Origin of the sequence: Sphingomonas sp. TREG-RG-20F-R18-01 (genome assembly GCF_022662475.1) — a bacterium.
Classification (GTDB): Bacteria; Pseudomonadota; Alphaproteobacteria; order Sphingomonadales; family Sphingomonadaceae; genus Sphingomonas.
Window position 1 is genome coordinate 57,672 of the sequence record NZ_JAKNQQ010000009.1, and the last position, 43,761, is coordinate 101,432.

Consider the following 43,761-nt stretch of genomic DNA (forward strand, 5'->3'; position numbering starts at 1 on the left):
TGGGCGCAGTCCTCTTCGGCAGGGCTCGCGCCGAGGGTCAGGATCTCGATCATGGTGTTGGCTCCGCACGGACCGGGGGTCGGACCGCTCAAAGCCGCAAAGTCGCCTCTCCTCTTTTCGGAGCGGGCTACTCGGAGGGGGGCTGAGTGAAGGTGCCGCGACCATCGCGGAAAGCACCGACGACACTCCCGCCATCCCAAAATCCGCCAAGGATTCCCTTGCGCGGGATGCTGCCGATCGGCTTGCGGCGTGCGGCAAGAAGGCGGGCACGCCGGGTGTCGCGATCGACGGGATTGCCCATCATGTCCTGTGCCTGGCGGAGCGGCCTCATGGGTTCACCTCTAACATTTGTTGGGGATGCGAAAACGGCTTACCCGTTCCTGCGATGCTCGGGAGGGCAGCGTTAGCCGCCCGTCGCGATGCCGAGCAGGAACGGATCGCACGACGCTTCGATGTCCTCTGGCGTCAGATCCTCGGATGCGAACAGGTCGCGGTCGGACAGGACCGCACGCGGAGCGGCGGGATTGTCCGTCATGACGACGTGGTAGGTGTCGCCGTCAGCGGCTGCGCGGCGCAGCGCGAAGCGCCAGCAATGCGCAGCCGTCTGGAATGGGTTGGGGCGAGGCATTGGATTACTCCATCGGTGTCGTGGGTGAGAATGATCTCCTGCGGCAAAGCCGCAAGAGGCGAGGCCGCTGGCGTAAGCCAGCGGCCTCGCCGAAGCTCAGGCGACCTTCCGGTCGACCTGAGCGTTCTGTGCAGCGGGTGGGGTTCCGAGCGGGCCGCGGCGATCGACCACGCGGATGCCGGCCTTCTTGGCGTCGATCACCAGACGCTCGGTCACGCCGTTCCCTTGGAAGGCGATGACGTAGCGGGGCTTCAGCGAGAGCATCTGCTCGTTGCGACGGAAACCGGCACGATCACCCAGCTTGCGATCGAGACCGAAGCGGACTTGCTGGATACCGTTCTGTTCGGCCCACGACGCCGCGATGCGCTCGATCCCCTTCATGTCGCCGCCATGGACGAGATACATGTCGCCGACGCGCTCCCGAACCGCACCCAGGGTGCGCAGCAGATTGTCGCCAAACGCCTTCATGTCCTCGTCGGTCCGGAAGGTCAGCCGTCCCCCGGCAAACACTACGGGCGTGCCCTGTGCCGTGTTGGCGTCGCGGACGCGCTCGCGGCGAGCCTGAAGGAAGGCGCGTCCGTCAACGATTGCCGACGTCACCCCGAGCGAAATGCGGTTGCCGGTCGACGGGATCCAGGAACGGCCGGTCTCGCGGATATAGTGTGCCGCTGCGGTGTCGCGCATGTGTTCGTAGCAGGTGGCGGCCTCCTCGATCTTCTTGGCAAGGTCGATCTTGTCCTCGAGGTTGGCGGTGTTGATCTCCGAACCGTCCTGCTCGGCCAGGAGGAGCCTGATCTCGTCGGTGAGACGGTCGATGGTCGCGTGCTTCTTCGCCGCGGCCCGGTGGAAGAGGTTGACCAGGCCCCAGCCCATCTCCTCGATGTCGCGTTCGAGCGACGTATTCTGGAGGGTTGCGAACAGGTCGCTCCAGATGGCGGTGGTGGTCTGCTCCAGTGCGTCGGTCGAGGGCGGGCACATGCCCGAAACGTCTTCGGCGCGGGGTTCGAGGTGTCCAAGCTCCAGAGCGGAGAGTGCGGCAGCGAGGGAAGTGGTCATGGGGTCAAGCCCTTCATCTGATCGAGGCCGGCGGCCTATCCGCCGGATGCGCACCTCCTGGGCGGCCGAATAAGAGGCGCGCGCACCGGAGCGCAGCGAAGGGGAACCGCAAAAACCGGGGTGGTGCGGGCAGCCGCGCAGCGGCAACTCGGCCCGGATTTTTGCGGTTGCGGGGGTCTCGCGGCCGCCCATGTGCCGCATCTCTCTGGCGGAAGGCTGTCGGGCGTCAGGTGGCGTCGGGTGCAGACGTGACCACGCTTGCTGCTACGGTTGAAGTGGGGCTCAACCCGAACGTCGCGATGTCGTCGAGAAGTGCCTGTCCCGTTGCACACAAGCGGACCATCGCCGCTGGGGTGATCCGTGGGCGCTCCTTCGGCGCCGATCGCGTCGATCATGATGCGGAGCTGGTCGACCAGATTCTCGCTCCGGGTCGCGGCAAAGCCCGCGCACGCCGCCACTTCAGAGAACAGGCCCGGGACGGGCAGGACGGAGGCATCGCCGCCATCGGGGACAAAGCGCCAAGGATCGACGTCCGCACCTTCAGCGACAAGCGCTGACATAAGTGGGATGCTCCGTATCGAGGCTCTTCCACCCGTCGGTCGTATGCGACACATCGACAAGCGGAGCGGCAGGCGCTGACGACATCTTCCGCCTCGACCGTGATTTCCGCACGGTAATGGGCAGGGTATTCGCCAAGGGGTCGGCGAAGGTCTTCATGGGACCGGACTCCTGAAGGTTGGCAAAATGGGAGACCCAAGCGGTTCGGGTCATTCGTAGCGGAGACGCTTGGCCGGAAAGGCAAGAGGGGGGCCAGGACGCTGCTAACCGGGCATCGTGGTTGTCGACGCTGTATCATCGTATATGCTCGGTGCGGAGCGTTGTCGCTTTTGAGTGAACAGGGAGAGAACAATGGCACGGTCGGCAGAAAAGCGTGGCAAGGACGAAACTGCGGCAGCCGAGAAGAAAGTGAAGACGACCGGCAAGACCGCCGGCGGTGCGCGTGGTGGTATCACGGCGCCGGTGACACCGTCGACCGAACTGGCCGAAATCGTGGGCAAGGCAGACCTTCCGCGCAGCGAGGTCGTTAAGAAGGTGTGGGAGTACATCAAGAAGAACGATCTTCAGGACGCCAAGGATCGGCGACAGATTAACGGTGACGACAAGCTCGCCAAGATTTTCGGCAAAAAGTCGGTCAGCATGTTCGAGATGAACAAGCACCTGAGCGCTCATCTGACCGCTCCCAAGCCGTGAGGCAAAGCATGGGCGGTTAGTCGATCACGCGCCAGCCACCAGCGATCCAGCCCTGGCGGTTGGGCGCATATGTTGCGGCCGTCGCGAGGATGATCTTGCGGCGCGGCGTCGTCGCGCCGCCATCGAGCGGGTGGTCCGCGAGCGCGGTCGCGTCAGCGGCGCGCGCGGGCCAGCATTGATCCGAGTTAAGCATCGCGAAGGGAAACGCCGTGGATCCCTCCACGACGAATTGCTTGATGATCGGGTCAGGCATGGTGACGGTCTCCCGCCAGCGCGTCGGACGCGCGATGAAAGTCGTCGAGCCAGCGCCCCATCGGGACACGATGCTCGGGCGGAAGTGCTACCTGCGCCGCCTGAAATTCAAGCAGCGCCAAGGGCGCGGTCGCGATAATGCGGTCGACTTCGGCCGGTGAGAGGAGGCCGCGTTCGCGGATGAACTCGGTGATACTGCCGGGACGCGGCGTCGCACCGCGACGGCCAAGCACCGGCCTGCGCCACAGGCCATCGACGTTGCGGAGGCGAGGCTTGGCTCGCGCCTCCATCAACACGATGATGCGCAGCTCCTCGGCTGAAAGCTCCAGCACCTCGTCGGGCTTGATGCTGCCGCAGAAATAGCAGCTCGATTTGGGTGGGACGGGCAGGCCGGCGCGCGCGATGCGCGACTCGCATTCCGAGCGGCCCCAGGCCCACTCGCGCAAGGGGTAGCGGTAGGTGTAGCGAGGATCCTCGCACTCGATCGCGTGGTGGTAACGCTGTGTGTCGCGTCCCGATGCGTCGTAACCGATCAGCTTTACCACGCGCCCGCCTGCGTCCCAGCAGCGGCGCGCGGGTTCCCACTGGGCGGTCCAGGCATCTTGCGGGGCCGCCTTCCATTTCTGGCTGCACGACCCGCCACCAAATACAACGGAGGGCAGGGTGGCGTTGGTCAGCATGTTCTCAGCAATGCCCGCATAGGGCGGCCAGTGTTTGAAGTTGCGGGGCTGGTAGCGGACGATCTCGGATGGGATGCCGCGTTCCGACATCCAGGCCCGGAACACGGGGATGAACGCATAGGTCGCCGACTTCTCGGCGCCGGGATCGGCGAAGAGAACCATGTCGACGGGCTCGCCGCGGTCGGCGAGCTCGACGATCATGGCGGTGGAATCGACGCCGGCACCCCAGGCGGCGATGACGGGCGGGCGGTCAGCCACTGGCCGCGTCCCGCACGACGATCGCCGCATGAACGATGCGGTAGGCGCGCTTGCGAAACGCCGGGATGCGGCAGATCGCGCGGCTTTCCGGGTCACGGAACAGCGGCGTCTTGCCCTTGGGGTTCGCGACCACCTCGAAGCGGCTGCGGTCGCTGCCGTCGCTGAAGCGCATGGGTTCATCGAAGATGATGGTCTGCCCGGGCTTCGGGGTCGGCTTGGCCCGGTCGAGCTTCTTGGCAAGCAGGTTGGCGCGACACCGCGCGCGCCAGGCCAGGGCGTATTCGCTGTCCGTAGCGGTCAGCTCGTCGAGGATTGCTCCCGGGCAGTCGCTCTCGTTCGGCCCGACCGTTTCATCCATGTCCTTAAACCCGAACGTGCAGCCGTCGCGCGCGCCGGTGCTGGTCTTGGTGAGGCAGACGATGCCGAATACGACCCGTTCTGCGTCGTCCGCCAGGCGCTCGCAAGCGGCGTAATAGGTCGATCCGACCATGGCGGATGCCAGCACGGTGAGCCGATGCGTGTCGCGCTGGTAGGTGAACTGGTTGTCGAGATACGAGCGCGGGGTGGCGTGGCCGCCCATATCGCGCATGAAGAGCCAACCCATGATAAGTCTCCGATGATGTGAGGATCAGGCGGCAGCGGCGAGGCGCGGAGCGCCAACGTCGCCAACCGTCGCGGTGAGCCGGCGCTGGAACGTGGCTGCATCCAGCAGCTCGGCGATCGGCGCGCGTTGAACGGGGCCGGCGTGTTCGCCGCCCCGGCAGCGGTTGAAGGTGATTTCGCTGTCGGGGAGGAAGCTGTGCGGCCGCACGCGGATCGATAGATCGGCGTGGCGCAGCTCGGTCGTGCCATCGTCGGAAAGGCCACCCATGTCGGTGTCGATGCGGACGTCCTGCGCCTCGAGGCCGATCGCCTCGGCAAGCGAAGCGAGCGCGAGGCGTGTCTGTCGATGGAAGGTGCGTTTCGCCGCTGCGTCGCCGGCGACGCTATTGCCGGCGATGTCGAGCAGCGCGGATCCGGCGATGACGCTGTTGCGGTCTTCCGCACAGCGCAGGCGCAGTTCGTTTGTGCTGGGCGTACCACGTTCGGCGACGGACGCCAGGTTGCGGATCAGCAGCAGGATCGACGCATCGCGGTCGATCGGCTTGCCGGCACGCCGGCAGTCGTCGACGCCCGCGTTCAGGGCGTGGAGCGCTGCGGGCAGGGTGCTGAGCGCATCGGGGGAAAGCGCCTCGTTGTGGCGGTAGTGGGTGTCGTAGAGCATGGCCGGACCTCCTGAGCGCACACGCGCGCTCAAAAGGCCGAAGGCTACCTCTCCTCCATGCGTCCCGGGTATTTCGACGACTGCCGTAAGATGGACTTTCGATGTGATCGCGTTAATCTGACCGCGCCGAGGGCTTAACGGCCACGCTCGTGAGAAGGCGTTTGGGCTCGGCACCAGCAGGACATCTACGCGGTGAAATCGCGTGTCCTATGGTGGCCCTGCATGGTCGCCGAAGGCACCGGCGGGGAGCGTCCAGCGATCCGTCAGGATCGAGAGACGCCAGACCGGATCATCGGCTTGCGCCAATTCGTCGGGATGCAGCGTCGCAGCCGGGAACGCCGTGCCGCGATCAGCGAGCTGCGTGACGGTGAGCGTGCGATGGATGGTCTTGCCGCTTGCGGCTTCGCGAGCCGCGACCCGTCGGAAGGCGGCAGGGAAGACGAGCCGGAGCGTCGCCCATTGGTCGGGCGAGCCGAAGATGCAGGCTCGGCAGGACAAGCGGCCCCAACCCAGGACGTAGGCCGGGTGGGGACGGATGCGCGCTTGCGCGATCGCGTCCCAGATCAGGCGCTCGGTCCAGTCATGGACCGGGCGCCAATGATCGACCGCACGCGCGAGGGTCGAGGTGCGATGCGGCTCGAGCGTCGCATAGCGCGCACGCGAGGGACTTTCCTCGGCGCGCTCGCCGGTGATGACGAGCGTGCGGCCGTCGAGGAAGCGTGGCTGATTCCGGATCGCGGCCGCGAGGACGTCGATCTTCAGCGCGGGGCTGCACCAGCGCACCCGAAGATCAGGAGACGTCTGGGGAAAGAGCCCGCGCGTGCCGACAGGGCCGTTGCCCCCGGCACGGCCGATGCCGGTCGGCGTCTCGAACAGGATGGGCGCGGTCGGCGCGTCGTCGCGCGCCAGCTCGCGCGCGAAGCCGCCTTCGCGCCACGAGACGTAGAGCGCGATCCCGAAATGGTCGGCAATCGCCCGCACGTATCCTGGCGTACACGGCCAATCCATGAACGTCGGGCCGTGGCCATCGACATCATGGTGATGCAGCTCGATCGCGTGTGCCGGCACGCCGAGACTGAGGAGGTGGAGCAGGGCAGCAAGGCTGTCCTTGCCGCCGCTGAACGCCACGACGAAGCGCCGGTAGGCGCCGAGGTCGGGGAGGGCGGCCGGAGCGGTCATGCCGCTTCACGGATCTGTTCCGCGGGTTCGGCCGAGGCATCGAGCCCTGTCGCGCGGAGCAGATAGCCGGCTGCGGCTTCGGCCTTCGCCGCGGCGGTCATGATCGCGCGGCTGTCCTTGCGCAGAACCTTCAACCACGAGCCGATATAGGCGGCGTGATCGTCCATGTGGGAGGTGGGCAGTCCGAGATCGGCACCGAGCAGCGCGGAGGTCATCTCGGCGCAAAGCTCCTCGAACGCGTAGGCGTCGTCGCCGAAACGCTTGCCGAATTCGCGATTGAGCCTGTCCGGGTGACCGGAAGCGTGGCCTGCCTCGTGGGTAAGCGTTGCCGCGAAGTAGGCCCGTGTCGAGAATAGTTCGACGGGCGGCATAGTGATGCGATCGGCGATACGATCATAGTAGGCGCGATCGCCGCGCTGTTCGACCTTCACCGGCAGCGCATCGATAAAGCGCTGCGCGCGCTCGGGCAGCGTATCGGCGGGGGGCACGATGCTGACCGGGCTCGGGTAGAAGTCGGGAGATAGGCCGTCGATCTGGTCGCAGTTAAATACGGCATAGGACCGCAGCACGCGGCGCATCTCGTCGGTCGTATCGCCGGTGACGACGGATTCGACCGTCTTGCTGTAGGATTTGTAGAAGATGGCGATCTGCGAGCGCTCACCCTCGCGGACCTGGCCGCCAAGGGCCTGCGACTGCTTGTATGTCATCCACGTCCGGGAGTTATAGCCGGCGCTCTCGGCGCACAGCCACAGCCAGAAGCAGTTGATGCCCCGATAGGGGTCGCCGGTCGCACGCAGCGGACGGCCGCCAAGGCCGGGGCGCCACGGCTTGACCCAGGGACGCACCCCGGACTCGAGCTTGTCGATGATGGTGTTGGTGATGATGTCGGCAGGCGAGGGCTTGTCGGGGGCCTGTGCCATGACACGTTCTCCTGATTGGGGTGGGGCGAACCCGCGGATGCGTCCTCCCCTCTTCGGGGAAGGGTGCCGGGTCACAAAAAAGAGGGGCGACACTCCACATGGAATGCCGCCCCCAGGTGCCTCGAAATGTGCGAGCCGGCGTCAGGCCGCTTGGCTCAAATCCTTCTCGTCATCGTCATGGGTCGCTGCATCGTCATCAGCGTCGAGGTTGTCGTCCTCGTCCTCGTCCGAATCTTTGCCGGTCTCGTCGTCGGTGAAGCTCGAGCGCATCGGGGTGCTAGCCGGCTTCTCGATGCCGTCGAAGCGCATGGCTTCCGGCAACCAGGCGGTCGCCTTCTCCCGGATCTCGGCCTCGACGATGCCCTGTCCGTTGCACAGCGAGGCACAGGTGCCGGCGAGATCGCCTTTCTTGGCGTCCTTGTAGCGGCCGCGCAGGATCGGGCCTCCGATTTCCTCGAGCGCGTCGAGCATGACGGTCTTCTTGACCCGGCCGAAGAAGTTCTCAGCCGTCGGGCGCCACCAATTTTCGACCTGGATGTCGAGAAGACGACCGAGATGGTCGTGGAAGCCGTTGCTGCGATAGCCCTCGGCGACGTTGAGCGTCGGTTCGAAGGTACGTGCTATCGAGTATGCAACCCAAGAGCCGCGGGCCTCGTCGTCGAGCGCGCGGAAGGCGTCGAAGCGTGCGGTCATGGTCGGCAGACCCGCCCAACTCGTGTCGAGCTTCTGGCGCTGGTCGTAGATCGTCTGCGACGCCATCGATCCCTCGTCGCGGAAGGCGAAGATCGGGAAGCCCGCGGCGCTCGACTTCAGGGTCGAGTGGTTCGGGATGTGGGCCTGCTCGAAGACCACGTTCTGCGCCATCAGGAAGATGGTCAGGTCGAGGGCCATCGTCGGGTCGCTGGCAACGTGCGCGACGAGGATCTGGCGACGCTGGGTCGCCAGTTCGTCGATCAGCGTGGCGCTGAGCTTCGCACCCTGCTCGCCGTCGCCGGCATCGCTGTCCCCGGCTGCGCCACTCGATTCCTTGGGCGGCGCGTTCGGGTCCACGACCGGCTTTTCGCTGAACAGGCGGGTGTGGACGCGGGGTTGGCCGTCGCCCCCGATATAGACGAACGTCCCGATCTGGCTTTTAAGCGCCGGATCGATCTCGTGACGAGCGTCTTCGATGGTTTCAAGCTCGCGCTCGATCGCCTCGATACGGGCGTTCGCCGCCTCGGCCTCGGTGCTGCCGTCGGGCAGTTCCTGCTCAAGCTCGTCGATCAGCGCGTCGTTTTCGGCCGACAGAAGCTCGACACGCGCGGTCTCGTCCTCGGTGAGGGCGCGGGCGGGTGCGTGATACTCGTGAAGCTGGCGCTCAAGGTCGTAGGGGACGTGCGTCGCCGCGATCGGCGTGACGAACGCGAGGCCCTGGTCTCGCGCCAGTTCGGCCGCTGCGGCTTCGAGCTTCGAGGCGGCAAGCGTCTCGATCAGGTCGACGTCGATCCAGTTCTCATCGCCTTCCGTGGCAAACAGGTCGCCCTCGATGCGACCGCCAGCGGCGACATAGGCTTCGCGCCCAACGAAGCGGGCCTTGGCGTCGTTCGCCTTGACGGTGCCGTTGAGGATGGCGCGACGGATGTTGTCGGGGTTGTCGCCATAGTAGGACGTCTTCATCTGAGCGAACACGCGCGACTGGCGGTCGACGTCGGTGGTGACGGCGTAAGCCTGCGCAACGCCGAGCGTGATCTCGCCGGCTGCGAGCGCCTCGAACACGGGAGGGGCCAGCTCGGCAAGGCGCACGCGCTGCTCGACAAAGCGGGTGGTCACGCCCTGACGCTTGGCGACATCCTCGGCGGTCATGCCCTTCTGGATCAGGAAGTTGAACGCGGTGCATTCATCGGCCGGATTCATCGGCACGCGCTGGAAGTTCTCGGCGAGGCTTGCCTCGATCGCGTTGTCGTCGTCGCTCAGCACGAGAACCGGGACGGTGTAGTCAGCGGGGAGGGTGCCCTGCTGGATCAGGAGCTGGAGCGCGCGCAAGCGGCGACCGCCCGCCTTCACGGTGAACGTACCCGCCTTCTTGAGCGGGGTGACGACGAGGTTCTGCAACAGCCCCTGGGCTGCGATGTTCGCGGCGAGGGTGTCGATCCCTGCGTCACGGTTGGATTTGCGCACATTGTCCTTCGAGAGCGAGAGGTTCTTGACCTTCACGGACTGGATCATGGGTCGTCTCCGTCTGAGATAAACGCGCCGCGCCAGGCGGTCGCGCAAGCCTGCTCATCAAGCTCACAAAGCCGAAGGCTCCCTCTCCTCCCTTTGATGATTGGGAAGAGAGCCTTGTGTCGGTTCAGGCGGTGATGCGGTGGATCACGATCGCGGCAGTCGCGACGGGAATAAACATCCGCGTCTTGTGCTGGATGATCTCGGTGAAGCATCCGGCCGCCTTCAGCTCGGCCAACCGCGTGTGGGGCCAGTCGAGCAGTTCGAGCCGCTGCTGTCCGGCGACCAGGCTGCGCTTCAGCCGGTACGCACCAAGCGCGGTGATCTCCCCGCTGCCCATGACGTGCTTGGCGGTCTCGGCTCCCGACACCGTGATGGTGGCGGCGATGCCGAAGGCGTCCGCGAGCTTGGTCACCAGCGGGGCGGGGACGATGCGGCCGAGAAAGGACTGGCCGTCATCGGTGTTGAGACGCCAGACCTGGACGTGATCGTCGGGCAGGCGGTCCCAGACCGGGAGAAGCAGGCCGGTGACGAGGTAGAGCGTGTTGGTGCGGGTCTTGCCCGACATCTCCTCGACCTCGGCCTGCCACAGCGCGCAAAACTCCGCCTCGCTCGCATCTTCCCACATCGTTTCGAGAAGAAGATCCTGCCGCATCCGTTCGGTGCGCGTCGGGCGGACCAGCTCGTAGCGGCGCACGATCTCGCCATCGTCGTCGGTGAGCGAGTAGGTGCTGCACCGGATCGCGGCCTTGCCCGACTTGCGGTTGACGATCGGGCGAGCGTCGTCGCCGAGGATCCGCAAAGCGCGATCAAGCGCGAGCGGCTTGTAGCGTTCCTCGGTTTCCAACCGGAGGATCTCGGTCTCGGCGCCGCTGGTCTGGTCGCGCCGGATGACGGTGCGATCGAGGATCGTGATGCGCTCGGCGTTGATGCTCTCGACGCCAAGATCGAGCGTGCCGGCCTCCTTGGCCGCCTCGATCCGCGCCTCGATCAGCCCGAGATATTCGTCGAAGATCGCGTTCTGCATGGCGATGCGCAGCGCGAGGATGCGATTGAGCCAGCGCTGGATCGGGGGCATCTCCTCCTTGAGCCCGCCACCTTCGCCCTCCAGCTCGAGGCCGGTCAGCTTCTGGAACTCGTCGAGCGTGGTCGAGCGCAGCTTGCCGTTGGCGAGCAGGCGGAACCACTGTTCGAGTGACTCCTTGGCATAGTCGCTTTCGAGATTGTCGCGCGGGTCGAACAGGCCCTGACCACCCGTCTGACGCTGGCCGCGGGTGAGCGCGCCCAGGCTGTCGAGCCGGCGTGCGATCGTCGAGATGAAGCGACGTTCGCCCCGGCAGTCGGTCGACACCGGCCGGAACAGCGGTGCGGTCGCCTGATGCGTGCGGTGCGTGCGGCCGAGCCCTTGGATGGCGGCGTCAGCGCGCCAGCCCGGCTCGAGGAGGTAATGGTTGCGGCGCGACTGGTTTTCGCACGTGAGGCTCGCATGATAGCTGCGGCCGGTGCCGCCAGCGTCGGAGAAGATCAGGATCTTCTTCTGCCCACGCATGAAGGCGTCGGTCTCTGCCAAGTTGGTGCGGGGTGAGCGGCTTTCGACGCGCTGGCGGCCGTGCGCGTCCATGATGACGCGCCGGCTGCGCCCCGTCACCTCGGCGACCGCGTCGGTGCCGAAATGCCCGATGATATGGTCGAGCGCCGATCCAACGATCGGCAGCGCGCAGAGCTGCTCCAGCAGGGTGTCGCGCATCTCCAGCGCCTCCTGGCTGAACACGGGGCGGCCGTCTTCGTCCGACATCGGTTCGGAGCGGGTCTTGCCGGTCTCGTCGACAAAGGTCTTCATCTGCCGAACCGGGAAGGCGGCCGTGAGATAGGACATGAGGAACTCGCGCGGCGACAGTTCGATGTCGAGGTTCGCCCGCTCTTCCACGGTCAGCGCAGCCAATGCCCGGTTGAGCATCGCCTCGGACGTCGAGACGAGCTGGATGACGACGCTCTCGCCGCGGGCGAGATCGGCGCGGATCGCGGGAACGAGCGAGGGCAGCTTCATGCCGATCAGGAGTTGGCAGAAGAAGCGCTGCTTGGTGGATTCGAAAATCGACAGCGCGGCCGCCTTGGCGCCGCTGTTATAGGTGTCGTTCGAGAAGCTGTCCGTCACGCGGGTCGCGTCCAGCGCCGCGCGCAGATTGCTGTGGATGATCGCCCACGCATCGGCATAGGCGTCATAGACCTCGATCTGGTCGATGGTCAGCTTGTGTTCGAGGATGTCGTACTCGACACCGGCAAAGCTCAACGCGCGCGAGACGTAGAGACCCTGCATTTTCAGGTCGCGCGCGATCAGCTCCAGCGCCGCGATCCCGCCACGGCGCAGGGAGTCGACGAAGGTCCGGCGATCGGCGAACGCCGTGCCCGGGCCCCAGAGGCCAAGCCGTGTTGCATAGGCCAGATTGTTTACGTCGGACGCGCCGGTCGCGGACACGTAGAGGACGCGCGCGCGCGGCAGGAGGTTCTGGAGGCGGACGCCGGCGATGCCCTGGTCGGATCCGTCCTTGGTGCCGAAGCGGCCTTCGCCGCCTGCAACACCCGCCATCTCGTGCGCCTCATCGAACACGATCATGCCGTCATAGTCGTCGCCGACCCATTCGAGGATCTGCTGGAGCCGGGTGCCCTTGTCGCCGCGGTTGGAGCGCAGTGTGGCATAGGTCAGGAACAGCACGCCTTCGGCTGCCCGGATCTGGGTACCGAGTTTCCACTGGTTGAGGTGCTGGATGTCGAGCGCGAGACCGCCAACTGCGGTCCAGTCCCGACGCGCATCTTCGAGCAACGTCTCGGTCTTGGATACCCAGATGTGCTTGCGGCGTCCGCGCAGCCACTGGTCGAGGATGATCGCGGCGACCTGGCGGCCCTTGCCGGCGCCGGTGCCGTCACCAAGGAAGAAACCGGTGCGATATGGGCGGCCATCCTCAGATGGTGCGATCGAGAGCCCCTCCTCGGCGGGTTTGAACAGACCGGGGATGTCGCGCTCGAAAGCGTCGCCGGCATAGATCAGCGTCTCGAGCTGTGCGTCGGAGAGCGTCTTCGCGTCGACGACGGCTTGCGGCAGGTTGGGAAGGTAGGTCGGCCGCGGCGCGGTGATCGAGCCCATGGCGATTGATTCCACCAGAGCGGTCGGGTGCGCCGATGCGCAGCCGATCGCGATGCGGCTGGGCCGATAGGGCAGGTACACACCGACAGACTCGCCGGTCGGAAGTGGCTCGGCGAACACGGTGTAATCGATCGGGGTCGCGGTCTGCGACTGCGCGGCTTTTGCGGGTGGTGCGCTCAGGCGCGGTTTGCTCGCCAAGCCGCCAAGAAGCGAGTTGCGCCCGCTCGGGCGGACGAGCAGCGAGGCGGTGCGCGGGACAAGCGCGGACACAGGCGGAGCGGCCTTTGCGGCGATCGCCGCGAGCGCATCGGCGAGCGTCGCGCAGCGGATCAGCTCGGCAGGCGTACCGGTCCCCTTTTCCAGCACCATGATCTTCACAGGTTGGCTGGTGCCGTGCTTCGCATAGGCGTTCGCGGGCAGTTCGAGATGCAACGTCAGCGTGCAGCCTTCGGTCGCCTTGGCCCAGGCGCGGCTCGACGTGTTGATGCGATCGGGCAGGATGGCGGCGCAGCGGCCTCCGGTGGCGAGGCGCATCAAGGCGGCGCGAAGATGCCGGAACGCTGCCAGCGGGTCGGCGTGCCGACCGATGCTGCGGGAAAAGGGCGGGTTGATGAGGACGGCCGTTGGCCGGATGGTTGGTTCGAGCAGATCGTGCATCAGCTCGCCATCGTGGCGCGTGACGGCGACGCCTGGGAAGGCGGAGCCAAGCATCTCGGCGCGGGCCGGATCGATCTCATTGAGGACCAGGCGCGCACCGACGCGATGTGCGAACACCGCGAGCAGGCCGGTGCCGGCCGAGGGTTCGAGAACCAGATCCGTGGCGGCGATCCTGCCGGCAAGCGCAGCGAGGTAGGCGATCGGCGCCGGTGTCGAGAATTGCTGAAGCTCGATCTGTTCTTCGCTGCGGACGGTATGCGTCGGCAGGCTGGCGACCAGCTCGGTCAGCGCGGCAAGGCAATCGCCCAGAGTGGTTGGCAGGTCGGCCTTAGCCAGGTGCATGACCTCGGCGAGTTCGAGCATGTCGTAAGCGTCGCGGAGCGACCAGCGACCGTCGGCCGAGGATCCGCCATAGGCTTGCTCCATGACCCACAGCAGCGTGCCGCGCTGGAGCGATCCGTTCCTGGCAATGGTGTCGGCGACCGCCTTGGCGGCGGTGATCGACGGTTCGGTGAAATCGGGTTCGAGAGCTGCGGCTGAAGTGCGCATCGAGGGCCTCCGGTTTTATCGCCCGGTGCTCATCACCGGATCAACAAGCCGAAGGCTCCCTCTCCTCTCAATCCGGGTTCTTGGGGCGCGGCTTCGGATCGAACACTTCGGTCGGACCGAAGCTCTCGCCGGATCTTGGAATGACAAGCCCGACGCCCTTGCCGAGGGCGGTCGGGGCTTGGGCTATGATGTGATATTCCTCGGGATGGCGACGGAAATGAAGCCACTGCGCGAAGCGTCCAGCTGTGGTGCCGCGATCGTGAGCGACCGCCGCCTCCAGCGCGGCGATCGCGTTGGAGGCGTTGTCCAAAGCACCGTCCAAGCCGCTCATCGACATCCCATTAAGGTACATGGGGAAGAACTGAATCTCCCTCAGCACGGCCAAAATCCGTTCCCAAACCTTGCGCGACGGGCGCCGGGTATCGGGGACAAGCGCGTTCTCGATCGCGCGGTTAGCGCGACCAATGATCGAAATGACGTCGTGCGCGCGGTGTGGTTGCGAAGAGAAATCGCCGGGAGACGGCGAGGCGTTCATAGGGTTTCTACTCCTTGAGCCGGGGCGCAGCCGCATCGATACCGCACGAAAGGTGCGCTCTCCAGGCGTCGTTCCAGTCGTCGTGATGCTCGGGCACGCGGTTGACCAGCTCGCGCCCATTGGCGGTAAGATAGTCGCGAGCCTTGGCGAGCAGTCGATCGGCTGCTCGTCCGCGATCGCCATAGACGATGATGCGGCGCACCTTCTCCGGGATGGCGACGAAGGCGAGGCGCTCGACGCCGCCCAAGGCCCAGGTCGGGGTACCGAACCATCTCATCGCGGACAGCGCGTCCTCGATGCCTTCGGCGAAGCCCAGTTCGTCCGTCGCCGGCGCGAGCCGGATTGCCGCGGTGCCGAGAAGACCCAGCGAGACCTTAGGCTTGGGCATCGGCTTGTGCAGCACGTTGTCGGGATCGAGGAACGTGCGTTGCACCGCGACCACGCCCAGATCGTTTTCGACAGCCGCGATCATGGCGGGCATCGTGCACTTGGACGGGCCGGATCCGTGGATGGTCGCCGCATTGAAACGCAGCGACTTGGGGAAGGGGCAGGAGAGGCCGCGCGCGCGGAGGTACTCCTCGGCGAGAGTGCCGGCGATTGGCTGACTGGCTTTCCAGAGCCGGAGCGCGAGCGCGCCCATGTCGCGCTTGGGTTTGGCTTCGGGCATGGACACGGCCGCGCGATCGTGGAGCTTGCGGCGCTGCAGGGCCTTGAGGACTTCGATCGTCGTGCAACCGGCAAAGCAGTGGAACAGGATCGCTGTGTCCCCCAGGCGGACAGACAGGCTCGGAGAGCCGTCGTCATGCGCTGGACAACGGCATTCGCCGCGCGTGCCGCGCCAGATTCCGCCGAGTTTCTCGACGATATCTTTGGCGCGGATCTCAGCGTCGAGCGGGAGACGTGCCATGTCGATCGTCCTGTGGGTTTGATGGATTTCGGTCATGGGTGCCTCCGGGAAACTTGAACCGAAGAGCAACCGGCATCCTCCCCTCTGAGGCGGCGATCGCGGCCCGCGTCCGCGTCGTTGCGGAGGGGTCTAGCTGTAGCGACCCGAGAAGAGGTCGCCGATCGCACGCTTGCGAAAGGCGTTCCACCAGCGCCGGCGACGATGCTCGGCCGCGTCGTGGATCATGTGGCAGCGCTGACAGAGTGCGGCGAGGTTGCGCCAGCGCGGACCGGAATAGGTCGGATCGTGGTTGAGGTGCGCGGTCGCGAGATAGACAGGCTTGCGCGTCATCCCGATCGCTTCGAGCGGGACATAGCCGGGCTGGCGGCGAAGCTGGCGGCCGCGGCCGTCGCGCCAGGCGTGGATCTCGGTATCCCACCAGACGCCATCGGTGCCCAGCAGCAGTGTGGCGCGGCGTCCGTGCGGGCGCTGGCAATGCTCGCAGCGCCCGCCAGCGCGCGTGAAGCGCACGATCCGGCTGATCTGCGGCCAGTCGATCGGGTAGAGCCAGCGATGTTCCGGACGGATCGGCATGGCACCGATTCTGAATCATGCGGCGCGAGAACGAAAGGAGAAAATCGATGTCCAGCGCCGAACTTGTCCTCTTTCTGTGATCGATCATGCGCCGCCCCGCGTCGCACTGGTGGACGTGCCGGCGTTCTCTCGTTGGAGCGGCCGAAGCCGCTCCGCGATATCGGCCGTGGTGAGCTTGCCAGCGGGAAGGCGGATCGTGCGATAGCCGGCAGAAGCGGTCATCGCGTCACGCTGACGATCGCGGGCGGCGTCGTGGCTGCGATCGTCCAGCTCGACGAGGGCGAGGATCGCGCCGGACGCGCGGTCCTCGATCACGAAGTCGACGATCTTCGAGGAAAACTTGTAGCGGGTACGTGTCGCCTCGTTGCGACCGAAGCCGCCCTTGGACTGCAAGAGCGCGCCCGTCGAGACTTGCACATGCACACGAGCATGGGGAAGGACGCTCTCGATGATGCCGCGGACGGCGCGCTCGCGCTCAGTGAGCAACGCCTTGGCGCGGACGCGCGGCGTTCGCGGGATTGCCTTGGCGATTGCGGCCAGGACGATGACGACAACCAGTGCTGCAAGGAACAGTTCGGGTCGCGTATAGTGCGTCATGATGCGGTTGGACTTGGCGCGAGCGCCGGGAGGGAGGGCGCTGTGCGCGCCCTCCCGGCTAGGCGAGGATCGTCACCCGGGAGGGCCGAGACCGCTTGCGGGCTCGGTCGAGGCGCAGCGCCGATAGAGCCGTGCCGAAGGCCGCCCCCGCGTCCCATCAGCTATCTGAGTCCTCGGTATCAGCCTTGGTCAGCACCGAAAATGTATCTGCGATCAGCTCGGTCCGGTAGGTCGTGTCGTTCGCTTCGCCATGCTGGCTTTCACGCACCCGGCCGGTGATATGGACGAGATCGCCTTTGGCGGCGTTGTCGACTTGGGAAGCGACATTCGAGAAACACACCACGCTGTTCCAATGCGTATCCGTCTTCCACTCCTCGCCGTCACGCCGATTATAATTTGCGGCAACGCTGACGTACTTCACCTTCTCACGCGAGGTGATCTTGCCGATCCGACCGATAATTCGAAATTCTGCGATATTCTGGGGCATCATACTCTCCTTGGCTGAAGTGAATTGCTGAAAGCGCCCGGTTGATAAGCGCTATTCGCGCTCCTGCTCGGGATGTCGGAAATGGTATTTCGCGATGTTCTCGGGCGTCGCGTAAAGCTGGTACGCTCGCGTCCAGTCGTGACTGATGTCGCGCTGCGCGGTTTGGAGCGGCACCTGATGGGTGCAGACGAGCCGCCACAGGACATAGGTGAGGACGTTCTTGTCGCCGGCGTTGGCTTGGCCCTCGCGGGGCTGAAGCCACAGGTCGTGCATGTCGAGCGGCGCCCCTCCGATCGAGACCGGGATAAGATGGTCCAGTTCGTAATCGGCCATGCTCACGCCGGGATGCTGCGCATCCATCATGCGGCGTTTTAACGGCCCGGTGATCGAATAGGCGGGTCGCGCCGCCCGGGCGTAGCCCGGGCGGCAGATCGTCTTGTCGATGTTGGCCTGGGTGATAGCCGGGTCGACCGCCCCCGGCGTTTCCGGCGGGGGGAGAAGGGCTGAGCGACTGGTGTTGAGCAGCGGGGAGTGGATCACCTTGGAAATGCCGGCGACGGCATCACATACGGATCCGTCGTTTGTCGCAGTACAGCCAAACGCATTGGAACGGGCAGCGGCGTGGTCGAAGGAGGGGCGGTGCCAAAGGACAACCGCGGCGAGGATCGCGGCGCCCCCCAGGATTGCGCGCGCTCTCATCGGAGGGTCGCTGTTCTGGGCGGCACAAAGCACGGCCCGTCTTCAGGTGGTACGAACGGGTCCGGGTTTATGGATCGGGCGAACATCCCGTCATTATTGCGATATCGGACAAAAACGACAATCATATTTTATTGAGCTGGTAGTCGCCCGACTAACGAGCGCCCGGTTGACGAACGGCAGGCCGGCAAAACCGGATCAGCGAGCGTGACGATGGCTATTTGAACGCAACAGAAAACGCATGCGCCCCCCGGGGGCACCGCGGAGCGAAGCGCAGCGTCCGACGATTGGACTGGGTGTCATGGTTCAGATCGGGCGTTTCGGTTTTGATCGAGCGCGACCATGCCGTCAGGCATTGAAGCGTTGGCCGACTAGGCCAACTCCATTTTCAGTTAGAATAGATGAATCTATGAGCGGTTGACCATTTTTTTGAGACTCTTGCCGCTCTACCGCGATCGCGAGGCTGAGCATGATGCGGCGCAGGCCGGGGTCATTGAAATCCTCGGCCGCGACCTGCCGCGGCGACCGCCAGAGCCGCATCGCGGCAATGGCTTCGATACGGTCGGCCTCGCCTTGCGCCAGGTCGTCGGGGAGCGGCACGGGCCGCATCTTGTGCGGCAGGAACCTGACGAGGCAGTTTGGAAAGCGCATCCGGTAAACGTTTGAGGTCTGCTCATTCTTGGCCTTCGGCCGATCGGCGGTCGGCTCGATCGGGACACACCTACGCTGCTTATCCAACAAGCCGACTGCGGCAAGATTCTTGAGGGCACGGTGGACTGTTGCGCGCGATCGGCCGCTTTTCTGCTCGATCCACTCCCAGGTCGGGAATACCTTGCCGGCACAGGTCCGAGCCAATTCAAGCAGCACCTTGAGGATCCTCAGCGCCCCCGGCGTGAGCAGCATGATGCGTCGCTCGTCAGGGGTAAGAACGCGGCCCTCCGCCTTGGCGCTTCGCCTGATCGCGTTCTTCTGGTCTTCAAGCTCGGCCGCACGTGCGTAGATCCGATCGGTCTCGCCTTTTGCGTAGCTATAGAAGAAATCGTCCTCGAATGTACCGGCGAGCCGGCTGTTTGCGTGAACCTTGGCGCGCGTGGGGTTAGGCCCGCCTGATCTCGCGCGGGTCTGGGTTATCGTGATGCGCTCAAGCGCCATGAAGCTTGCGCGTGCGACTGATACGGCTTGCATCTTCCATCCCCTTTTGGGGCTAGGACCGGGGCAAAGAATTCCCGTGGCGCAAAGCGCGCATCCTTGAACCGAAGCTCGGAAGTCGCTATGTGAGGGTCGGTAGATGGACCCGTGGAAGCCCGGCAAGGCTCTCACATTTAGACTTCTGGGATGCCCGGCCTTTGCGCCGGGCTTTCCTTTATGTGGTCACAGCCCGCACCCTGTCTTGCCAGTCGCGTCGTGCAACCAGTCCAAATTTGATTGTGGCAAAAGCGACCCGTTCGCGAAACAGCTAGAGTTCGTGCTTTCGCCGACCGAAGTAGGAAAAAGTTCGTGCTTTCGCCGACCGTTGCTCGCAGCGTTCGTGCTTTTGACGACCGAGATTCGTGCTTTCGCCGACCCGACTTCGTGCTTTTACCGACCGATCAACATTCCGGCGGGACCCGATTCGGAATGGTTGGGAACGGTGTTAGGCGGCTGAGAGCAGCGCGCGCGGGGTAATCCTGACGCGAGCAGCGCCTGCATTGCGTCGTGCGCGACCGTTTGCCGGTATTACCGGGACGTCCAGGAGGTCAAACGCAAAGCCGGGGATGACATCTTCGTCCGCGATACGTTTCAGCTCGAAGCGGAAGTGCTTGAGAGAGCTTTGGTAGCCCAGCTGCAGGCGAAGCTCATCGAGGTCGACCTCGATCGGACCCGTGACACAAGCAGAACGCGCCACTTCATACAGCCGACGCTCGACCGGCCCGAGCTGGAAATAGCTGGGCGCGTAGTCGAGGACACGACGATCGCGAAGGATGGCGCGATAGAGCCAGTCGCACAGCCGTACTTTCACGGCCTTCAGCCGTTTAACCCCGGTCTTCGTCTTCGAGTAATGAAGCTGCGCCTCGGACAACCACGAGAAAAAACCGGCCTGGCCTTCGCCGCCAGCTTCTATGTTCGTCTTGATCTGCGTGCCCTGCAGGCGCTCCAGGGCGTCTGACAGTCTGGAATAGGAGCGGGCCGAGCCGCTGATACCGGTGATCCGGAAGAGGTCGTGAGCGGTGAAATAGAACTCCTGCGAAACATTCATGCCAGCATCGAGCTTCGCAACCATCAGGCTGGCGATATAGAGAAGCACTTCCTTGTCGTAGATCGTCGCAACCCCTTTGGAGGTAGCGACGATTTCGATCGAGACCGACTCATTCCGATAGGCGAGCGGTTTCGTCCACGTGCCCTTGCTGAGGGCAAAGAACGGGAACGCCATTAGGGATTGTTCGCCCCGAACCTCGGTGAGAAGCGGGCTGTCGAGCGAGAACAGGTCGCCTTGTGGTTTTGCTAGGCTCATGCCTCGCTCTCCTGACACCAGGCAATCGGTCGGCGAAAGCACGAAGATTGGGTGTTGAGACCAATGATAGGCCTGAGCGTGGCGGTAATCGAGTGCGAAAGTTCGTGCTTTCGCCGACCGTTTTAAGATTGGCGAGTTCGCCTTCGTGCTTTCGCCGACCGTTCGAGGACACCCTGCGCACCCAGCATGGTTAGCATCTTGTTGGATAACGCCGTGGCGTCCTTTAAGGTGTCACCAAATGGACACGGATTCGTGGCCGTGATCGTAACGGCACGAGACCTTTGAATGACGACAAGACTCCATCTGGAGGAGATCATCCAGCCGGCCGCGCTTGCTTTCGGAGCGCGCGTTAAGGCGCGCCGGAAGGTGCTTGGGCTTACCCAGACCGACATTTACAAGCGTACGGGAATCGGGATCGGATACCTATCATCGATCGAGAGGGGCCGCGCCAACCCGACGCTGGACATGATGATAAAGCTCTCGGCAGCGTTAGGTATGGAGATCTGGGATTTACTGCGTCCTTCTGACGAGCCGGCCGAGGCTAAAGAGAGTATAAGTCCTTAGGCGTCGTCAATCGATCTCGTCGAAGGGATTTGGGAATAAATTCACGATGTTGGTCTCGCTAGAATCTCGGATAAAGGTCTTCGGATCGACATAGGTATCGGCGAAACAGGGATGGGTTGTACGATCAAAACACTCACGGAGCCATTTTACCGTTGCCAAAATGGCCGGGGATGGCTTTGCTTTGGATCGATAGACGAGACGAAGTTCTCGTCGTATCCGTAGTTCTGGAGGTACCGGAGCCGCAGCGCTGGTAATCTCGCTAACAAAGGTGGGCAGCGCACCGATACCAACCCCCTTCGTAACCGACCAAAGCTGAGATAGCGAAGAATTCGTTCGCATTGCGATGAAGCCTTGGGGGCGTCCCGTGCCGATTAGAAAGTCGAGTTGCTCCGAGCGCACGCCAGGACCGACATGCTCAACGATCCGATGATCCTTGAGCGAGTCCACGGTTGATGGGACACCGTGCCGTTGGATGTAGCTCTTGCTCGCATATACAGCGAAATGAATGGTCGCCAATTTCGACGTAATGAGATCGGGCTCCGCTGGCTGTTCGTACGTCAGCCAGATGTCAGCCGCGTGCGCTCGATCACGGGTAAGGTCGTAGTCGAAATCTAGACCAATGGTCATGTTCGGCAGGATTGCCTGTAACCGCGACATTCTCGGCGTCAGCCACAGCGTTCCGATACCCTCCGTACAGGCTATCGTGATCTGTCCCGGCTTCACGAGAACGTCTTTGGTGCCATCCGACACATCCCATTCCGCGGCGTCGCTCATCGCCTGCCCAATGCGAAGAAGCTTCTCTCCATGCTCGGTGAGGACAATCCCATTGGCACTACGATGTGCCAGATGGAGGCCGAGCCTTGACTCTACGTGCTTTATTCTCCGGCGGATCGTGTTCACCACGACGCCATGATCTGAAGCGACCTTCCGCATACTGCCCAGGCGCTGGACGGCACGGAACAGCCTCACGTCGTCCCACTGCAGGTCGGCGAACTCGGCCTGCTGTTCAGTGTTCACCCCTGGAACAGGTGGTGCAACTTTTGTGATCCTGCCGGCCGGCCGCTTTCGCAATATCACCCTCCCGCAACGACGCCACGCGAGGGATATCAAATGTTTCAAGAAGTTGGCAATCCGATAGGCTCCGAACCGGCCTTTTTCTGGGATGGTTGCTTCGATGAGCGGATGAATACGCTCATCACGCGCAATCACCGTCGTCAAATTCGGCTGCAGCGCGTGCTCCCCGGCAGCACCATAAAAATGATCGACGACGTGCGCGATCTGCTTCCGCTGGCGGACCCGGTCCAGGTCGCCCGAATGCTCGAGAAAAACCCGGATATCGTCCGATCCGTAACGGTGCCCGGGCAAAGCGGCACCGCGAGCCTCTTCGCCTACCTTCCGCTCAATGCGTACGGAGCATGGGCGCTGATGACCGGCCGATATGATGGCAGTAAGCCCGACCCGGCCTGGATTTGCTCGGCTGGTGAAAAACCGTCTGCGATCGCTATCTGGCTGATCGTGGCACCGGGGTTGCTGACCCGCATGTTCGAGCCGATCGCGCGGCTTTTCCGTGAACTCTGCCCGGAAGGCTGCGCCATATTCTCGTATGGGGCGACGGATGCTTCGGCAAGCATTCAACGCGCTGTCGGTTTTCGTCCGGCCCAGGAGATCTTCCCCGGCGCCCCAGCCCACCTGGTCGCGGCATGCCCGGACAATGCCGTGCCTATTGATATCGCCCGAAACATCGAGCGGGCCCGACGTGCGCATGTGCACGTCGGCGTCGCCCGCTCGATCGAGGATATGGCCAAGGTCTTCTCGGTCCGCTCCGCCACCTTTCAGGCTGAACAGGCATGCCCTTACGAGGAGGAGTTCGACGGCAACGATTTTTGCGCAACACAGCTTCTGGCTTATGTTGGCGATGACCCGGCTGCCTGCATTCGCATCCGCTATTTTGGTGATTTTGCAAAGCTCGAGCGCCTTGCTATTCGCCGCGAATATCGAAGCCGGAGCCTATCACGCCCGTTGGTCGAGGCTGCGCTAGCGCACTGCGCGCGTAAAGGTTTCCGCCGGATTTACGGGCATTCGCGTTCGGATCTCGTCGGATTTTGGCAGCGCCTAGGTTTCGATGTCATCCCGGCACGCGCGCCTTTCTGGTTCTCGGACGTGGAATATGTCGAGATCGTTGCGGAGTTGAGCGCGGATCCGCTCGAAATCCGGTTCGGGATCGACCCGATGATGGCGATCAGGCCAGAGGGCCGTTGGGACGAACCTGGCCCGCTCGACATGTCTCTCGTCCGTTCGTCGTTAGCGGCATGAACAGGGTGTTTAGCCGTCCTCAAGCGAAAGCTGCAACTGTGCCAGGGGCCGAGGAGATTGGTGCGCCCAATAGCCTTGAATTGCGATCGCGTTTTGCGGATCGAGTCCAAGCCCTGCTTGGCGAGTTAGGGTTGTCCAAGGATGACCTTGTCGAGCGTAGTGCGCTTCCGTCGAGCCGGGTCGATCTTATTTTAGCCGGCAGTCTCGTCCCGCTCACTTTCCGCGACCTGACGATCATCGGGGCCGTTCTCGGTATGCCGGTTCACACCCTTCTTCTGCCGACCAGCCCTGCGGTCGAGGTCGTATCGCTCGAGGTAGTTGAAGAGCGTGGATCGGGCGACGCCTAGTTCCTGCGCAACGTCCGTGGCGGTTGCGCCTGGCGCACTAAGCCTTTCACGGATTTCCGGCAATTTGTCTGGGCCAAGCAGTCGCTTGCGTCCTGGGGGCGACATCTCGGCAGGATGTGTCTTGATGCCGTGGATGTGCCGATAGTGGGTGTCCAAGGCATCGAGCATCGCGTGGAGCTTATCATCAACACCGGGCTCGACAACAATCCGGGGCGTACAGATTTCAAAGCTGACGCCATTCCGCAGCAGCTTGGCTATTGCTCGCACGAGCATGGGGGTTGCGATCGCTAGGCAGGAAAGATCGTGGACTTTGACCCGATCACCGGCCTCAAGGCCGATGCCCTTGCGCTCTAGCAACTCGGTGAGCTGGTTGAAGGTCTTCCGTCCCGCAAGAACCTCGATGTCATCAGGGTCCAGGCACAACTGTTGGCGTTCAATCGTCGGCGAACCCGGTGTTTCCGCGAGAAAAGCGACGCTTTTGCCCAATCTTCTGCCCTTTAAGCGGAGCTCATTGCCCAGTGACCCGGACGACGCTTGGCAGCGCCACCCACTAAAAAGGGCATTTTCTATGTCAGGCCGCCCGAATCGGCAAGCGAGGGACGACGCGGGGCGGAAGCGATTTCTCAGTCAAAACCGCCAGATACAGATCCGCCGCCCTGGCGATTGCGGGTTGTAAGATTCGTCATATATCCATATGGATCAAATTTGTACTAAGCTGACGGAAGGCGGTCATGCTTCCAGTGGGTCTCACGGCAAAGGCGATCCTGCTCTGCGCAGCAGGGCTCGGAGGCGGCGTGACGCCGCTGCCAGCGCCTTATGCGATCTCGGTACGTGCGGGTGCAGCGCTGAGCCGTGAGCCCGTTACCGAGGCCGACGCTGAGGCGACGGTCCGGGATCTCATCACGTTAGGCGCGGATTTCAAGGCGGGTCCGCTTGCGATCAGCGGGCGCGACTTTGCCACCTACGGCGTATCGTCCGCGTCGGTGTTCGACGCGAGCGCGCTCTCGCACGTCGATGATGGCGCGCCGGGTGCGCCGCTCGATCGTGCGCCGATTGTCTCCAATGTCGCAGCCCTCGTCCGTCGCGCCTTTGGCGCGCGGATCACCGACACGATCCGGCCGATGAACGCGAGCTATGGCGCGCGGTATAGCTGGCATAAGTTCGGCCAGGCGGTCGACTTCGTGCCGGCAGGCGGCGTCAATTCGATCAACCGCGATCAGATCCGCGCCTTAATGGCACAGAGCGGGTTCCGCTTGATCGAGCTCCTCGGCCCGGGTGATCGCGGCCACTCCAACCATTGGCACGTCGCCTTCGCGCGTCCGGGCCAGGTGATCGACGGGACACGGCCGATCGAGGAGGATGAAGACTGGATCGTCAACGTCGCCAGCGCGGACGCGCCGGCTTCGGCGCCGGTTGGGACCGATGCGCATCCTGCGCCTGCCTCGGTCCTGCAAACCGCAGCGAAGGCCCCGCCACAATGGGATGTCTTCGCCAGCGCGGCTTGGCGCGCTTCTCAGGGAGGTGGTTCATGATGCGACGTGTTCTGAATAAGCTGAGCGGTGTGACTGGAGCGGTTGCGCTGTGCGCGGGCGGTTTGGTCGTCGTGGCTGCGCCCCAACCGGCCTATGCGTCGGACTGGGGCTGTCAGGTTATCCTGTGCCTCGCGACGCCGGGCTCGCCGACGAAGTATGCAGAGTGCGTTCCTCCGATCACGAAGCTGTGGAACGCGCTTGCGACGGGCGGCGGGTTCCCCTCCTGCACCGGGGTCGGCATCAAGACGAAGTCGGCGAAGCACGGATATACCATGAGCGTGACCCAGCCCGACGGCAGCACGTCGCGCTACTCGCTCGACACGCGCTACCAGACGGTGACGCAGCAATGATCCATGCCGTCGCCGCCATTACCGTCCTGGCGCAGCAATGCGCGTCCGAAGTCGCGACCGAAGCGGTCGTGCCTCTCGTGATGACGGAGAGTGGCGGCGATGATCTGTCGATCAACGTGAATCGTGGCCCGCGTGTGCGGGCCGGCTCTGCTGCCGAAGGTGCCGCGCTGGTGCGGCGCTATATGGCGCAGGGCTACACGGTCGATGTGGGCTTGGCCCAGATCAACTCGGCCAATTTCGCGCGCCTCGGCGTGAGCGTCGAACAGGCGTTCGATCCGTGCACGAACCTGCGTCTCGCGTCGTCGCTGCTGCAAGAGGGCTATGGCCTCGCCAGCCGTCACTACAGCGGCCTCGACGCAATTTCGGCGACCTATTCTCTCTACAACACCGGCACGCTGACGCGGGGCTTTCGCAACGGGTATGTTGGCCGCGTGTGGTCGGCCGCAAGCGGCATGGGCACGATTCAGGCTGCGCCGCCTATTCCGGGCGCGCCTGCTGTGGCGGCCGGTTCAACCAGCGCGGCCAAGCCCGTCAGCAGCGACGATAGCTGGGTGGTCGGTCAGGTGGCCTCCAATTCAATCGAGGTTTTCAAATGAGCGTCGATAATACCGTTGCACGCCCCGGACGGGACGTGGAGCCGGAAGCCGTCGAGGCTGGCTTCAAGTTGCCGCCCGATCTGGCCGATCGATACGACGTTCGAGTTATCCCGGCAAAAGACCCCAACGAAGTTCGGATGGGCATGTTTCGGGCGGGTGATCGCGGAGACCCATCGATCGAAGTCCTCGGCAACAGTGATCGCATCGTTGCCCGGAAGGAGGATCCGGAGACCGTCGCTGCGCTGGTGAAGATCGCGAAGCATAACGGTTGGGAGGGCATCGATGTCGATGGATCTCCCGAGTTCAAGAAGGCCGTTTGGGAGGCCGGATCGCGCGAGGGGCTGACGGTTCGCGGCTATGAGCCGAAGTTCGAGGAACTGGAGCGGATGGCGGATTTGCGGCGTGCGGATGAAGCACGACGCGAACGCGAGGCGGCCGCAAAGCCGGCGCCGATCGTCGAACAGGTTGCGCCGATCGTGGCTGCCGTGGCGGTCGAAGCGGCCGTTCCAGCGCGGTCGGCCGATGTCGGTCGCGACGCCGTTGCGGAAGCGGCGCCAGCGCAAGGCAGCACGGGATTGTCGGATGCCGACAAGCGTCTGTTGCTGACGCTGAGCGTTTATACCCAGGACCATAAGGCACTCTCGGAGAGCCTGACACCGAACCTGGAGCCGATGGAACGAGAGTTCCGGTACGAGCGCCTCGAAGTGAATAACGAGGCGCTCAACGGTGCGTTGGAGCGGGCGCTCGAAAGCCCGTCGCTGGTCAGCTCGTTCTCCAAAGCGGGCTATGAGCCCGACGATCTGCGCCGGATGGCGCGTGACAAGGAGTGGGACGGTGAGGTCGCGGATGCGGTTTACATCGTCCGCTCGGGGCTCAATCGTCATGAGGTGGCGAAAGAGTTGGTCGCGTCGTTCGTAGAGTCGGAGCGGTCGGAGGAACGGGCTGGGACGCGACTCCCGTATCCGCATAAGCTGCCCGAACCGGCAATCGTCCGCGAGGAGCGGGTGCATGGCGCTGACGTCGCGCGGGACGAGAATGAGGAATTGGCGGAGCTGTTCCTGCGCGGCAACGCCGAGCGGATTGAAGCTGACCCACGCCTTGCCAATGCGGTCGAAGCGCAGGCGGTAATGGAGCAGCATATTAGCGTGGCTTTCGAGGGGGACGCGGACCGGATCATGTCCGCCAACCTCGAGAGCCGCGAATTGATCTCGGCCGCGCTGTCGCGCGGCCTGGATGTTTCGGTTCGTGAGCCAGCCCCCGTTCGGCAGATCGAACCGATCCAAATCACCCCCGACCTCGAGAGGTAAACTCAAGCCATGGAGACCCGTATGAAGTTCACACGCCAGATGGGCCGGATGATGTCCGATCGCCGCGCCCGGCAAATCATGGGCATCGCAGGTGCGGTTGCCCTTATCTCGATCGCGCAGCCCGTTCTTGCGCAGAGCAGCGGCGGGACGTCGATCGAGACCGGTCTTTCGACCATCAAGCAGTGGATGACGACGGTCGCGTCCGTCGTCGGGGTGATCGCCGTGATGGCGGTGGGCTATGCCAAGCTCACCGGTCGGATGGACTGGGGCAAGGCGGTCACGGTGCTGATCGGCATCGGCATTATCTTCTCGGCAGCGACGATCGTCGGCTGGATGGGCGGATCGGCGTAACATGGAAGACAAGCTCGCCGAGGATAGAGTGTTCCTCGCCCTGACCAGGCCATCGGTGTTCATGGGATTGCCGCTCGAGGCGATCCTGCCGATCATCATGGTCTGCATGGTGTTCTGGGGGATTTTCCACAATCCCTTCTACCCCCTGGCCTTGTTCGGGGCGCTCTACCTGCCGGCGCGCTGGGTCTGTCACTACGACTTCAATGCGTTCCGGTTGTGGGGCCTGTGGTTCCAGACGGGCTTTCTATCCAAGAATCGCAAGTTCTGGGGGGGCGGGAGTTACTCTCCCGTCCGCCTCGCCAACGGCGTGAAGCGGAAGCATTTCGGCAATGACTGATAGCAAGCTGAAGCATAAGAAGATCGCGCTTCGCGAGGCGGATGACATCAAGTTCATCCCCTATACGCGACACGTCAACGATACCCTGGTCGCTCTCGAAGACGGCTCGCTCATGCGCATGTACCGCGTCGATGGGCGGCCGTTCGAGACCAGCGACATCTCCGACCTCAACACATGGCATAGCAAGCTCAACATCGCGTGGCGCTCGATCGGTGACGATCGCGTCGCCATGTGGACGCATCTCGTGCGCACTGCGACCGACCCTGTTCTCGGGGGGGAGTTTCATTCCGACTTCGCCCGCCAGTTGCAGGAAAAGTACGCTGCGACACTGCGCGAGAAGGTCCTTTATCACAACGAGTTCTACGTCACGATCCTGGTGCGACCGTCGAGCATGGCGGGAGATCAGGTCGGGCGCTTCTTCTCGAAGAAGCAGGCCAACACCGACATCGATGATCGCGCGATGGTGCTGATGGCGGACAAGTGCCGTGATTTTGAATCGCTGCTCGCCGACGTCGTGCCGGAGCCGTTGTCGCTCTACGAGAATAACGGCGTGATGTTTTCGCAGCCGATGGAGGTGCTGCACTTCGTCCTCACCGGCGATCGCATTCGTATACCGCTGCTGAACGGCAGACTCGGTCAGGCGCTCTACTCCTCGCGCATCGTGTTCGGTCGCGAAGCGGCAGAGATCCGTTTGCCGCACAAGTCGCATTACCTCGGCATGTTCGGGGTGCGTGAATATGTCGCCAGCACGCGCAGCGGGCAATTCAACAGCCTGCTGACGCTCGATTTCCCGTTCGTGCTGACCCAGAGCTTCGCGCCGCTGGTAAAGTCGGTCGCGAGTGAGCGCTTCACGAAAAAGTACAAGCAGATGGTGTCGTCGGACGACGCCGGTGTCAGCCAGGCCGAAGAGCTGCTCGAAGGTGTCGACGATCTGATGGCGAACCGGTTCGCCATGGGCGAGCATCATCTGTCGATCTCGGTGATCGATGAGGATCCGAAGCGTCTGCTGGAGCGGCTGTCGATCGCGCGATCGGCCGCTGCCGATACCGGCATGGTGATGGCGCGCGAGGACGTTGCGCTGGAAGCTGCCTTCTGGGCGCAGCTTCCCGGCAACTTCAAGATGCGGGCGCGGCCTGCGGTCATCAACACGCGCAATTTTGCGGCGCTCAGCCCGTTCTACACGTTCCCGGCCGGTCGCAAGTCCGGGAACCACTGGGGCGATGCGGTCACGCTGCTTAAGACGCGCGCGGGCTCCTCGTTCTGGTTTAATTTCCACCGCGCCGACATCGGCCACACGCTCATCATCGGCCCGACGGGCGGTGGTAAGACGGTGCTGCAAAACTTCCTGCAAGCGCAGCTCGAAAAGACTGGCGCCAAGCAGGTGTTCTTCGACAAGGATCGCGGTGCGGAGATCTTCGTGCGCGCGTGTGGCGGCACCTATCTGGCGCTGCGTAAAGGCGAGCCGACCGGCTTCGCACCGCTGAAGGGGCTGACCGCCAGCCCGCATGACATCGCGTTCCTGCGGCAGTTCATCCGGGTGCTGGTGCGCCGAGAAAACCGCCCGCTCAGCGTCGCCGAAGAGCGGTTGATCGATGAGGGTATCGACGCCGTGATGCGCCTGCCCGCGCCCTCGCGCTCGTTCAGCGCTTTGCGCGAGATGCTGGGCTACTCCGATGCCGAGGGCATTGGGGCACGGCTCGAGCGCTGGTGCCTGGGCGGCCCGCTCGGGTGGGCGTTCGACGGGGCGCAGGACGAGGTGTCGATGGCGGCGCAGTTCGTCGGCTTCGACATGACGGATTTCCTCGAAAACCCGGAGATCCGCACACCGACGATGCTGTACCTCTTCCACCGCGTCGACGAGCTGCTGAACGGGCAGCGTGTCGTGGTCGACGTCGACGAGTTCTGGAAGGCGCTGGAGGATGATGCGTTCCGCGCCTTTGCGCAGGATGGTCTGAAAACCTTCCGTAAGCGCAACGCCTTCATGGTGTTCGGCACGCAGTCGCCGGCCGACGCGCTTCGCTCGCCGATTGCGCACTCGATTATCGAGCAGACGGCGACCAAGATCCTGTTGCCCAATTCGGACGCGAAGCGGTCGGATTATTGCGACGGGCTGGGCCTGACCGAGGCGGAGTACCGGTTGATCCGTGAGGATCTGACCCCGGAGAGCCGGACCTTCCTGGTCAAGCAGGGTCACACCTCGATCGTGGCGAAGCTCGATCTAGGTGGGATGCCGAACGAGTTGAAAGTGCTTTCTGGCCGCGAGGAAACGCTCGTCGCCATGGAGGAGGCCATTGCCCATGCGGGCAGGGATCCCGCGGCGTGGCTGCCGCACTTCTACGCCAACCAAAGGAGAAGCTGACATGTCGCTCAAGAACATCATCATGTTTGCAGCCGCGCCGGTCGCGCTCGCTGCGTTCGCGTCGCCGGCCGCGGCCCAGGGCATCCCTGTGTTCGATACCTCGACCTACGTGCAAGCGCTCGCGCAGGTCCAGAATACGGTCAAGATGATCGATCAGGGAAAGCAACAGATCCAGCAAGCACAGCAGACGTTCGATTCCCTTTCGAAGCTAACCAACGTCAACAGCATTGCGCCCCAGTTGCTCAATTCGCAGGTGCGTAACCTCCTGCCCAACACGACGATCGATGTTGCGACGCTGACGGGAGGAGACTTGACCAAGCTTGGCTCACTGTCCGGCTTGGCGAGCAACATCCAGTCTCGCTACGGGCTGTCGCCAAGCGGATCATCTGCTGACGCAGCTTACGCACAGGCGCTGAAGGATGCCACGGGGTCCGCTGCGGCAACTGCCGCGATGGGCGAGAACACGCTTAGCGTCGCGCAGACCAGGATGCAGGGCCTCGACCAGCTTCGCGCCCAGCTCGATAACGCCAAAGATCCAAAAGACGTCATGGATCTTCAGGCCCGCGTTGCGGTCGAACAGGCGCAACTTCAGAACGACATGATTAAAATGCAAGCGATCCAGATGGCGCAAGCCGGTGAGTCCAATCTGGCAAATAGCGGCGCAGAAGCTGCGGCAGCTCGAAATGCCGCCGCTTTCTACGATGCAAATACGATCAGGAAGTAAAATGAAGAAGTTCTTGCCAGTTTTCGCATTGGTTGTTGTTTGCGGCTGCCAACAGGAGGTCACCATACCAACAGCACAAGAGCTGATCGCCAACCGCCCGTTGCTCAAAGAGTGGCAGACAAAATGCGACACAGGGAAGTATGGCCACCTCACTGCTGATCAGAAAGCTAGGTATTGCTCCACAACTCAGGAGGCCACCATATCTGTTACCGAGGCAGCCGCTGCGCAGAGCGCGATCGACTTCTACAATGCTAATACAAAAAGAAAATAGTTTTATCGTGTAAATCTGTGTCTATATCTTTGAGGTTTAGCGACAATGCCAAATGCCGCCCCCGTCAATATCATGACGCTGTTCACGACAATGTATTCGTACGTGGAGACGGCTATTGCTACCTCTGTTGCCTCCTTTGGTTCGGGGCTCGTTACATTCGTTGCTGCGCCACTTGCGCTTGCCGCAGTAATCTATTTTCTTCTGCTAGGCTTTGCAGTTCTAAGGGGCGCGATACAAGCGCCTCTACGAGAGCTGGTCTTCCAAGCGGGCAAAGTCGGGTTCGCGATCGCCGCTGCGAGCGCAGTCGGCTATTCGGCGTTCGTCGTCAATGTAGTGACGAACCTGCCAAGTGAGATCATTGCGGCGGGGTCGGGCACTCCTGTCACGAACCCTGGCACGACTTTCGATACGTATGTCTCCGATACTAGCAAGCTAGCAAGCAGGATGAGTGCGGCCAATGCAAAGGTACAGTTGATGCCTTCGAAGGGCCTAACTGACGTACGAACGCCACTTATTCAGCTCAGATGTTGGGTAATTACCTATCTTTGCATTGGTATTCTTTACGTTTTCGCGTTTTTCTCCGCCTCTATCGGTTTTTGTATCGTCATCTTTGCCAAGCTGTCGGTCGCAATTTGTGTCGCTCTCGCACCGCTCGCGCTTGCTTGCTTGCTGTTCAATTCGTCTCGCTGGCTATTTGATGGTTGGTTGAAACAGACAGCCAATTACATTCTGCTGATGGTTATAATGGCAATTATGACCAAGTTCATTACCGGTCTACAAGAGGCGGCAATGGATGGAATCATGGGGTCGGTTGGGGATGGTTCCGGCTTCGTGACTATAGAGGGTACGACGTTTACCTTGTCAGCCGATCTCATGCTTGCTGCGACCTTGGCTTGCTGCGCAATATACATCGTCGGCTCTATATTCTTCTTCCAGTCGCCCTCCATTGCCGCAGGCATAGCTGGTGGTGCTTCCTCAGGTGGTCATGGCTTCTTGCAAACCGGCGCGAACATGATGGCGAATAAGTTGATGTTTAAGCGCGCAACGCAGCAGGGGTCAAATTCTGGCGGTCGGGGCGGGTCTGCCAATCGATCGTCGTAGATCGGCTGACCGGCCGCTCTCGACTCACCAATCACGCACACCGCCCGCGCGGCACAGATACGAACGGAGACCGTATGAAAAGGCTGACTATCGTGGCGTTAGGCGCGCTCGCGCTTAGCGGTTGCACCGGGACTCACATCAAACCCCCATCGGTTTGCAACGGCAAGCACCGGCGACCCGCTAATCTGTATGGGACGATCCTGCCGAGCCTTCCGGTGCCGCTTTCTGGGTCGCAGCAAGGTGCGGGTCAGTCGATGGTCGCGCCGCCAAGCGGCGCAACGTCACCGGCTCCTGCCGCTCCATCAGACCCGGTGTTGATGCGGGACGATGTGCCCACTCCGGCCCCCACCCCTTCCCCGTCCCAGACGCCTGGGGCAGCGCCTGCTGCGCCAATGGGGCCTGGTGCGATGAATGTTCCACGATCAGCGCGTCGGACGTCCCAGCGGGATGTCGCGCTGTCTTACTCCTCCTGCTGAAGGGATCGGCGCCATGGGCGTGGTGAAGTCCGAAGACAAAGAGAAATACTTCGAGACGTCGAGGACGTGGGAACACGACCGTATGCGGGCGGCGATCCAGTCGAAGAAGCTTGCTTGGGGCGTTGCCGCGGGTGCTTGCGCGCTTTCGGTTGCGTCGGTTGCTGCCGTCGCGATGCTGGCGCCGCTGAAGACGGTGGAGCCCTATGTCATCCGGGTCGATAAATCGTCCGGCGAGACGCAGGTCATCACGGCCCTGAAGGGGCCGCGGCCGCGCACCTATGACGATGCGGTCAACCGCTATTTCATCTCGCAATATGTGCGTCTGCGCGAAGGGTGGCTGAACGACGCAGCGCGCGAGAACGCCTATACCGTGATGCTGATGAGCGATCAGTTCGAGGGGCCTCGCTACCTGAGCGGCGTTCAGGCCAACAACAAGAACGCGCCCTCGAACATCTATGGTGAGAAGGGCTTTGTCTCGATCTCGATCCGGACAATCAGCTTCCTCAGCCCGACCGTTGCGCAGGTTCGCTACACCAAGATCATCACAGTAGGTCAAAACACACCGGTCGCGCAGAACTGGAACGCGATTCTGACCTTCAGGTACACCACGGCGCCTGAGCATGAGAAGGATCGCAATCTCGATCCGCTCGGCTTCCAGGTCGTCAATTATCGTTCCGATCCGGAGGCGTGAGATGAGCGATCAGCCAAACATTCTGGACGATGGCGAGCGCGTCGCCGTCCCCTTCATGCCAGAGCTTCGCAAGAAACTCATTGTTCGCTTGTCACCGTCCACGACGGAGTTGGTGGTGACAGAGACCGGCTCGCAGAGCCGGTTCTGGCGCTCGGTTGGTGCGGTGTGGCGACGCCTTATTGCGTTGTCGATCGTCGGGGCTTGTGCGGTCACGTTGATGCCGCAAGCGGCGTTCGCGTCGGAGACACCGATCCCTGGCGGGAAGGACGCGCGCGTCCGCAACGTCAATTACGATCCCGACCAGGTGGTGACGATCGTCGGCAGTTTCCGCCACGCGATCGAGATCCAGTTTGGTCCCGGTGAGACGGTGACGCAGGCGGCGCTCGGCGACACGGTGTCGTGGCAGATCGCGCCGGTCGGCAACGTCGTCTTCCTGAAGCCGCGCGAGAAGGCGGGAGGGACGAACCTGATCGTCATCACCAACGCTGGCGGAACGCCGCGGACCTACCATTTCAACCTGTCGCTCGGGACGGGCGATACCATGTATGGCGTCCGCTTCCGTTATCCGCGCGAGGAGCGCGCCATGGCGGCCCTGCAGGTCCAGCTCGCACAGGTACAAACCGCCAAGGCGATCGAGACCGGCGTCGCCCAGGCCGCGCTCGATCATGCCGTGATCGAGGGCACCCGGAACATGAATTATACGGTGCAGGGCGATTCCGCGCTGCAACCGACCGAGATCTCCGACAATGGCGAGTTCACGGTGCTGCGCTATCCGGGGCACGCCGACATCCCTTCGATCTTCGCGGTCGACGTCGACGGGACCGAGACCATCGTCCCCTACGATGTGCGCGAGGATTTTGTGGTGATCCATGCCGTCTATCATCAGCTCCGCCTGCGTCGGGGAACGACGGTGCTGTGCATCTACAACGAGGCACCGCTGCGCAACGATCGCGGCGATCGGACGGGCACCGTTTCGAATGTGGTCGAGCGCAAAGTGAAGGGACAGTAACATGGTCGACACTGTGATTGATCGGGGCGGCAACGTCGCTGCCGATACCGTCCCTTCGAGCGACATCGATACCCCGGTCACGCGCAGTGGCGGGTGGGGCAACATCGCTTTGATCGGCGCCGGGGTCGGTCTCCTCGGCACGATGGGCGGCCTCATGATTGGCTATAGTGCGTTTCATCACTCTGCCAGCACGGAGGCTGCTGCGCAGCCGGCGAAGGCCAGCGAGCGGTCCGTGGACGACGTGATGGGGTCGTCGACCGCGCAGCGCGCGGCGTTGGCGGGTCAGCTCGGCCAGACCGGGGCCGCGCAAACTGACGTCTTCGGGCGGCCGATTAACCCAGCGGCCGGCGCGCAGGTTGCCGACGCGAACGGAAACCCCGTGCCGGCAACAACCACGGCGTCAAACGGGCAGCAGTCGCCGGCACAGCGGCGCGCGGAGCAAGCTCGCGCCATGGCGGATGCGGCGCGGCGATCGCCGATCATGGCCTTTGGCAATACGGGCATGGCGTCGGCCGTGCCTGGCTCTGGCGTGGAAAGGCAACAGGGCGCCGGGCAGGACGATGGGTCCCGTGGTGGGCAATCGACGGTTGCGCGTCGCGAGCTCGGTGCGAGCGGTTTCGGCGCGCCGGGTGACGACGCCCCGGCTGAGCCGGCAAAGGGCGCAACCGATTTCAGCGACCAGCTCGGCCACTCCGCGATTCAGACGGTGCGGGCGACGATGGTCGCCGATCGCAACCTGCTACTGAGCGCAGGCACCGTGATCCCCTGCACGCTTCAGACGGCGATCAACTCAACGCAGGCTGGGTTCGTGTCGTGCGTCATCAATCACGACGTCTATTCGGAGAACGGCCGCATTGTCCTCCTCGACAAGGGGACGAAGGTGCTCGGGCAGTATTCGGGCGGTATCACGCAAGGGCAGGCTCGCCTGTTCGTGCTGTGGACCCGCGCGTTGACGCCTCGCGGCGTTGCGATCGACCTCGGTTCGCCTGCGGCCGACGGTCTCGGCCGCGCGGGGCTTCCGGGCGGGGTGGATACGCAGTTCTGGGCGCGGTTTGGCGTCGGGTTGGTTATTTCGGTGCTGGAAGATGCCTCGCAGATCGCGAGCCGCTCGCTCGCCGGTGAGGGTAGCAACACGACGCAGGTTCCGAGCACGACCGGATCAACCGTCCTCCAGTCGACGATGCAGATCAAGCCGATCCTGAAGAAGAATCAGGGCGACACGGCTGCGATCTTCGTCGCCAAGGACTTCGATTTCCGCTCGGTTTATGACGTGGGGCTGAGGCGCTAAGCCGATGGCATCCAGTCCTACGTCGCTCATCTATGAGCATAATGCCGAGCCTATCCGACGGCACCTCGAGCGCGACGACGTGACCGAGCTGGTCATCAACGAGCCGGGAGTGATCGGTCTCGAAACCCGTAACGGCTGGGAGTGGCATGACGAGCCGGCGTTGGACAACGCCGCGCTCATGACGTTGGCGAAGCTGATCGCCGGTCTGACCAAGCAGGATATCAACTCCGAATATCCGGTCTGCTCCTCGGTTCTGCCGGGGGGCGAACGTGCCCAGGTCGTCGTGCCCCCGGCGGTCGAGCAAGGTTGCATCTCGATCACGATCCGCAAAGCGTCGGGCGTGACGATGAACATCGACGACTTCGAGCGCGCCGGCCTGTTCAGCGAGGTCCGCGCGCATGGTCTGTACGGGGACGTCGATGCCGATCTGCTGCGCCTGCGCGAAGCGGGCGACTGGCGCGGCTTTTTCAAGCTGGCGGTCGAAGCGCGGAAAAACATCCTGATTTCCGGCGCGACCGGCTCGGGCAAAACTAGCTTCTCGAAGGGGCTCATCAAGCTGATCCCGGACTATGAGCGGATCCTGACGATCGAGGACACGCGCGAGCTGGTCGTGCCGCAGCGCAACCACGTCCACATGATGTACGCCAAGGACGGCAAGAGCCTCCAGAAGGCCGGCGCCAAGGAATTGCTGGAATCGGCGCTGCGTATGCGGCCCGATCGGATCCTCCTCCAGGAGCTGCGCGACGGCACGGCGTTTTTCTACCTGCGCAACGTCAACAGCGGCCATCCCGGCTCGATCACGACGGTCCACGCCAACACGGCTGAGGGCGCGTTCGAGCAGCTCACGCTGCTGGTGAAGGAGTCGGAGGGCGGCAACGATCTCGATCGGCATGATATCCGATCGCTGCTGCGCTCGCTGGTCGATATCGTCGTGCAGATGCACCGCCTCCCGCCTGGCGAGGGTCGGCCGGCGCGCTATCGCATGACGGAAGTCTGGTTCGATCCTGCGAGCAAGCCGAACGATTGAGGAGAGTATGGCGTGAGCGGAAGATGGATGCGCAGCGACGAGGGATCGCAGCCGGCTGCGATCGCGTTTTTAGCGCTGATCGGAGTGGTGATGAGCGCGGCGATCGGCGCGGTCGCCGTCCTGTTCAAGGCGCACTTGCTCAACGCGCATACGCCGTGGCGCAAGGTGCCGGGCGCGCTCTGGGCGCTCAAGGGCTATCCGATCGTCTATGTGCCGTTCCTGATCGGTTTTGGCATCGGCTTGGTCCTGACCATCATCATCATCATTTCGACGATGTTCACGCGCCAGAAGCTGCACGGTGAGGCGCGTTGGGCGCGCCCCCCCGAGGTGAAGAAGGGTCTGTTGCTGTCCGAAACCGGCATCGTGCTTGGCAAGTTTAACGGCAAGGTGATGCGTTTTGGCGGTCCCGAGCATGTCATGCTCGAAGCACCAACCCGCGCCGGCAAGGGTGTGGGCGTCATCATCCCAAACTTGCTCGATTGGCCAGACTCGTTGGTCGTCCTCGACATCAAGCAGGAGAATTACGACAACACTGCCGGCTATCGGAAGGAGATCCTTCGTCAGATCGTGCTGTTGTTCAATCCGCTCGATACGGGTGGCCGCACCGTGCGCTGGAACCCGCTCGGTTACATCAACCGGCGCGATCCGGTCGAGGTCATTAACGAGCTGCAGAAGATCGCGGCGATGCTCTACCCCGACCCCCTCACCGGCGAAAAGTTCTGGGCCGAGGGTGCGCGAACCGCGTTCCTCGGCGTCACCGCCTATATCGCCGCAACTGTCGACGATGGCGAAGACGCGCTCCCTTTCACGCTTGGCGAGGTTTATCGACAATTCGCGGCCGTCGATGCCCAGCGGCGCTTCCCCAAGATCATCGCTGCCCGGGAGAAGGCTGGTAAGCCGCTGTCGACCGCGTGCGTTACGGCTATTCATGATTACACCGGCTCGTCGGCAAACACCTTCTCGGGCCTGCGCCAATCCGTCACGTCGAAAATCAATGCCTGGCTGAACCCGTATGTCGATGCGGCGACGTCCGAGAGCGATTTCGATCTGAGCGAGTTCCGCGACAAGCGGATCTCGCTCTACCTCGGCGTCTCGCCGGACGATCTGGAGCGCGTCGCGCCGATCTACGGCTTGCTTTTCCAGCAGCTCATCGACCGCAACGTCCGCGAGTTGCCGAAGGAGGGTCTGCACCAGGTCAAGGTGCTGCTCGCACTCGACGAGTTCGCCAGCCTCGGCAAATGCACCGTGCTGGCCAACGCATTCAGCTATGTTGCTGGCTATGGATTGCGGATGCTGCCGGCGTTCCAGTCGCTCGAGCAGATCCAGGGCGTCTATGGCGACAAGGTGGCGGCCGACATCGAGCGCAACTGCGCCGTGCGGCTCGTGCTGCGTCCGGCCGCTTTGTCCGAGGCGAAGAAGATCTCGGACCAGCTCGGCAGCTACACGTATAAGGCACGCTCGCGCTCGATGGGCACCTGGGGTGGCGGAGGCGGGTCGACGTCCGAGTCCGACCAGCGCCGGCCGCTGATGCTCCCGCAGGAGGTCGAGCTGCTGCCGGAAAACGATCTGATCGTTTTCCGTCGCGGCATGTACGCGACCTACGGCAAGAAGGTCCGCTATTACGCGGAGAAGCACCTGATCGAGCGGACCAAGATTCCGGCGCCGCAAATGCCGCCAATTCGCGTCGACCCCGCGATCGCAGCCAATAGCTTGCGCGTGATCGAGGCGACCCAGGCGGCCGCTGCCGCAGCCGCCACGACGCCGGGGGGCCCGTCCGCGTCTGAAGTCGCCAGCCCGAGCGGAAGCGAAGTGAAGAGGGGGCGGAGATTGAACCATGCTGCCATCGAGGATTGCCTTGCCGTTTCGCCAAAACAGCAGGTCCGCACGCTCTTCGACGGTCTTTGCATGGTCGGAGAGAAAGCTGCGTAACACAATGAACATCTCGCGACACAACGACCGCAGTCCCGCCATTCAAGGGGAATGACATGAACGACGTAGTGTTACCTGTGACGGGGTCGGGACCGGTATCACGTCGCGGTCGCGCCTACAGGCGCAGTCGCACCAGATCCTACGGACTTATAATCTGTAGGAATGAATTGATAATATCAGCGGATTTGCTCCACGCCTAAGATCCCTCCACATGGTGGCGGTTGGAGGTGCTGGTCATGACGAAAACGTCCGCGAGATGCGCGAGCTCTGTCGAGACAGCGGCCATGCCCGCAGTGTTGTACGATTTGCAAAAAAACCTGCGCCCAGCCTTTCTTGATGCCATGCGCTTGGTGCCGGGTGCAGTCGCTATCATAGCTACAGCCTATGAAGGTATGCGGGGAGGCTTAGCAGCGACGGCGTGGAGTTCGCTCAGCGCTGATCCACCAACGATGCTTGCCTGCGTGAACCGGAATGCGTCGGCGCATGACTTGATCGGCAGGGCTGGGGCGTTCAGCATCAACCTGCTTGATGCCGATCACATCGAGACGGCGGCGATCTTCTCGGCGCAGCGCGGCTTAAGCGGGACCGATCGTTTCCTGCCCGACCAGTGGGAGGCGGGGGCGGGCGGCCAACCCCTTTTCCGCAAGGCAGTAGCCGCTTTCGAATGCCGCCTTAACGACATGCACGACACCGGATCACACAGCCTGCTCATCGGTCAGGTTTTGGAGGTCCGCGCCCGGCCCGAAGGGCGGCCACTGCTCTATCGTGAGGGGACCTATGCCTATGCTGTGGCACACGAGGGAGTGAAGGCATGACGACCGCGCTCGCTACGCCCGCCGAGATCGTCGACGAGGCACGCAACGGGCGGATGTTCATTCTGGTCGACGACGAGGATCGAGAGAATGAGGGCGACCTCGTTATGCCCGCGCAGATGGCGACCCCCGACGCGATCAACTTTATGGCGCTTCACGGCCGAGGGCTGATCTGCCTCGCGCTGACGCAAGCCCGCGCTGATAAGCTCGGTCTTAAGCCGATGTCCGTCCGCAACGGCTGCGCTCACGGCACCGCGTTCACCACCTCGATCGAGGCGCGAACTGGCGTCACCACGGGAATCTCGGCTGGGGATCGCGCCCGGACGACCGCGGTGGCGATCGATGCGGCATGCGGGCCGGAGGACATTGTCACGCCCGGGCATGTGTTCCCACTGGTGGCAAGGGACGGGGGCGTACTGGTCCGGGCCGGGCATACCGAGGCCGCGGTCGACGTGGCGCGGCTCGCTGGGCTGAACCCGTCGGGGGTGATCTGCGAGATCATGAACGACGACGGCAGCATGGCGCGGCTGCCTGACCTGGCGGTCTTCGCCGAGCGGCACGGACTGAAGATCGGCACCATCCGCGACCTGATCGCCTATCGCATGCGCCACGACCATTTGGTGCGCTCTGTAGCGGAGGCCAGCTTCGACAGCGTTCACGGCGGACGATGGACGGCGCGTACGTACCGGAACGAGGTGGACGGGTCCGAGCATGTCGCATTGCTCAAGGGTGCTCCGCCATTTGCCGAGCCAGTGCTAGTCCGCATGCACGCGAGTTCGCCATTTAATGACGTGTTCGGCGAACGCCATGCCAGTACGGGTCTTCTTCAAGCAGCGATGGAAGAAATTGGGGAGGAAGGCGTGGGTGTGGTCGTCGTTGTGAGGGGCGCGACACCTGCTGCCTTGTCAAACGCTTTTGCTCGGCGCGCAGCCAGCATGCCGCTGGAGCTGCGCGAATACGGCGTTGGCGCTCAAATCCTGGCGGGCCTTGGCATTCACCGTCTGACGCTGCTTACCAACTCGCAGCGACTGCCCGTCAGTATCGCGGGTTATGGCATCGAGATCGTCGAACGCCGCGCGCTCGCAGCGCGACTGCCTGGTCCAGCGCGCGAGCCGATAATGGAAACGCATGATGGCCGATGCTGACCAGCGCGCGATCCGGGTAGTGATCGCACGTGGAGGCACGAGCCGCGGCCTATACCTCCACGAACGCGATCTACCCCCACCCGGCGTCGCGCGCGACAGGTTACTGGCGAGGCTGATGGGGTCGCCAGACCTATTGCAGATCGACGGGCTAGGTGGTTCACGCCCAATCACATCCAAAGTTGCAATTGTGGCTCGGTCGACACGCGCGGATGTCGACGTTGATTACACCTTCGCGCAGGTCGATATCGCCACGGCCGGAGTGGGTTATCAGGGGAATTGTGGGAACATCTCGGCCGGAGTCGGACCTTTTGCGATCGACGAAGGATTGGTCGAGGCGCGCGAGGGCATGACGGAGGTTCGCATCTTCAACACCAACTCCCAGCGGCTGCTCGTCGCAGGCGTGCCGGTGCATGGCGGGCGCGCCGCGGTGTGTGGCGATTTCGTGGTTCCCGGCGTGCCGGGTAGTGGCGCGGAGATCACGATGAATTGGGCCGCGACAGTGGGCACAGCTACGGGCAGCCTGCTGCCAACCGGACGCCCAGTCGACAGAATCGAGTTGGAGAATGGCGGGAGGATTGAAGCGAGCCTATTCGACGCAGCCAATCCGTGCGTCTGGGTGCGAGGTCATGACCTAGGACTGATCGGCGACGAGACCCAGGACGCGATCAACGGCAACGCGCGTCTTTTGCAATTCGTGCGCGAGGTGCGCGGCAAGGCAGCGGTGCTGTTCGGGTTGGTAGGCGACTGGCGAGAGGCGGAAGAGCGCGCGGCCGGACTGCCCATGCTGGGGCTGTTGTCTCCACCGATCGCTTACCGAACCATCAACGGCGAAGGCGTTGCCGCGGACGCAATGGACCTGCGCGTCCATCTAATCTTCATGGGCGTGCTGCACGAGTCGATCGCGGGTACCGGTTCAATTTGCCTCGCCGCCGCAGCGCGCACGCCGGATTCTATCGCGCACGGCCTCGCCATCAACCCCGACGCGCCGCTACTTCGGATCGGCCATCCTTCAGGTGTGACGCCGACACGCGTACGCGCGAGCCATACCGCGGAACGGCCCCATGTTCGTTTCGACGAGCTCGGTTTCAGCCGTACCGCTCGTCGCATCATGGCGGGAGAAGCTTACTATCCTGCCGGGCTGCTCGGCTGAGTCTGCATGCGCCGCACCTCTGGTGCGTCGGGGTAGGCCATGTGCACGGCGCGGCGCAGATGCTCGCGGAAGCGCATCGCAGGGCCGGACAGGTTCCGTCCGGTCGCGGTGACGATGCCGATCGTACGCAGTATTTCGCAGTCCTCGATCTCCACGAGTCCGATAGTCGGGCGAAATTCGGCAGGAATCAATGTTGAGGGATGGATGCAGACGCCAAGACCCGCGGCGGCCATGGCGAGGAGGGTCATGACGTTGGTGACGCCGCGGGCTGGGGCCGAGAGCGTGATGTCCAGCCCGCGCGCCGCAGCCGCTTCCTCGATCGCGCGGCGCAACGCGACATGGCCATCGGGGCTGAGTATCGAATATCTCAGGACCTCGGCGAAGGTCGCCGAGCCCTTTTGTAGCAACGGGTGGCCAAGCGGGGTCACGGCAACGCAGCGATCAGCGAGCAGCGGCTCAAAGGCAAGTGCGGGATTAGAACGCTCGAGGACCATCACTGCCATGTCGCATTCGCCGTCCAAAACTTCGGCGACGGCTGCATCGGGAATACGATCTCGGAGCCGTACGCTGATATCGGGATGCGCCTCCGCGAAGCTGCCTAAAATAGGAGCGAGCGCGACCGACGCTATCATCATGGTCGCGGCGACTTCGACCTGCCGTCGGCGCATACCTGTCTCGGCGTGAAACTCTTGCAACAGGTCGCGGAGCGCCCGAAGCGTTATCGAGGCACGCTCGTGAAGTCGGCGGCCATGTTGGGTCAACTCGACCTTGCGCGTCGTTCGTTCGAGCAGGCGGACGTTCAGTTTCTCTTCGAGCCGCTTGACGCGGTTGCTGATGGACGGCTGCGACAAAGCGAGGCGTTCGGCAGCGCGGCTGAAGCTGCCTTGGTCGGCGACTGCGAGGAAGGTTTGAAGATCTTCCAGTGATATGTCGAAGCGTTCTTTATCCATGCTGCCTCCGCTAATAGCTGTTATGTTATAGTCCTGCGCTATGAAAAGATAACGGAACGTCATTTGCCTGCCAGTCGGTTGCCTCGCCAGGGTGACAATAGAATCAAACGCTCCTGACGTTTGCGCGTAAGACGGAGCTGTACGCTGGAGAGGCTGCCATTCACGTTGACATAGGCGCGACCCGCGCCGGCGATGCAGAGGTCGCGCACCCCTATCCGGTGGCTCGGCAGGCTTGGACAATGGTCGGCCTGCTGATGGTCGCGAACATCTTCTCGTTCGTCGACCGCCAGATCATCAGCCTGCTCGTCGATCCGATCCGGGAGGACCTCGGTATCACCGACGTGCAAGTCAGCTTGCTGATCGGACCAGCCTTTGCGGTGTTTTTTTGCGTCATGGCACTGCCGCTCGGCCGCATGGTCGATACACGCAATCGCATTCGGCTGGCGGCGGTGGGTGTCGGATTGTGGAGCTTGGCAACGTTGCTGAGCGGCTTCGCCGATACCTTCACGCATTTGTTCATTGCCCGCATCGGCGTCGCCGCTGGGGAGGCGGCGCTGTTTCCGGCGGCTAATTCGCTGATTGCCGACAGCTTCCCTCCGCATCGTCGCGCCCGCGCGATCGGCCTGTTTGCGCTCGCTATCTACCTTGGCAGCGGCTTCGCGTTGCTGTTTGGCGGCGCGGTCGTCGGCTGGGCCGAGAGCGACGCCATCCGTCAGGCTATGCCGGGAATGTTCGCCGGGTTCGCATCTTGGCAGCTCGTGCTGCTAGCGGTTGGCGCACCTGGCTTGATTGTTGCTGCCCTGATCGC

General features: G+C 63.3%; 47 protein-coding genes (1 of these 47 cut by a window edge). 23 read left to right on the plus strand and 24 right to left on the minus strand.

All coding sequences use genetic code 11. The features are described from left to right. The 4 genes from L8K25_RS18595 to L8K25_RS18610 all read right to left on the minus strand — a co-directional run. Positions 1–53 carry the 5' portion of a hypothetical protein gene (locus L8K25_RS18595; RefSeq protein WP_242140491.1) on the minus strand. The gene continues 406 nt to the left of window position 1, outside the view, so 53 of the gene's 459 nt are visible here — the first part of the coding sequence; it begins with the start codon at positions 51–53; its stop codon lies beyond the left edge, outside the window. A gap of 74 nt (positions 54–127) precedes the next feature. Further along, the gene (locus tag L8K25_RS18600; protein ID WP_242140492.1) at positions 128–331 is read right to left on the minus strand and encodes a hypothetical protein; all 204 of its coding nucleotides are present in this window, start codon (positions 329–331) and stop codon (positions 128–130) included. 72 nt (positions 332–403) lie between these two features. Further along, positions 404–628: a hypothetical protein gene (locus L8K25_RS18605; RefSeq protein ID WP_242140493.1), complete on the minus strand. Its 225-nt coding sequence runs from the start codon at positions 626–628 to the stop codon at positions 404–406. A 96-nt stretch (positions 629–724) separates the two neighbouring features. Beyond that, positions 725–1,684, minus strand: coding sequence for a DUF2493 domain-containing protein (locus L8K25_RS18610; RefSeq protein ID WP_242140534.1), 960 nt, complete (start codon positions 1,682–1,684; stop codon positions 725–727). A gap of 248 nt (positions 1,685–1,932) precedes the next feature. On the opposite strand from L8K25_RS18610, the gene L8K25_RS18615 reads away from it, so the two are divergent. Next, positions 1,933–2,241 carry a hypothetical protein gene (locus L8K25_RS18615; protein ID WP_242140494.1) on the plus strand — a complete coding sequence of 103 codons (309 nt, stop codon included), beginning with the start codon at positions 1,933–1,935 and terminating at the stop codon, positions 2,239–2,241. 352 nt (positions 2,242–2,593) lie between these two features. Beyond that, on the plus strand, positions 2,594–2,935 hold the full coding sequence (locus tag L8K25_RS18620; protein ID WP_277923716.1) for an SWIB/MDM2 domain-containing protein: 342 nt from the start codon (positions 2,594–2,596) through the stop codon (positions 2,933–2,935). A gap of 16 nt (positions 2,936–2,951) precedes the next feature. Here the strand turns inward: L8K25_RS18620 and L8K25_RS18625 are convergent, their stop codons facing one another. From L8K25_RS18625 to L8K25_RS18700, 16 genes are all read right to left on the minus strand, one after another. Next, complete coding sequence (locus L8K25_RS18625) at positions 2,952–3,188, minus strand: hypothetical protein (RefSeq protein ID WP_242140495.1); 237 nt, start codon at positions 3,186–3,188, stop codon at positions 2,952–2,954. Beyond that, a complete protein-coding gene (locus tag L8K25_RS18630) occupies positions 3,181–4,125 on the minus strand; it encodes a hypothetical protein (protein WP_242140496.1) in 945 nt (314 codons plus the stop codon). Before L8K25_RS18630 ends, L8K25_RS18625 begins: the two co-directional genes overlap by 8 nt. Continuing rightward, entirely contained in the window at positions 4,118–4,729 is a 612-nt protein-coding gene (locus L8K25_RS18635) for a hypothetical protein (protein WP_242140497.1), read from the minus strand. The genes L8K25_RS18630 and L8K25_RS18635 overlap by 8 nt, the downstream gene beginning before the upstream one ends. A gap of 24 nt (positions 4,730–4,753) precedes the next feature. Beyond that, on the minus strand, positions 4,754–5,389 hold the full coding sequence (locus L8K25_RS18640; RefSeq protein WP_242140498.1) for a hypothetical protein: 636 nt from the start codon (positions 5,387–5,389) through the stop codon (positions 4,754–4,756). A 207-nt stretch (positions 5,390–5,596) separates the two neighbouring features. After that, entirely contained in the window at positions 5,597–6,568 is a 972-nt protein-coding gene (locus tag L8K25_RS18645) for a phosphoadenosine phosphosulfate reductase family protein (RefSeq protein ID WP_242140499.1), read from the minus strand. Beyond that, positions 6,565–7,488 carry a zincin-like metallopeptidase domain-containing protein gene (locus L8K25_RS18650; RefSeq protein ID WP_242140500.1) on the minus strand — a complete coding sequence of 308 codons (924 nt, stop codon included), beginning with the start codon at positions 7,486–7,488 and terminating at the stop codon, positions 6,565–6,567. The genes L8K25_RS18645 and L8K25_RS18650 overlap by 4 nt, the downstream gene beginning before the upstream one ends. Positions 7,489–7,629: 141 nt before the next feature. Continuing rightward, a complete protein-coding gene (locus L8K25_RS18655) occupies positions 7,630–9,693 on the minus strand; it encodes a ParB/RepB/Spo0J family partition protein (RefSeq protein WP_242140501.1) in 2,064 nt (687 codons plus the stop codon). 124 nt (positions 9,694–9,817) lie between these two features. Further along, positions 9,818–14,038: a strawberry notch-like NTP hydrolase domain-containing protein gene (locus L8K25_RS18660; RefSeq protein ID WP_242140502.1), complete on the minus strand. Its 4,221-nt coding sequence runs from the start codon at positions 14,036–14,038 to the stop codon at positions 9,818–9,820. 67 nt (positions 14,039–14,105) lie between these two features. After that, the gene (locus L8K25_RS18665) at positions 14,106–14,573 is read right to left on the minus strand and encodes a hypothetical protein (protein WP_242140503.1); all 468 of its coding nucleotides are present in this window, start codon (positions 14,571–14,573) and stop codon (positions 14,106–14,108) included. A 7-nt stretch (positions 14,574–14,580) separates the two neighbouring features. Beyond that, the gene (locus L8K25_RS18670) at positions 14,581–15,516 is read right to left on the minus strand and encodes a toprim domain-containing protein (RefSeq protein ID WP_242140504.1); all 936 of its coding nucleotides are present in this window, start codon (positions 15,514–15,516) and stop codon (positions 14,581–14,583) included. A gap of 93 nt (positions 15,517–15,609) precedes the next feature. Further along, positions 15,610–16,053 carry a hypothetical protein gene (locus L8K25_RS18675; protein ID WP_242140505.1) on the minus strand — a complete coding sequence of 148 codons (444 nt, stop codon included), beginning with the start codon at positions 16,051–16,053 and terminating at the stop codon, positions 15,610–15,612. A gap of 84 nt (positions 16,054–16,137) precedes the next feature. Further along, the gene (locus L8K25_RS18680; RefSeq protein WP_242140506.1) at positions 16,138–16,650 is read right to left on the minus strand and encodes a DUF2726 domain-containing protein; all 513 of its coding nucleotides are present in this window, start codon (positions 16,648–16,650) and stop codon (positions 16,138–16,140) included. 157 nt (positions 16,651–16,807) lie between these two features. Further along, positions 16,808–17,137, minus strand: coding sequence for a single-stranded DNA-binding protein (locus L8K25_RS18685; protein ID WP_167397754.1), 330 nt, complete (start codon positions 17,135–17,137; stop codon positions 16,808–16,810). 51 nt (positions 17,138–17,188) lie between these two features. Further along, positions 17,189–17,836: a hypothetical protein gene (locus L8K25_RS18690; RefSeq protein WP_242140507.1), complete on the minus strand. Its 648-nt coding sequence runs from the start codon at positions 17,834–17,836 to the stop codon at positions 17,189–17,191. A 345-nt stretch (positions 17,837–18,181) separates the two neighbouring features. Beyond that, positions 18,182–19,018, minus strand: a complete 837-nt coding sequence (locus tag L8K25_RS18695) for a helix-turn-helix domain-containing protein (RefSeq protein WP_242140508.1) — start codon at positions 19,016–19,018, stop codon at positions 18,182–18,184. Between the two features lie 448 nt (positions 19,019–19,466). Next, complete coding sequence (locus L8K25_RS18700) at positions 19,467–20,324, minus strand: replication initiator protein A (protein WP_242140509.1); 858 nt, start codon at positions 20,322–20,324, stop codon at positions 19,467–19,469. A 285-nt stretch (positions 20,325–20,609) separates the two neighbouring features. Here L8K25_RS18700 and L8K25_RS18705 point away from each other — a divergent pair, with 285 nt between their 5' ends. Beyond that, a complete protein-coding gene (locus L8K25_RS18705; protein ID WP_242140510.1) occupies positions 20,610–20,888 on the plus strand; it encodes a helix-turn-helix transcriptional regulator in 279 nt (92 codons plus the stop codon). A 6-nt stretch (positions 20,889–20,894) separates the two neighbouring features. Here L8K25_RS18705 and L8K25_RS18710 read toward each other — a convergent pair whose 3' ends face one another. Then, a complete protein-coding gene (locus L8K25_RS18710; RefSeq protein ID WP_242140536.1) occupies positions 20,895–22,097 on the minus strand; it encodes a LysR family transcriptional regulator in 1,203 nt (400 codons plus the stop codon). Here L8K25_RS18710 and L8K25_RS18715 point away from each other — a divergent pair. Then, positions 22,071–23,201 carry a GNAT family N-acetyltransferase gene (locus tag L8K25_RS18715; protein ID WP_242140511.1) on the plus strand — a complete coding sequence of 377 codons (1,131 nt, stop codon included), beginning with the start codon at positions 22,071–22,073 and terminating at the stop codon, positions 23,199–23,201. The genes L8K25_RS18710 and L8K25_RS18715 overlap by 27 nt on opposite strands. A gap of 191 nt (positions 23,202–23,392) precedes the next feature. Here the strand turns inward: L8K25_RS18715 and L8K25_RS18720 are convergent, their stop codons facing one another. Continuing rightward, a complete protein-coding gene (locus L8K25_RS18720; RefSeq protein ID WP_242140512.1) occupies positions 23,393–24,034 on the minus strand; it encodes a helix-turn-helix domain-containing protein in 642 nt (213 codons plus the stop codon). Positions 24,035–24,279: 245 nt separating this feature from the next. On the opposite strand from L8K25_RS18720, the gene L8K25_RS18725 reads away from it, so the two are divergent. Genes L8K25_RS18725 through L8K25_RS18735 form a run of 3 tightly spaced genes read left to right on the plus strand, consistent with a single transcriptional unit; the run spans position 24,280 to position 26,026 of the window. Continuing rightward, complete coding sequence (locus L8K25_RS18725) at positions 24,280–25,080, plus strand: muramidase (RefSeq protein ID WP_242140513.1); 801 nt, start codon at positions 24,280–24,282, stop codon at positions 25,078–25,080. Beyond that, positions 25,077–25,430, plus strand: coding sequence for a hypothetical protein (locus L8K25_RS18730; protein WP_242140514.1), 354 nt, complete (start codon positions 25,077–25,079; stop codon positions 25,428–25,430). Before L8K25_RS18725 ends, L8K25_RS18730 begins: the two co-directional genes overlap by 4 nt. Beyond that, the gene (locus L8K25_RS18735) at positions 25,427–26,026 is read left to right on the plus strand and encodes a lytic transglycosylase domain-containing protein (protein WP_242140515.1); all 600 of its coding nucleotides are present in this window, start codon (positions 25,427–25,429) and stop codon (positions 26,024–26,026) included. Before L8K25_RS18730 ends, L8K25_RS18735 begins: the two co-directional genes overlap by 4 nt. Here L8K25_RS18735 and L8K25_RS18740 read toward each other — a convergent pair. Then, the gene (locus L8K25_RS18740) at positions 25,990–26,589 is read right to left on the minus strand and encodes a hypothetical protein (RefSeq protein ID WP_242140516.1); all 600 of its coding nucleotides are present in this window, start codon (positions 26,587–26,589) and stop codon (positions 25,990–25,992) included. The two genes, L8K25_RS18735 and L8K25_RS18740, sit on opposite strands and share 37 nt — an antisense overlap. 12 nt (positions 26,590–26,601) lie before the next feature. Here L8K25_RS18740 and L8K25_RS18745 point away from each other — a divergent pair, with 12 nt between their 5' ends. The 15 genes from L8K25_RS18745 (at position 26,602) to L8K25_RS18815 (ending at position 42,003) form a co-directional block, all read left to right on the plus strand. Continuing rightward, positions 26,602–27,333: a hypothetical protein gene (locus tag L8K25_RS18745; RefSeq protein ID WP_242140517.1), complete on the plus strand. Its 732-nt coding sequence runs from the start codon at positions 26,602–26,604 to the stop codon at positions 27,331–27,333. Positions 27,334–27,354: 21 nt separating this feature from the next. After that, on the plus strand, positions 27,355–27,684 hold the full coding sequence (locus L8K25_RS18750) for a TrbC/VirB2 family protein (RefSeq protein ID WP_242140518.1): 330 nt from the start codon (positions 27,355–27,357) through the stop codon (positions 27,682–27,684). 1 nt (position 27,685) lies between these two features. After that, a complete protein-coding gene (locus tag L8K25_RS18755; RefSeq protein ID WP_242140519.1) occupies positions 27,686–28,021 on the plus strand; it encodes a VirB3 family type IV secretion system protein in 336 nt (111 codons plus the stop codon). Beyond that, positions 28,014–30,380, plus strand: a complete 2,367-nt coding sequence (locus tag L8K25_RS18760) for a VirB4 family type IV secretion/conjugal transfer ATPase (protein ID WP_242140520.1) — start codon at positions 28,014–28,016, stop codon at positions 30,378–30,380. Before L8K25_RS18755 ends, L8K25_RS18760 begins: the two co-directional genes overlap by 8 nt. Position 30,381: 1 nt before the next feature. Beyond that, positions 30,382–31,104: a type IV secretion system protein gene (locus tag L8K25_RS18765; RefSeq protein WP_242140521.1), complete on the plus strand. Its 723-nt coding sequence runs from the start codon at positions 30,382–30,384 to the stop codon at positions 31,102–31,104. Position 31,105: 1 nt separating this feature from the next. Beyond that, positions 31,106–31,375: a hypothetical protein gene (locus L8K25_RS18770; RefSeq protein WP_242140522.1), complete on the plus strand. Its 270-nt coding sequence runs from the start codon at positions 31,106–31,108 to the stop codon at positions 31,373–31,375. Positions 31,376–31,420: 45 nt separating this feature from the next. After that, entirely contained in the window at positions 31,421–32,476 is a 1,056-nt protein-coding gene (locus tag L8K25_RS18775; RefSeq protein WP_242140523.1) for a type IV secretion system protein, read from the plus strand. A gap of 489 nt (positions 32,477–32,965) precedes the next feature. Next, on the plus strand, positions 32,966–33,643 hold the full coding sequence (locus L8K25_RS18780) for a type IV secretion system protein (RefSeq protein WP_183937428.1): 678 nt from the start codon (positions 32,966–32,968) through the stop codon (positions 33,641–33,643). A 1-nt stretch (position 33,644) separates the two neighbouring features. Next, entirely contained in the window at positions 33,645–34,652 is a 1,008-nt protein-coding gene (locus tag L8K25_RS18785; RefSeq protein ID WP_242140524.1) for a TrbG/VirB9 family P-type conjugative transfer protein, read from the plus strand. 1 nt (position 34,653) lies between these two features. Beyond that, entirely contained in the window at positions 34,654–35,940 is a 1,287-nt protein-coding gene (virB10, locus tag L8K25_RS18790) for a type IV secretion system protein VirB10 (protein ID WP_242140525.1), read from the plus strand. A gap of 4 nt (positions 35,941–35,944) precedes the next feature. After that, the gene (gene virB11, locus L8K25_RS18795; RefSeq protein WP_242140526.1) at positions 35,945–36,967 is read left to right on the plus strand and encodes a P-type DNA transfer ATPase VirB11; all 1,023 of its coding nucleotides are present in this window, start codon (positions 35,945–35,947) and stop codon (positions 36,965–36,967) included. A 12-nt stretch (positions 36,968–36,979) separates the two neighbouring features. Continuing rightward, on the plus strand, positions 36,980–38,896 hold the full coding sequence (locus L8K25_RS18800) for a type IV secretory system conjugative DNA transfer family protein (protein ID WP_242140527.1): 1,917 nt from the start codon (positions 36,980–36,982) through the stop codon (positions 38,894–38,896). A gap of 284 nt (positions 38,897–39,180) precedes the next feature. Next, complete coding sequence (locus L8K25_RS18805) at positions 39,181–39,711, plus strand: flavin reductase family protein (protein ID WP_242140528.1); 531 nt, start codon at positions 39,181–39,183, stop codon at positions 39,709–39,711. After that, on the plus strand, positions 39,708–40,853 hold the full coding sequence (gene ribB, locus L8K25_RS18810; RefSeq protein WP_242140529.1) for a 3,4-dihydroxy-2-butanone-4-phosphate synthase: 1,146 nt from the start codon (positions 39,708–39,710) through the stop codon (positions 40,851–40,853). Before L8K25_RS18805 ends, ribB begins: the two co-directional genes overlap by 4 nt. Further along, the gene (locus tag L8K25_RS18815; RefSeq protein ID WP_242140530.1) at positions 40,837–42,003 is read left to right on the plus strand and encodes a PrpF domain-containing protein; all 1,167 of its coding nucleotides are present in this window, start codon (positions 40,837–40,839) and stop codon (positions 42,001–42,003) included. Before ribB ends, L8K25_RS18815 begins: the two co-directional genes overlap by 17 nt. Here L8K25_RS18815 and L8K25_RS18820 read toward each other — a convergent pair. After that, positions 41,979–42,953, minus strand: a complete 975-nt coding sequence (locus L8K25_RS18820; RefSeq protein ID WP_242140531.1) for a LysR family transcriptional regulator — start codon at positions 42,951–42,953, stop codon at positions 41,979–41,981. The genes L8K25_RS18815 and L8K25_RS18820 overlap by 25 nt on opposite strands. Before the next feature lie 239 nt (positions 42,954–43,192). Here L8K25_RS18820 and L8K25_RS18825 point away from each other — a divergent pair. Next, on the plus strand, positions 43,193–43,761 hold a 569-nt coding region (locus tag L8K25_RS18825), incomplete at its 3' end, for an MFS transporter (RefSeq protein ID WP_242140532.1).

Excerpts from the sequence above, each read along its gene's own strand:
- L8K25_RS18600 (WP_242140492.1), bottom strand. The coding sequence starts at position 331 with ATGAGGCCGCTCCGCCAGGCACAGGACATGATGGGCAATCCCGTCGAT.
- L8K25_RS18605 (WP_242140493.1), bottom strand. The coding sequence starts at position 628 with ATGCCTCGCCCCAACCCATTCCAGACGGCTGCGCATTGCTGGCGCTTC.
- L8K25_RS18610 (WP_242140534.1), bottom strand. The coding sequence starts at position 1,684 with ATGACCACTTCCCTCGCTGCCGCACTCTCCGCTCTGGAGCTTGGACAC.
- L8K25_RS18620 (WP_277923716.1), top strand. The coding sequence starts at position 2,594 with ATGGCACGGTCGGCAGAAAAGCGTGGCAAGGACGAAACTGCGGCAGCC.
- L8K25_RS18625 (WP_242140495.1), bottom strand. The coding sequence starts at position 3,188 with ATGCCTGACCCGATCATCAAGCAATTCGTCGTGGAGGGATCCACGGCG.
- L8K25_RS18635 (WP_242140497.1), bottom strand. The coding sequence starts at position 4,729 with ATGGGTTGGCTCTTCATGCGCGATATGGGCGGCCACGCCACCCCGCGC.
- L8K25_RS18640 (WP_242140498.1), bottom strand. The coding sequence starts at position 5,389 with ATGCTCTACGACACCCACTACCGCCACAACGAGGCGCTTTCCCCCGAT.
- L8K25_RS18645 (WP_242140499.1), bottom strand. The coding sequence starts at position 6,568 with ATGACCGCTCCGGCCGCCCTCCCCGACCTCGGCGCCTACCGGCGCTTC.
- L8K25_RS18650 (WP_242140500.1), bottom strand. The coding sequence starts at position 7,488 with ATGGCACAGGCCCCCGACAAGCCCTCGCCTGCCGACATCATCACCAAC.
- L8K25_RS18655 (WP_242140501.1), bottom strand. The coding sequence starts at position 9,693 with ATGATCCAGTCCGTGAAGGTCAAGAACCTCTCGCTCTCGAAGGACAAT.
- L8K25_RS18660 (WP_242140502.1), bottom strand. The coding sequence starts at position 14,038 with ATGCGCACTTCAGCCGCAGCTCTCGAACCCGATTTCACCGAACCGTCG.
- L8K25_RS18665 (WP_242140503.1), bottom strand. The coding sequence starts at position 14,573 with ATGAACGCCTCGCCGTCTCCCGGCGATTTCTCTTCGCAACCACACCGC.
- L8K25_RS18670 (WP_242140504.1), bottom strand. The coding sequence starts at position 15,516 with ATGACCGAAATCCATCAAACCCACAGGACGATCGACATGGCACGTCTC.
- L8K25_RS18675 (WP_242140505.1), bottom strand. The coding sequence starts at position 16,053 with ATGCCGATCCGTCCGGAACATCGCTGGCTCTACCCGATCGACTGGCCG.
- L8K25_RS18680 (WP_242140506.1), bottom strand. The coding sequence starts at position 16,650 with ATGACGCACTATACGCGACCCGAACTGTTCCTTGCAGCACTGGTTGTC.
- L8K25_RS18685 (WP_167397754.1), bottom strand. The coding sequence starts at position 17,137 with ATGCCCCAGAATATCGCAGAATTTCGAATTATCGGTCGGATCGGCAAG.
- L8K25_RS18690 (WP_242140507.1), bottom strand. The coding sequence starts at position 17,836 with ATGAGAGCGCGCGCAATCCTGGGGGGCGCCGCGATCCTCGCCGCGGTT.
- L8K25_RS18695 (WP_242140508.1), bottom strand. The coding sequence starts at position 19,018 with ATGCAAGCCGTATCAGTCGCACGCGCAAGCTTCATGGCGCTTGAGCGC.
- L8K25_RS18700 (WP_242140509.1), bottom strand. The coding sequence starts at position 20,324 with ATGAGCCTAGCAAAACCACAAGGCGACCTGTTCTCGCTCGACAGCCCG.
- L8K25_RS18705 (WP_242140510.1), top strand. The coding sequence starts at position 20,610 with ATGACGACAAGACTCCATCTGGAGGAGATCATCCAGCCGGCCGCGCTT.
- L8K25_RS18715 (WP_242140511.1), top strand. The coding sequence starts at position 22,071 with ATGAATACGCTCATCACGCGCAATCACCGTCGTCAAATTCGGCTGCAG.
- L8K25_RS18725 (WP_242140513.1), top strand. The coding sequence starts at position 24,280 with ATGCTTCCAGTGGGTCTCACGGCAAAGGCGATCCTGCTCTGCGCAGCA.
- L8K25_RS18730 (WP_242140514.1), top strand. The coding sequence starts at position 25,077 with ATGATGCGACGTGTTCTGAATAAGCTGAGCGGTGTGACTGGAGCGGTT.
- L8K25_RS18735 (WP_242140515.1), top strand. The coding sequence starts at position 25,427 with ATGATCCATGCCGTCGCCGCCATTACCGTCCTGGCGCAGCAATGCGCG.
- L8K25_RS18750 (WP_242140518.1), top strand. The coding sequence starts at position 27,355 with ATGAAGTTCACACGCCAGATGGGCCGGATGATGTCCGATCGCCGCGCC.
- L8K25_RS18755 (WP_242140519.1), top strand. The coding sequence starts at position 27,686 with ATGGAAGACAAGCTCGCCGAGGATAGAGTGTTCCTCGCCCTGACCAGG.
- L8K25_RS18760 (WP_242140520.1), top strand. The coding sequence starts at position 28,014 with ATGACTGATAGCAAGCTGAAGCATAAGAAGATCGCGCTTCGCGAGGCG.
- L8K25_RS18765 (WP_242140521.1), top strand. The coding sequence starts at position 30,382 with ATGTCGCTCAAGAACATCATCATGTTTGCAGCCGCGCCGGTCGCGCTC.
- L8K25_RS18770 (WP_242140522.1), top strand. The coding sequence starts at position 31,106 with ATGAAGAAGTTCTTGCCAGTTTTCGCATTGGTTGTTGTTTGCGGCTGC.
- L8K25_RS18775 (WP_242140523.1), top strand. The coding sequence starts at position 31,421 with ATGCCAAATGCCGCCCCCGTCAATATCATGACGCTGTTCACGACAATG.
- L8K25_RS18780 (WP_183937428.1), top strand. The coding sequence starts at position 32,966 with ATGGGCGTGGTGAAGTCCGAAGACAAAGAGAAATACTTCGAGACGTCG.
- L8K25_RS18785 (WP_242140524.1), top strand. The coding sequence starts at position 33,645 with ATGAGCGATCAGCCAAACATTCTGGACGATGGCGAGCGCGTCGCCGTC.
- virB10 (WP_242140525.1), top strand. The coding sequence starts at position 34,654 with ATGGTCGACACTGTGATTGATCGGGGCGGCAACGTCGCTGCCGATACC.
- virB11 (WP_242140526.1), top strand. The coding sequence starts at position 35,945 with ATGGCATCCAGTCCTACGTCGCTCATCTATGAGCATAATGCCGAGCCT.
- L8K25_RS18805 (WP_242140528.1), top strand. The coding sequence starts at position 39,181 with ATGCCCGCAGTGTTGTACGATTTGCAAAAAAACCTGCGCCCAGCCTTT.
- ribB (WP_242140529.1), top strand. The coding sequence starts at position 39,708 with ATGACGACCGCGCTCGCTACGCCCGCCGAGATCGTCGACGAGGCACGC.
- L8K25_RS18815 (WP_242140530.1), top strand. The coding sequence starts at position 40,837 with ATGATGGCCGATGCTGACCAGCGCGCGATCCGGGTAGTGATCGCACGT.
- L8K25_RS18820 (WP_242140531.1), bottom strand. The coding sequence starts at position 42,953 with ATGGATAAAGAACGCTTCGACATATCACTGGAAGATCTTCAAACCTTC.